The following is a 57,671-nucleotide window of genomic DNA, read 5'->3' as shown; positions in this document are numbered from 1 at the left end:
CTTCACGCTGGTTCAGGTGTTTGAAAACTTCCGCAGCGCGCTCTTCGCCGATGGTCATCATCAGGATGGCGCTTTTTTCGGTTCCGGTCAGACTCATAGCTCTTTACTCATCCATTCGCGAATCACCAGCGCAACAACGCGCGGATCGTTTTCTGACATGTCGCGGATGCGTTGACTCATCACTTCTGCGCTCATGCGATTGTTAGACTTACGTTCCTGATCCAGCTCATCTTTGCTGAGCTGTACATTAAAGGCTTCTTCTTCTGGCTGTTGTGCAGCGGCGCGGGCAGCAACGGCTTCGGCAGCAGCTTTCTCGGCGGCCTGCTTACGAACCAGGTGCGGACGAACCAGTTTGCGGTAGAGAATAAAGGCTACCAGGGCAATCAACAGCCACTTACCGGCGTTCATCAGCTGATCAAAGAAGGACTGCTGTTGCCAGAAGGGTAGATCGGCGGTCACTGTTTCAGTGGTGTTGAACTGCGAGTTCACCACGTTGACGCTGTCGCCACGCGTCTGGGAGTAACCCATCGCTTCGCGGGTCAGGTCTTCAATCTGCTTCAGCTGCTGCTCGTTCAGCGCAACCGCTTTGCCTTTATCATCTGCACGGAAGTTCACGACGACCGCAACCGACAGACGCTGTACGTCGCCGACGTTAACTTTGGTATGACGAATGGAGCGATCCAGTTCGTAGTTCACCGTGTCGTCACGACGCGAGTTGGTGGGTGCTGAGCTCGCTGCTGCTGTGCTGGTGGTCTGGTTAGCGTTGTTCGCCGCATTGTTCTGACCATTCGCGGCCTGACCGTTGGCCGCATTGTTGTTTGGCGTCGTGACCGGCGCGGTGTTGGCTGGCGCTGGCTGGTTAGAGAGTGCGCCTGGCACGCCACCCGGATAAGGGCTGCCTGACTGGTCGCTGGTGCTGGTCTGACGCGAACGGATCGCCATGTTCGACGGGTTAGCGTTAGGCTGATATTTCTCGTCGGTCTGCTCGGCGGTGTCGAAGTTAATCTGCGCGGTAACCTGCGCATGCACATTGCCCTGGCCGAGAATCGGATTCAGGATCGCTTCGATACGTTGCTGGTAGCGTGCTTCAACTTCAGAAGAGTACTTCAGCTGCGCGTCATTCAGATCGCGACCGGCGTTATCAGAACGGGTCAGCAGGCGACCGGTCTGATCGACCACGGTGACGTTGCCCGGCGGTAAACCGGCGACGCTGCTTGAAACCATGTGGGCGATGGCCTGAATCTGGCCTTCATCCAGCGCACGGCCAGGCTGCAGGGTTAAGGTGACAGAGGCGGATGGCGCTTTCTGCTCACGCACAAATAAGGTTGGTTTTGGCATCGCCAGATGAACGCGGGCGCTTTTGACCGGACCCAGTGATTCGATGGTGCGGGCCAGTTCGCCTTCCAGCGCGCGCTGGTAGTTAACCTGCTCGCTGAACTGGCTGATACCGAACTTCTCTTTATCCAGCAGCTCAAAGCCCACCGAGCCGCCTTTTGGCAGACCCTGCTGAGCCAGACGCAGACGCAGCTCATGCACGTTCGCTTCCGGCACCATCAGTGCGCCGCCATTTTCGGCAAAGCGGTAGGGAATGTTCATCTGCGTCAACTGGGTGACGATGGCGCCGCCATCTTCATCAGTGAGGTTGTTATAAAGGACACTATAGCTGGGCTGCTTCGCCCACAGCACCATCGCGATCACGATCGCCACCACGGCAGCCGCCGCGACGATTAAAGGAATACGCGGATTTGCGCGCAGGCGAGCGAGCAGGTCACCGAAGCCTTTCTTTTCTTGTTCTGTTGTGGCGGCTGTGCTCGCATTCATGACCGATTCCTGCCTGACGTAATTGACCGGGTAAGTTGAGATGGCAAAACAGACTCCCTGACCTGCGTAGATAAAATTTCCACTTCAATGCCAGGCATTATTAGGTGATAAGCAAAATTCGATGGCTGGATAAGGTAGGTTTTTTGCTGTCATTTAGCGGCTTTGTCTCATTGACAACGTGCTAACTTTTCCTCACATCAAAAATGTCATCCTCTTTAATAAGGTATCGTTCATGTCCATTCAGGCAATTGACGGCGTACTTCAGCAGCTTCAGGCGACCTCACTGCAGGCCAGTAACCGCAGCAGTGAAGCCACTAATCAGATCGATTTCGGTGCGACCATGAAAGCGGCGCTGGATAAGATAAGCGAAACGCAGACCACCGCACGCACCCAGGCTCAGGATTTTGAAATGGGTAAACCCGGCATCGCGCTGAATGATGTGATGGTCGATCTGCAGAAATCATCCATCTCCATGCAGATGGGTATTCAGGTCAGGAACAAGCTGGTGTCGGCGTATAGCGAAATTATGAATATGCAGGTTTAGGCGGGTAACTGTCTGAAGCTGTTAAGGTTTATAATACTGCCACTTTGATGAAGCACGTATGTAGCACAAGATCGCTCATTTTCGTGTTGATGAGTGAGAGCTGGTCGTATGGCTCTTACATTCAGGTGCAATAAACCCGGTATCTCTTCTGGGCAATGGGATAACCCCTTTGCGAAGGGACGATGCCCGGGTTTGCACCTACAGGGGTTATGCAGCATCAGAATGTGCGGCGGGCTTTTCGATGACGAAGGCTTTCGCGTTTTAATGCGCCGGTTCATATCTGCCCTGATGAATGCTGTTCATTAGTAAAATTCAGACGGCTGTTGGTTAAATTAACGCGGGAGGATATTTTTTCTCATCACGTCGCTCGTCATCCCCACTGGTAAGAAAGCTAAATAAGTTCTGAAGATACTCTTCCTTATTACATTATTACCTTTAAGTTGCATAACTAGCCTGCCACAGGCTCTCCAATTCAACCTGATCACCTTTACATTCTTTGATCCCTATGGGGCAGATATTAACGTTAAGGCAATGCAGACCAACATAAACCAACTGAAAAGCTTAGATAGCTCAACAGAATTAAGTTAAATTTATTAATCTCAATGGGAATTTTCCCATAAGTATTCCAAAATAATTAGAAAGTGTTAATATTCTTGACTTCATTGCTTTGGGGATAACGGAATGTCATATATTGATTCGAATTTGGTTGGAAATGAAGCTGTCCTGTATCGTGGCCAGGTAACATTGTGGGCATGGTTGCCATGGTTAATTTGGGGGGTAATTCTGGGCGTGACAACTATTGTTGGGTTCCTGTTAATCCCTCTGGGTTATCTGATTATCAGATCAAATGAAGCTGGTGTTACAAACAAGCGACTAATAGCCAAGTCTGGCTTGATTCGACGAGACACAGTAGAAATTCCAATAAAAAAAGTGTCCAGTCTGCAAGTAAAGCAGGGCATCATTGGTCGGATGTTAGGTTATGGAACGCTAATCATTAGCGATGTAGGCGCTGCACATGCCCCTATAAGATACATAAGAGAGCCTTTGAAGTTCAGGCAAAGGTTTTTTGAGGTTCAGGAGGAGTTAGAGAACTCCTGAGCAAAATGCAAACCCGCTTCGGCGGGTTTTTTATTCGTTGGAGCAAAAATTTAATTTGTTCATAGTCACTGACAGATTAAGACCTGATAGTCCTATCAGGCCGCAGCTTCTCTGCGCACCGATATTTTACCTGATCATTTAGTTTTCTTCAGGCCTGATAGTGGCGATATGGCAAGTTTAGTGATCAAAGTGGCGGAACTTTTTTGCTGGCGACATTCATTTATCTTTATTGCATGCTGCCTTGGCTATACTCCTTGTTATAAAAAGTTAAGTAAGGATTTTATTTTCCATCACAGTCAATCCAACACCTCACTACCCATCAGCAGGACGCCTCCTCATGCTAAAAAAACTCATCCTTATCGCATCGTTAATCAGCTTATCGGCTTCAGCCTTTGCTGCCACGCAGTGCGGACCGTTCTATCTTAAAACCGTTAAAAGTGGCTGGTTCTCAGTGAACGGGGAACGTGCAAAAACCCAGAAAGTGACGTTTGCTAAAGAGAAGGGCGATTACGACAACGCCACGATAAAGTTGCTGGTTAAAAACAGCAAAGCGCCGGGCATGATAGACATGGAGCTGACGAATCTGGAGGGCAAAGGAATGTTAAGGGCGCAAATCGTCCGCACCAGTCAGAGTCAGATCCGCATACGGGGGCTCTATGATTGTGAACCGGCTAAATAGCCTGACCAGCGACCAGTCCGGCGATGCCGCTAACGCATGGTTTTGCAGTTTGTAATCATTGCTGAAACCAGTGCGCTGATATCCGGCGCTTTTGGATCGTAATAAAACGTTGCGCTGGTCTGATGATGGCTGAACCTGGCAATTTCAATCCAGGCGACGGTTTCATCATCCTTTTCGAGGTTATATCGCTTCGTGCCATCTGTCAGCGGATCATCCTGCTCCAGATAAGCCCGCTGATTCTGTGCCATTTCGGTAAGGCAGGATTCAACCTGATAAGGATGACCGTCGAACCAGGCGGTCTTCGTTTCCGGGTGCAATCCAATCCGGCCCATATCCACGCATCCGCTCAGCAGGCTTACGCTCAGAGCAATTATTAATCTATTCATGGCATCCACTCTCGTTATTATTTTCCCGGCTAATCTGCGCCCTTAAGGCATGGTTACGGACCTGTGAGTAAGTCAGCCAGAGCAGATAGTACAACACTCAGCGTCACCGATTCATGAACACAATGCATACCCGCTTTACTTACAGTTAACTGAGGCTGGATGGCATGGTCAATTTACGGAAATTGAACACAATTGGCTGCTCGAAAATAAACCCTCAGGGTTTAGTGAACAGTCTGTCAGGGGATTTTTGCCATAGTAAAACAGGAAGGTAACGAAGCGGTGAGAAACGATATTACACAAAGCTTTCCTGGTCTGGGAATACCGGCGTACCGCTTCCCTGAGGTTTACTTAAGCAACAGTATCCAGCGCGCCCAAAGGGCGCGCCTCTTGCACATCAACTTGCTTTGTAAGGATCTTTTTTATCATCCTGGCTGTCATCATTTTTGCGCGGCACTTCACCATGATCTTTCGGCGCATCAGTGGCAGGATGATCATCTTCTTCATAGGCATTGCCCGCGTTTGGCGCAGCTTCCGGCAGGCTTTTGCTGACATCACCTTCTTTCTTACGTTCTTCATTCGTATTGTGCTTAAACATAACTCACTCCTTTTGTTCCAGTGCCTTAAGTCTAGACCAGCCCTGACATCGCGCATTACATCGGGCTCAGGAGAGCAAAAAAAGCCCGCCAGAGGCGGGCTAATCGGAGTTTCTCTCATACTGAACACGTCATTTTTCGATGTTCGGGTGTGTGCAGCACAATCATGCTAACGGGAAAAGTTTGATGCAGAAATGGACAAATCTGTCATATCACCTGCGGCAGGTCACATTCCCGACGATAAAAATGTCGATAAATAAATTCGATTGAAGAGATTAATAAAAGGCATATAGTGACCTGCGTTACCAGGAGATAGAAATTATGTTACGAGACTATTTAAAGATTGAAGCAGAAGACCAGCTGATTGAACAGCGCACACTGAGCCTGAGAAATCGTGGTCAGGAAGAGGTGACGGAGTGGATCATTGTGAGCCGTCAGGGTGTCAAAAAAGGCGGCGTGACCCTGTTCGACAAACTCAGCACCCGCCGCTCATGGCCAGTCAACTATCGCATTATGCAGACTGATTTGCAGGGCAAGGTAGTGGTGGATCAACTGGTCGACGCCCTGTAGTTGCACGGCTATGACTCTGGCGACTGTTGTTCGCTGAAAAGCTAACCCGCACCCGGCGGGTTTTTTTATGGCTGCCGATAGCGGCGTAATTCAACCAGTGTTCCAATCAGTTGCAGGCTGTCCCGGCTTGAATGCAGCTCGGGAAAGTTGATATTGACCGGAGCCAGTTCAAACTGCGCAACACCCTCTTCACTGCCTCGCTGACGCCAGGTGCGCAGCAGGGCATTCTGTTGCTGCATTGCCAGCACGCAGTCGCCGGGCTGAGGTGCCAGGCTGGGATCAATGATCACCACATCCCCCCGCAGAATCGCGGGCGTCATCGCCTGTTCTTCTACCCGGATGGCGAAACTCTGTTGCGAAAGCGCCATATCGTTGTGCATCAGTAGCTCATGCCGCACAGAGCTGGCGTCGTTCAGCCATTGTGCGACATCGCGCTGAGAAAGCAGCGGGATCTGGTGCAGGCCAGCCCAGCTATTTTCGCTGAAAACAGGACCATCCCCATCTATCAGATAAGCCGGCGTGCAGCCCAGCGCTTCGGCAAGCCGAAGCAGGTTTTCACCGCGCGGCAGCGTCTCCTCTTTTTCCCATTGTGAAATAGCTACATGGGAAACTTTTACCTGTTGCGCCAGTTGCTTCTGCGTTAATTGCAGTGATTTACGTCGGAGTCGGATGCGGTCACCCAGCGTTTCGTTTTTCATCAGCTTGACTTTTTAGTTGAGATTGACTTAAGTATACTTAACTCTGGTATTTAAGCAATCTTAAATTCAGGGTGGAGGACGTGGCTGTTCTGCACGCAGTGTGTTCCAGAGACCTTACCGGACAAAGGGGTGTGGCATGGAAAGTAGTCTGATTACCAGTATGGGTGCATTAGTTCTGGGTGGGGGGGCGGCTGCACTGTTCTGGAAACCGTTATTGGCGGGTATTGCGTCAATCGTAACCAGTAATCGAGCCGGCGGCGAAATTATTACCAGCTACAAAGAGCAGGTGGTATTGCTGAAAGAGAGCAACCTGTTGATACGGGAGGAGAACGATGAGTTACGTGAACGTCATGACAGAAATCTGCGACGTATTGCGACACTCGAAACGGATCTGCGGTTAATCAAGAATGCCGTAGGTATTTTACTGGCAATGACCGAAACCGATCAGAACGATAAATTTCGTAATGAGATTGATCGGCTGATCTCAACTCTGGAGGATCGCAGCGATGTCAACGATTAACAGGCTTAAGGCACCTATGTCATACCAGCGCAAAGTTATCCTCGGCTGCATTCTGCTAAGCTGTTCGATGATTTGCATTCTGATGACAATTATTTTTGTTTACGTCAGTAACACGGCAAATAAGCGGGTTGAGGAGATTCGGGCAGATTATCGGGTCATTGCAGCGCGGCGTGATGACCGGGTGGATTTGCTGACCAGTCAGGTTGCAGCCTTACAGCATAAGCTTGATGTAATACCGGAGCGCGTCGCCGACAAAACGATCACAAAAGTGAAAGAAGTCGTGATTGAGAAGGAGGTGCCATCCGCGAAACCAACGGAGAAACCATAACTTCCGATTATTCTTAGTGCGGCTTCGCTATTATCGACTAGTTTTAAATCTCCGGACGACATTTTGTATCTGAACTGGCGTCCGCTGATTGGCCGGTAGATGAACCGCTAAGCCTAAACACTTTTGATAACTGACCAGAAGGAAATTTAGCATGAGCGATTCAACAGAAACCAAGACCAAAAATGACTATCTGCGCGATGTGACTTCGCAGTTGAAAGAGATGCGCCACTATGCGCAGACCAACACCGAAACCCTGTCCAGCCATTGGTTATCGTTTGATGCGGGTGAGTATAAAGACAAAACGAACGCCGATCGTATCGATGCGTTACTGAATAAGCAGGGGAAACTGCTGGAAGATCTGGATGCCGCCATTCAGGACATCGAGATTGAAATTAATCACAGTGAGCAGGAGAGCTGATTCATCTCCCGCTGACTGATGCGGTGGCCGCTAAAGGATTAGTCGGCCACCAGCCACATTTCCGCTTCGTCGAACATCTCTTCAACAATACGCGCAACTGTCGCCTTATCGTTCTTACTTAAATCAGTATCAATCGCGTTACGTTCCATCGGCTTGACCTTAACTTCGATGTCAGGAAACACCCGATGTACCCGCTTTTCCAGCTCCTCACGAATCATCTCGCGAGCACCCGGTAAACCGGCAACGTTGCGCTTGTCATAAATCAACTCAACAAACATGATGGCAATCCATTCAGGGCAAAATCGCTGATATATAATACTGTAAATAAAAACAGTAGCAAGGCAGTACCCCTGATTTCGCGTAAATTTTTATCTCGCTCAAACCTCAATCTTCGACTAGCAAAATGCGCACGCATCGCGACATAATGTCGGCTTACTTTTCAGGAGGTCCGCGATGCGACAACTGGTCATTGATATTCTGCTAAAGCTGGCAAAGATGGACGTCGACGCAAAAGAGCTGACGGCGCAGCTTGAAGCGCAGTCCCTGCTGGTTGCAGCGCTGCTGGTACAAGCGAAACAGGACAACTCGCTGACCATTACAGAAACGGTGCAGGATGCCATCATTACCGCTTCGCAATCGTCGACCGAGTTTCTGCAGTCGGATGTTGATCTGCTGCTGACGCACATCAATCGTCTGCTGGCGGTTGCAAGCTATGTAGAAGTGAAAGGCAAAGCCACGGAAGAGCGAGAGTAGGGCCATTTATCAATACGCCTCCGGAGAGGAAAGCCCGGCAACCTCTCCGGAGGCAGTGAAGATGCTCTGCCTGTAAGGGCAATCTTCACCTGCGGCATGACGTGAAAGTATCGCGTTGTACTCTACTGCTTCATCCGATGCTGTACGGCAGGCTGAAAGGTGTAATTTACACCTGTCCTGTGCATTGAAAATTACAACTCGTTTTTGATGCAGAACTCTTCCCAGCTCATCCCCAGCGACTCAGCATGAGATTTAAGATAGGTCTCGATAGCCTCAGCCGCTACCGCTTTATCCGGCTCAGCGAGCTGAATAGAAAAAATCATCCCATCCAGATTTTTCTGCCGCAAAAAGGCTGCATAGATGCGTTCGGCATGCCATTCACGCAGCTGTCGCAGCGACAGATTAGCGGCACGGGCATCACTCTCCGTCAACTCATCCAGTGCAGACTGAAAGTCGGGATGCGCGGTAAAAAACATTTCACGTGCCTGGGCATAGTAGGCTTCTGGCGTTTTCATATTTATATTCCTGAAAGTCTGATGCAGCGCGTTAGTGTATCGGGTTGTCTTCCGCTTGTCAGGCGTGCCAGAGCCCATTCAGACGGCCAGTTGCCGATCAAAAGGCTGACCGGTCTCCTGGCTCAAGGGTAAATTCTGCTGTAAACAGCCGCTCGCGGGTGTCTGAACAGCCAGATACCTTGCGCTACGCAGTGGAAAAATTATAACGTAGCCGCCATTGACGCGATCTTAGGGATTAAACATGAAAAAGTGGATGCTGATTGCCGCGCTTGCACTGAGTGGCTGTGCGCAAATCAACGATTATGAAAATGCGGTACAAACGCCGGCACCGGCTGAGTTGCAGGGGAACTGGCAAACCGTCGGCCCGCAGAGCAGCTTGATCAATGGACAGGCCATGGCCAGTCTGATTATCAATGCGGATGGCAGCACGCTGGATTGCCGTCAGTGGATGCGTGTGATTGCGAAGCCAGGCAAACTGACCCGTCTGAACGGTGACTATGTCAACGTGACGCGCAGGATACGCGTGATGCCGCTGGTCGTCGATAACAGCGAACTCAACTATGACGGTCTGACCCTGCGCAAGGTGGCGCGTCCGACAATAGAGTGTCAGCAGGCCCTGGATGAAGTGGCTAAACAGCCGAAAGCCGCAGTGATTCAGAATATTGAACCGCAGCTGCTGCGCACGCCGATTACTGAACATAACGCGCAGTCGTAACCGCAGCCCATAAAAAAACCGCCCCGGCAGCGCATGCGTCTGCCGGGGCGGTTTTACGTTTACTCAGTCAGTTATTCTGCTACTACCCAGACGCTGACGCTGCCACCGTTACAGACAAAGACTGCGGTACCGTGCTCGTCTGCGGTAATGGTCTCTTCACGGTTGCCCAGATGATCGCGCCAGACCTTACCGGCAAAGCCTTCGCCCATCGGCACACTTTTCTCGCCCGCATCGCCGTTCGACATGATCACCACACAGCCAGGCTGCGTTTCGGTACCGCTGCGGCTGAACGCCACGCAGTTGGGATGATCAAAATAGTCGGTCTGTACGCCCCAGCCATACTGCTGACGCGCCCGGATTAATCCTTCGAGTTCAGGAATGACCGGCATCTCAATTTTGTGCGTCTCGCCGTCGCCGCCTTCATCTTCGTAAGTCGCCCCGAACAGGTCAGGATAGAAAATGGTCGGCACGCCCTGCTCACGCAGCAGGATCAGCGCATAGGCCAGCGGTTTGAACCAGGCCTCTACCGGCGCTTCCAGCGACTGCAGCGGCTGGGTGTCATGGTTGGCCACGATCGTCACGGCATGCCACGGATCCGCCACCACCAGAGAGTTAGCAAAAATCTGGCTCATGTCGTAGGCGCTGCCTGCGGTTGAGGCCTGATGGAAGTTCATATGCAGTGGCGCATCAAACAGCATGGTTTTGCCTTCCACCTGATGCACATACTCCTGCAGCTTCTCGGTTTCGAACGACCAGTACTCCGCGACGATAAACATCGGTTCTTCAGCGACTTCCTGAATATGATCGATCCACTCTTTATAGAACCAGGCCGGGATATGTTTTACCGCATCCAGACGGAAGCCGGTGCAGGGCACCTGTTCCATCACCCAGCGCGCCCAGTATTTCAGCTCTTCCCTGACCGCATTGTTGCGGAAATCGATGTTGGCACCCATCAGGTAGTCGAAGTTGCCCAGCTCGTTATCGACCTGATCGTTCCAGCCTTCGGCGGTGTAATCGTTGATGATTTTGAAGACGCCATTTTCGTCCGGGTTTTCGATGTGATCTACGCCGCTAAAGCATTTGTGGTCCCAGACAAATTTCGAATACTCACCGGCACGTGCCGGAAAGGTGAATTTCGTCCAGGCCTCGCAGGGCACGACCTCGTCATAAATTTCATCACGGTTATCCGGATTGACGCGGTTAACGCTGATCGCCTCTTTCTCGTCAGCACCCATTTTGTGGTTCAGCACCACATCCAGCAGCACCCCAACGTTGTGGCTACGGAGAGCTTCTGTCGCCGCCAGTAATTGCGTTTTGTCGCCATATTTAGTGGCAACGCCGCCTTTCTGATCAAATTCCCCGAGATCGAACAGATCGTAGCTGTCGTAACCGACAGAATAACCCCCCGAATCCCCTTTATAGCTTGGCGGCAGCCACGCCATGGTGATACCAATTTCGCTGAGCCAGGCCGCGCGATCGGCAACTTCCGGCCACAGTTTGCTGCCATCCGGGTAATACCAATGGAAAAACTGTAATAACGTTGGGTTTTGCATGTACCACACTCCAGGGGATGATGAAAATCAAGTATGGAGTAAGCGGCAGAAAAGAGACGCCGCGCAGAAAAATAAATCTGGCGGCGTAGAAGAGCAGGGGATCAGGAGAGGGTTTCGCGCGGCACCATTACAATGCCGCCCTGACTGGCATAGGCGGACATGACCGATTTCTGACGGCTGTTCTGACCGACCAGCGAGGCCAGCTCATCCATACGCGCCTGCAGCAGGCGTTTCACTTCACTTTCGTTGTCGAGGATACGGCGCAGGACCGGACGTAACTGCTCCTGCGTCTGCGCCGAAGGCGACACCGCCTCTGTCGACTGGGCTAAGTTCTGCACCGCACTGACATACTCCATCTCCCTGCTGATCAATTCATCCCATTCGCCTTTTACTGCATGACGCAGCATTCCCTGGCTGAGATCGAGTAACTGTTGGTAAACGGTAATCAGATGCGGTGCAGTAGTCATTAAACGGCGTCCTGAATCAGGTTAGATTGAACCACTTCTTTCCACGCGTCCGCGATGTTGCGCAGCAGGCCTTCAACCTCTTCCACCGCTGCAACATCATTATGCAGGTTGGCATGCAAAAGACGACGCGTCATGTAGTTGTAAAGGTCCAGCAGATTGTCTGCCAGCTCATCACCCTGATTTTCAGTCAGGCCTTCTTTCAGGCCAGCCTCGATAATATTGATCGCTTTGGAAATAGAGCTGCCTTTGCCTTCAATATTGCCATCCTGCATAAACAGACGTGCGCGGATTAACGCGCTCAGTGCGCCGTCGAACAGCATCATCACCAGCTGCTGCTGGCTGGCGCTCATGACGGCGCTTTCTACGCCAATTTTTGCATAGGCTTTGGTGCCTGTAGCGCTGTACATGGTCACTCCTATGATTTACTTGAAGAACTTGAGGTATCAAACTGCTGCGTCAGATACGTACTGGTCGAGTTAAGTTTACTGATGGCCAGATCCAGCTGGGTAAACTGCGTTTTGTAGCGTGCGATATCCGCATCAATGCGATCGCTGGTGGTGTTGTAAAGGGTGGTTAAGTTATTCAGGGTTTTGCTGACACCATCGGTGGCCGCCTGAACAATCCCTTTAGTCGCCAGCCAGTCAGTCAGTTTGCTGTCAATTTTCGCAGTAATGCCGGTTTTACCGTCACCCACGATCATCTCTTTCACGCCCGCCGCATCTTTATCCAGGGCGGCGCTCAGCTTGGTCGAATCCAGTTTTAATGAACCGGTGGTAGGATCGGTAGTAACACCAATCTGACCCAGCGATTTATAAGACGATGAGCTTTGCGCATTGGTGAGCATGCTTTTCAGCTGCGTCTCAATAGTCCTTAGCGTGCTGTCACCCAGCAGGGCGCCATTGCTGGAGTCCTGTGCGTCGCTGTTAGTATCGACTTTGGTGAATTTCGTCAGGGTATTGAACTGATCCAGCAACGTATTGTAGGCATCAACCCAGGCACTGACGGCACTTGAGGCTTTCGACGTGTCTTTGGTAATGGTCAGCGTCTGACTGCCAACCGTCTGCGCAGTCAGATTTAAAGTAATCCCTTCCAGCGCATCACTAATCTGGTTGCTGCTGTTTTCAATTGCAACGTTGTTTACCGTCAGCTGGGCATTCTGCGCTTTAACGCTTTCAGTCATCACATTGCTGCTGGCGGATGCGTCAAAGCCGACAATTCCCTGCAGCGTGTCGTCGCCGGTGACGGCAATCTTTGCAACCGCATTGTCACTGCCGGTTTTATTGGCGCTCATGGAAAGGCGGAAACTGCCGTCTGACACCTTAATGATACTGGCGGTGATACCGGCATTTGCACCATTGATAGCGTCACGCATACCGGTAAGCGAAGTCTGATCGGCCGAAAGCGTCACGCTTTTGCTGGTGCCATCCTTTAAGGTAATGGCGATGCTGCGGCTGGCCACCGAGCTGTCGCCCAGTGCGGTAGTGCTGCTGCTCTGCACTGCTGAGGTAAGTACCTGCGCCTGTGCCAGCTGCGTAACGTTAATCGCATATTTACCGGCGACGGTGCTGCTGCCAGAGGTGGTGGCACTGAACGCCGTCGAAGTACTGCTGGCCGTTGTAGCGGTAAACAGATCAGCACTGTTTAGCTTAGTGTTCGCGGTCTGAAACGTCGTCAGTGAACTTTTCAGGGTGGCATAGGCACTGAGCTTAGCCGTATAAGCTGACTGTTGTTTTGAAATGGGTGTCAGTGACGCTTTTTCAGCGGTGGTCAGACTGTCAAGCATGGTACTGAGTGGCAGGCCGGAACCCACACCAAGGTTAGAAATACTAGCCATGTTAATTCCTTTATAAGGTCGACAGGGAAATTGATACCTGGGTTATCGGCCTTGAATAAGGAAAGTTTAACGTTATTTGCCTTAGGGTAATGAGGTAAATAAGCACTATAGAGAAGGGTAATTCAGCGACTAGAAAATTAATGAATCAGGTCTAAAGAAGTTCGGCAGGGTGGCGATAACTTAAAACGTGACAGGCTGAAGCAGAAAAATTCGCCTGGTACTAAAAAAATTCTAAAGGTTGTTAAACGGCAGACGATAACAACTTTGACGGCGCTGAAGCCGGCGGGTTGAAGCCCACACCTTAACCGAAAGACTTGATTAACAGGAAAATTTATCATGGCCCAAGTCATTAATACCAACAGCCTCTCGCTGATCACTCAGAACAACATCAACAAGAACCAGTCAGCTCTGTCTACTTCAATGGAGCGTCTGTCTTCTGGTTTACGTATCAACAGCGCGAAAGATGACGCTGCTGGTCAGGCGATTGCCAACCGTTTCACCTCTAACATCAAGGGCCTGACTCAGGCTGCTCGTAACGCCAACGACGGTATCTCTGCTGCGCAGACTACTGAAGGCGCGCTGTCAGAAATCAACAACAACTTACAGCGTATCCGTGAGCTGACTGTACAGGCTTCAAGCGGTACTAACTCAGATTCTGACAAATCTTCAATCCAGGACGAAATCAAATCACGTCTGGACGAGATTGACCGCGTATCGGGTCAGACTCAGTTCAACGGCGTGAACGTGCTGGCTAAAGACGGCAAAATGAACATCCAGGTTGGCGCTAACGATGGCGAAACCATCACTATCGACCTGAAAAAAATCGACTCTAAGACCCTGGGTCTGGATAGCTTCAACGTGAACGGTCCTGCTGGTACCCCAACTGCAGCTGGCGCAACAGAATTCAAAGCGGCTTACGGTTCTACTACCAACGTAACTGGCGCAACTGTTGCTGAATCAACTGCTAATGAGCTGTCTACCCGTCTGGGTGTTGCCTCATCTGGTGTGACTGTAGATTCTGGCAGCGTATATAAAGATGACAACGGCAAAATGTTTGCTAAAGTCACTGTTGCATCAGCAAGCGATGCTGAAACTAACAACCTGAAAGCAAACGGCTTTGATATCGCCAGCGGCGCTGCAAATGCTAAAACTTTCTTTGTTGCTGTTGACCCGCAGTCAGCTGATACCACAACCACTACTGGCACTGCAGCGTTCAAACTGGACACGACTAACATGAGTCTGTCTAGCCTGACCTCTGGTTCATCCGCTAACCCACTGGCTAAGCTGGATGATGCGATTGCAAGCGTGGATAAGTTCCGTTCTTCACTGGGTGCGATTCAGAACCGTCTGAACTCAGCCGTGACTAACCTGAGCAACACCACGACTAACCTGTCAGCTGCACAGTCTCGTATCCAGGATGCTGACTACGCAACTGAAGTTTCAAACATGTCTAAAGCGCAGATCGTACAGCAGGCTGGTAACTCCGTGTTGGCGAAAGCTAACCAGGTTCCACAGCAGGTTCTGTCTCTGCTGCAGGGCTAATCGATTCTTTCAGAATCGACGTGAAAACCCCGCCTCGGCGGGGTTTTTTTATGGCTGAAAAATAGCCCTGCGCTGCCGTTCTGGCAGATTAGGCCCTCTTTGCTGTTTTACTTCTCCGATTGAACCCAGGCACAAAGATTATGCTAAAGCAAATTGTGCGCTGCTCTCAGTCGTTCCTGACTGAGAGGAGTCAGTGAGAGAGAGTAAAATGCATCAACATGATCTGGTCAGCATCATTATTACCGCACGCGCTTCAGCCTGGTTCACTAACGCACTCGATAGCGCGCTTAGTCAGGATTATCCGCATATCGAAATCATCGTCGCGGATGAGAGTGATGCTCCATTTATTCACCAGAAGTTACAGCGCTATCTTCCGCAGCACGGCGATAAGCTCCGTTATCTGAAAATTGATAGCGGAACGGTAACGGTTTATCCGGCTGCTGTTGGCGCGGCGCGCGGTAAATATATCAAGTTTCTGTCAGATGCCGATCTCCTGAAGCCCTGCTGTGTCTCTGACTTAGTGTCAGGATTAGCTGCCTTTCCGGCATGCCGTGTTGCTGTTTCCCGTCGCGAGCGGGTAGGGCCGCTGGGCGAATGGCTGCCTGACCTTATCTCAACATCGGCTTTGCACCGTGAAAATCTCATTATCAATGGTCAGGATTTGCTGCGTAATCAGACACTGAAAGCGTATAGTCTGCCGGGAGAGATGAGTGCCGCGATGTTCTATCGGGAAGATCTCACCCTCAGCCTTATCGATCAGTCACTGCTTACAACCGGTGATCCGGCACTGCAGGCGGTGCCGGTGCTGGTTATTTTTCACAACCAGCTGCGCCACACTCATCTTCTCTGGTTTTCTGCGCCGCTCTGCAGTGTGCGGGCTTCAGATGTTGAACATCAGCCTCATCAGCGTGAAGGTGATGACATCTTCAGAAATGGCCGTGAGGTCCTGTATGAAAAAATCCGTGAAGAGAGCGGGTTTGATGATGTCGACCATGCTCCCCATCTGGCGCGTGTCGCCTCTTTTGACCGGCCTGATGAATTTAGCTTAAAAAATCTTGCCGAAGAGCAGCAGACGAACTTTACCCTCGACATGCTTGCGGCATGGCGACGTTCACGCACGCTGAATCCTCTGCAACAAAGAATGTCAACGGCGCTTGCCGCTACACAGCCGCATCCCATCAGCGTGGCATTCATTATTACCGTTACGCAGGAGACCGTGGCCGGGCTGGATGCGCTGTTAAATTCAATCTGTCAGACAGTGACAGCAGGCGTGCAGTTCGAACCGGTCATTATTACCGTCGATGTGACTCCTGACACTGAAGTGGAATGTTTTACCGCAACAGAGCAGAGTCGAATCAGCGTCATTAATCACATTATTCAGTCACGTGAAGATCACTGGTTCATGTTGCTTGAGGCAACCACGCAACTGCACGCCTCTGGATTGATTGCGTTAAGTAACCTGCTCCTGGTGCAGAACCCCTATCTGGCCCTCTACGCAGATGAGTTTTTCTATATTGACAATGCACCGACCGGTGCAGCGTTCAGGCCCGATTTTAATCTCGACTTACTGCTCAGTTCCCCCAAAACAATGGCACAACACTGGTTGTTCCGGCGGGAATTGCTTTTAGCGGCGGAAGGTCTGGATACGCAGTATCCCGCTTCGGCTGAGTTTGATCTCATCATTAAACTGATCGAATCTCAGGGTTTTGACGGGATTGGTCACCTGGCTGAGCCGTTGTTAACCGGCCATCTGCAAAGCAGAAGCATCATCGAAGATGTGGCTATCATTGAGCGGCATCTGCATAACCGTGGCTATCCAGAGGGACGGGCGGCATTAGATAAATTCTTCAATTATCGCTTACGTTACAATCATCCTGATAAGCCGCTTGTCTCCATTGTCATTCTGGCTAACTGGCATCTGGCGTCGCTGATTAGTTGCGTCACGACTGTGCTGGAAAAAACCACCTGGCATCGCTATGAACTGATCATCATCTGCGATAACCAGGGGACGCCTGAGCGTGATAAGTGGTTAGCAGATATCGGTCAGGTTGATCCTGCACGCATAAAAACAGGGCGTTTCGATGGCGCATTCAGTTACAGCGCAATGGCTAATCTTGCCGCTGAACAGGCCATTGGTGACTATCTGCTTTTCATGCATTGTGAAATGGCGGTCACTGACGGTGAATGGGTCGACAATCTTCTCAATCATGGTCAGCGGCCCGAAGTCTTTGCCGTTGGAGGAAAGCATCTCTCGTCTGACAATAAAATCAGGCATGCGGGATACATCCTTGGTGTAAACGGTGCAGTGGGCGAAGTCTTCAGGGGCAATGACGACAACGCCCCCAATTATCTGGGACGCATGAATGTCGACCAGAATTACAGCGCCGTATCGGGTGATCTGGTGCTGATGCGCAGATCGATATTCGATGAACTGGGTGGGTTTGATCAGGAAAAGCGTCTGTACGCAGACGTTGACCTGTGCCTGAAAGCACGGGAGCAGGGCTATCTGACGGTCTGGACACCTTATGCCCGACTGCATCGCCCCGCAGCACGCACCAGCCCATTCCCGGATGAGTCGGTGCAGACGTCCAGTAAATTAAAGCAGCTGGAAGAAGACAAAATTTATGCTGAATGGATGCCGGTTGTCGCCAGTGACCCTGCGTATAACCCCAACCTCTCAATGCGAAGTCGTCACTTTGAACTAAGAAATGATGATACCAACTGGCAGCCGTTCAAAGCAGAGAATCTGCCCTCATTCCTGGTGCACAATGCCGATGTTTATGGTTGCGGTCACTACCGCATCACACAACCGTTTGAGGCGATGGTCGCGGAAGGCATTGCGCAGGGAAAATGCGGCATGACACTTCTGACGTTAAGTGAGATGGGGCAGTTCAGACCCGATAGTCTGATCATTCAGCGCCGTTATTCACCCGCCTTCCATAACTGGATGGAGCGGATCGACAAGCTTCATAACGTTTTCAAAGTATTTGAGCTGGACGATTACATTATTAATTTGCCTATGAAACATCACGGCCGGCGTGCGTATAAGCAGGAGACGGCAAAATTAATCCGTAAAAGTCTCAGCTATTTTGATCGCTTTGTCGTCTCTACTGCGCCCCTGGCTGACGCAATGCGTGATATGCATCCTGACATTGTTGTGGTCAATAACCGACTTCCTCTGGATGCTTGGGGAAAACTTGAATCCCTACGTCAGCAGGGTAAAAAACCGCGCGTGGGCTGGGCTGGTGGTGTCAGCCATCGTGGCGATCTTGAGATGATCTTCGATATCATTCGTGAATTTTCAGAGGATGTTGAATGGGTCTTTATGGGGATGTGCCCGGACAAACTGCGCCCTTATGTACACGAAATACACAGTGGTGTTGACCTCGGTCTGTATCCTGCCGCGCTCGCGTCGTTAAATCTCGATCTGGCGCTGGCCCCGGTTGAAGACAATATTTTTAACGCCTGCAAAAGTAATCTGAGGTTGCTGGAATATGGTGCCTGTGGCGTGCCGGTTATCTGCAGCAACGTGGCCTGTTATCGGGACGATGATCTTCCGGTTACACGCGTCAGTAACCGGTTTATTGACTGGCGCGATGCTATCCGCATGCACCTTGCTGACCCGGATGCCAGTGCAAAAATGGGCAAGGCGTTGCAGGCTGAGATTCGTAGTAACTGGATGATGACAGGGGAAAACCTGCGCTTGTGGGCTAAAGCGTGGCAGCCCTGATCCCTTTCCCGATAGGGCGTTTTCAGGCTTGCGGATAGCGTTGCGCCAGCCTGAAAAATCAGAACAGAGAGCGGTTGACTCATTTTTAAATGTGGCTGGCAGGAGTGGCAATGTCTGAATTAAGGCACCCTTATTATATCTTTTCACCTGACTATCGGGAATCATCCGGCGGTATTCAGGCTTTGCATAAACTCTGTCATCAGATCAATCTGCATGGCGGCAATGCGTGGATGGTAAATAGCGATATCACCAATCCTGCCTGGAATACCCCAAAGCTGGATGTTGAAATTTATGATCGGCATAAAAAATTGGAGCTGATCCCCATTGCTGTTTATCCTGAAATTTATTCGGGTAATCCGATTAAGGCTGACGTCTGCGTGCGCTACATGTTAAATCATGAAGCACTGCTCAATGGCAATCGTCTTAATGAAACAGAAGAGGATCTCTTTTTCTGGTATAGCTCACAGCTGATTGTGAAAGAACCTGACGTTGATTTTTTAACGATGGTAGGCCCGGATTTAGAGATGTTCTCGGATGACGGCAAAGTAAAAACGACAAAACTTCTTTATCTGAATCGCGTACCCGAAGAGAAAGTTGATTTCACTGCCTTGCCCGACGATATCACTATTATATCGGTTAAAAATCCTCGTCCTCTGGCAGAGCTGGCAGAGATTTTAAAGTCGGCCACGGTGATGTACACCTTTGAATGGTCCGGAACCTGTAACCTCGCTGCGCTGTGTGGGGTGCCGGTGGTTTCTCTGGTCTCCCCGGGTTATGAAAAACTCGCCATCTCCGACGCTTCGATTCGCGATATGGGCGGGGCGGGGGTCTGCTTTAGTGACGATCCCGTCGAATTGCAGAGTACGCGAGACCAGCTTTATCAGGTTCGCGAGCACATGAGAAAATTTGAAGCCAACTTCTTGCAGCAGCTTATGCACTTTTTCAGTAAAACGCAGAAGGTGGCGCAGAAAAAAAGTGAAGAGAAGTTCGTTTCAGATCGGCAGTGGCTTGCCCATTATCCCGTACAGAAATGTTCTCTGGCTGAAGCGAATACCCGTTTATCCGTCAGGGCTGTGGTTCTGGATGATACTCACTCGCAGCAGGCGCTGGACACCACCCTTTCATCACTGGCTCCCCTGGGGCTGGATGTTGCCATTTATCCCACAGCGGTTCGCGGCGAAGATATTCAACAACAGCAAAGCCTCAGAAAATGGTTGAGCAACCTGCTTGCTGAAGACCCGAATGAGTGGGTCCTGTTCCTGCGTTCGGGTGACAGGATTTACCCGGATATTTTCTCCAGTCTCCCTCTTTTCACAGAAAAGATCAGTTCAGCGCTGGCCTTTTATACGGACAGAATGATCCTGAACAGGGAGGAGGATATAGCGTCGCTATTCCTGCCTGATTTTGATCCGGACTACTTTTTAGCGATGCCGGAACGCTTTGCCCGGGGTGCATTCTTCAGAAGTGAATTGTGCATCGAAATAGTTAAATCGCGTGATATTTCACACCAGACGGTAGAGGTGGATTTTTTATTGCAGCTGGCCAATGCGGGACTGATTGCGGATATTCAGCATATCCCTCTGCCTGTGCTTGGGCTGTTATCAACCGGCAATAATCACCCATCTTCAGAGCAGGCATTGGTGGCAGAACACCTGGCCCACAGAGGGTACAGCCATGCTTCGATTGAAAAAGAGAATAATGCTTTTGCTATAAATTATAATGCTGCGGGAATAAAGAAGCTTACCGTCGTTATCATCGTCGAAAATGAAATTGATCAGGTTAAGCGGATGCTGTCGACCTTTGTTGATACCGTTACAAATACAGCCTATGAAATAATTTTCATCGATAACCTGTCAGATGACGAGAGCATCAGACCGTGGCTATCCTCACTGTCAGCTATTAATGAGGATAGCTTCAGAGTCTTTTTTGTCGATGAAAAAATCAGCGCCGTCAGCGCGTTGAATTATGCTCTCTCAGTGGCAAGTGGCGACTTTACACTTTATCTTTCCAGTGGGGTTTATTTTAACAATAAAGCCTGGCTGAACGCATTGCTGAACCATTGCGGGCGGCCTGAACTCCTCGCCTGCGCGCCATTTTTAACTGATAAACGTCACCACCTCTACTCCCCGGGCATTATTGATGGGGCGGTACGCTGCCACTATGAGCAGTTCAAGGCAGCAGACGGGACGCACTGCCCGGAACAGATAGTTCCGCAACACTATTTACTGCTCAGCAGCGAATGTATCATGTTAAGAACCGCAGCCTGCCATCAGGCAGGAGGGCTTAATGAACAGTTCACTACCGTCCATGAGGCAGTCAGCGATCTGCTGTTAAGGGCGTCAGTAAAAGAATCTGTCATGTTAGCCGTTCCCCAGTCGCGGGTATGTTGCGATGAAATCATGTCAGACGCAGAACTTATCCCCGGCACTGCGCTCTTTACAGCCCAGTGGATTGACCGGTTAGCCCGCGATCCTGTTATCAATCCTAACCTCTCCTGGAGTGGTGAGCGTTTTGTACGGGAGAATAATAGCGCGTTGATAGCGGCCCGGCTGGGCTTAAAACCCGATGCGTTATTTTTGTCTGATCCCGAAGACTTCGCGGAAATGCAGCGTGTCAAAGATCGTCATCAGGCGATTACCCACTCTGCAAACGGCTTACATACTCTGGTCACTCATCGTTTATCTGCCGGTGAACTTTACAGACTAAAACCTGAGTGTCTTGTGCTGAGCGATGTGATGGTCAACAGACAGGTGCGGCTGTTACAGAACCGGCATCTTTTCCCTGACACCCGTTTCATTGTTGACATAACCCGGGCGTCGTTTAGCACGAACAGTCATCAGCATGATCGTGATGCGATTATACAGGGCGCCGACGTGCTGGTGGTAAGGAATGCCGCTGCGCTGAAACTTTTCAGCAACAAAAACATCCTCCTTCAGGAGGATAAGCTTGGCACGGACTGGCAGGGACTCGTTCAGCCTGATTATCGTTCAGCCGAAAATGACGCAAAGCCCAGAGTCGGTATTGTGCTCACCGATTTGCAGCCTGAAGACTGGCAGCTTATTGACCCGCTTATCAAAGAGATGAGTGGCCATGTCTGCTGGATTATTTATGGTGCCTGCCCAGACACATGGAAGCCCTATATCCATGAGTACCATCGTAAAGTGCCGCAAAACAGAGTGGCGGAGATGTTGCAGTCGCTTCACTTAACTCTTGCGCTTGCACCCCTTTCCGATTCCCTGCTTAATCAGGCAGAAGGTCACCGGGTGATTGCGCAGTTAGGTGCCTGCGGCTATCCGGTGCTGGCCAGCGATCATGCTGCCTATCAGGAAATAATGAGTATTAAGCGCATTAAAAATAAAACGTCTCAGTGGCGATTTGTGATTAACAAAATGATCGGCAATCCACTTTCAATGCGCAGTCTGGGTGAAAACCTCTATCACGAAGTCAACAGCCGCTGGATCTACCAGCCGGGAGAACTGCCGGTATGGATGACCGGTAGAGAATGTTAGCATTGTGCGGGGCGATACGCTGGGGGTATCGCTGCGACTTTTGGGTGTCCGCATTTCTGTCTGCTGGCTGGCAGTGCGTGACACTCCCCATCCCGTTACAGTTCCCCCTCAGCCTGCCGATAACTCCTCACAGAACAACATCATTTTTGATTTTAACTTTGTGGAGTGTCTATGCGCTTCAATTATGACCTTTTACCGGGCGAGCAGCTGACCTTCGATGAGATCGCCCGGCGTTATGCGCTGCAATACCCTGATGATAAAGAGCTGACGGCGCGCGCATTGCTGAGTCCGTCAACCGGCCTGCGCACGCTGAAAATCCGTGCGGTATTTGCGCGGGAGGAGAGCAACAGTCCGCTCGAGGATCTGCTGTTCATCTCCCATGACAACGAACGTAAAAATTATCTGCGCCGGTTTGAGCACTACCTTAAGCAGAATCTCTCTTTCCTCTATTTTCGTCGCAGCGACAACGAGAAGCGCGACAACCTGTGGAAAGTGATGGGCAGCAGTCAGGTCTTCGCGATGATCGATCCACAATCTGCCACGGCACAGAACCTGTTAAACAGTCGCGGCTACAAACTGGTGCTGATGCATCAGGATGATGAAGACATCTACTGGCAGCTCTTTAATCCGCAGGCGGACCCCTGTTTTCCACAGTCGCAGCGTATTCAGTTCATCGTGGTGCTCAGTACGCCGCAGCACAAAGTCCCTGCGGCAGTGATGCCGGGCACTGAAGTGGGGCGTCGCGTGAAAGCACGGGTGCTGCAGCGTGCCAGCCAGGCGGAATTCAGCGCCGGTGTCAAAGCGCGCTACGGTGCCTGCGTGATGACCGGCACCGAGCTGACCGAACGGCACAACTGGCCTTGGGTGGAAGCCTGTCATATTGATACGCAGGAGGGCGATGACGGTGTCCTGGCAGACAACAGCATCGATAATGGCCTGTTTTTACGCAGCGATCTGCAGCGGCTATTTATTAACCGACTGATTAGCATTGATGCTGAATCAGGAACGATTCAGGTACATCCCGGCGAGGAGGCGCGGCAGCACATTGCGCCCTGGTATCAGGAGCTGGAGGGTCGTGTCTGCAGTTTGTGGGCTGCGGTGCCGCCCGCCACGCGGCAACGGCTGCGCGCCCGTCGTTAATTTCAGGAAGCGTGCAGAAATAACTGCACGCTGACTTAACAAAAATCAAATAGCCTCGTTTTACCCCGCCTATTCAGCCAATCGAAAACGCTACAGAATTGGATAATCATGCCGATAACTTCATTAACGCAGGGTAGTCAACGTGAACGATTTCTATACCGCCGAAGGCGTGATGGACAAGCATTCGCTCTGGCAGCGCTACGTGCCGCTGGTGCGCCATGAAGCGTTGCGTCTGCAGGTTCGCCTGCCGGCCAGCGTTGAGCTTGACGACTTGCTGCAGGCAGGTGGAATAGGGCTGTTAAATGCCGTAGAGCGTTACGACGCGCTCCAGGGCACAGCTTTCACCACCTACGCCGTGCAGCGTATTCGTGGCGCAATGCTCGACGAGCTTCGTAGTCGGGACTGGGCACCACGCAGCGTGCGTCGTAACGCACGTGAAGTGGCGGGCGCAATGCACAGAGTGGAACAGTCGCTGGGGCGTTCTGCTTCCGAGCAGGAAGTGGCGCAGCAGCTGAATGTTTCCATGGAGGAGTACCGGCAGATCCTGCTGGACACCAACAACAGTCAACTCTTCTCCTACGACGAGTATCGGGAAGAGCACGGCGACAGCGCGGAGCTGGTTACGGAAGGCCATGAAGAGGCCAATCCGCTTCACCAGCTGTTAGAAGGGAGTCTGCGTGAGCGCGTCATTGAAGCGATCGAAGCGTTACCCGATCGTGAAAAGATGGTGCTGACACTGTACTACCAGGAAGAACTGAACCTGAAAGAGATTGGCGCGGTACTTGATGTGGGTGAATCCCGTGTCAGCCAGCTGCACAGTCAGGCGATTAAACGCCTGCGGGCCCGACTTGCGGGAGCGCGCTAGCAGTATCAGTTCCTGGCGATTCAAAATTATAAGAAACCGGGGACTCAGTAATGGGAGCCAAGACCAAGGCCAGACCGTTAAGTCGTTATCTTAAAGACTATAAACACAGCCAGAGCAACTGTTCACACTGTGGCAAGGTATTAGATCGAATGGCGCTCGTTTTTCGTGGCCAGATCATCAATAAAGAGGCCATCGCACGGATGGACCAGATGATTGATGAGCAGCTGTGGCTGAAACTTCAGCCCGAACTGACCGCGCTTTGTCGTTTTTGTAGTGATATTTTTTGTAATACCCATCCTAATTACTTCGACATTATGGCGTTTAAACAATATTTGTTTGAACAGACAGAGATGAGCCCCAGCACGATTCGTGAATATGTGGTGCGTCTGCGTCGACTGGATGAGATGCTGAAAGCCAAAAATTTCCCGGCCGAAAAGCTTAAAGGAAATAGCTGGCATCAGTGTCTGGAAAGCGATTTGCCCGATGCCGGTAATAACAATTACCGTATCGCGCTGCGCAAGTACGATCAGTTCTTAGGCTGGCAGCAGGCGTAAGCCTGTTCTGCACCGATTGCTCCCCCGCGTGCCTCCGGCACGTTATCCCTTACCTGCCAGCCGGGTTAAGGGAAGGGGGAGCACGGCGCTTCTTTCTTCTCGTCTTTTTACTACCGCATCTGCTGTCACCTGAATCAGAGTGATCCTTTTCGCATCTTCTGCAACACTGTAAGGATAATTTTCATGCCCGACCGGAGGCAGCATTGTCTTTACATCTGTTACATCAATTCCCGCGTCTTGAACTGCTTGGCGCACCCACACCGTTAGAACACCTGCCACGCCTTTCCGACTATTTGGGTCGCGATATTTTCATCAAACGTGATGACTTCACGCCGGTAGCGATGGGCGGCAACAAGCTGCGCAAGCTGGAGTTCCTGGCAGCTGATGCGCTGCGCGAAGGCGCCGATGTGCTGTTGACCGCGGGCGCAATCCAGTCTAACCATGTGCGTCAGACGGCGGCCGTCGCGGCCCGGCTTGGCCTGAAGTGTGTGGCGCTGCTGGAAAACCCGATTGGCACCCACGCTGAAAACTATCTGAGCAACGGCAACCGTCTGTTGCTGGACCTGATGAACGCGGAAGTGATTATGGTTGATGCACTGCACAACCCTACTGAACAGCTGGCAGAAGAGGCCACGCGTCTGGAAGCGCAGGGATTCCGCCCTTACATTGTGCCGGTCGGCGGCTCAAATGCGCTGGGTGCACTAGGCTATGTAGAGTGCGCGCAGGAGATCGCCCATCAGAGCGAAGGCGTGGTCGATTTCGCCGCCGTGGTTGTCGCCTCGGGCAGTGCCGGCACCCATGCCGGACTGGCGGTAGGCCTGGAGCATCTGTTGCCGGAAACTGAGCTGGTCGGCGTCACCGTTTCACGTCAGGTCGAAGCGCAGTTGCCGCTGGTAGAGCGTTTACGTCAGTCGCTGGCGGAGACGCTGGAAGTGCAGGCTACGGCACCGATCACGCTGTGGGATGACTATTTTGCGCCACGCTACGGTGAACCCAATGATGAAGGCATGGCGGCAGTGAAACTGCTGGCGCAGCTGGAAGGCATCCTGCTTGACCCGGTGTATACCGGCAAGGCGATGGCCGGATTGCTGGATGGCATCAACCAGAATCGTTTCCGCCGTGAAGGCCCGCTGCTGTTTATTCATACGGGCGGCGCACCGGCGTTATTTGCTTATCATCCTTCGGTCTGAGACAAGCGAATAAAACAGTTTATACTCCGTGCGTTATCATTCTGGACTGGCAGCAACACGCGGTGCTGCCCTTATAAGAACACACACACAATACTGTCAATAATGGGGTGAATATGTCCTTTTCTCGTGCAGGTCGTCAGATGGTGATGGGCGTCATGGCCGTGGCGCTGATTGCAGGCGTCAACGTTAAAACCTTTGCAGCCGAAAACCTGCTGAACAAAATTAAAGAGCGCGGCACGCTGCTGGTGGGTCTGGAAGGCACCTATCCGCCATTCAGCTTCCAGGATGAAAAGGGCAAGCTGACCGGCTTTGAAGTGGAATTCGCAGAACAGCTGGCGCAGCACATGGGTGTTAAGGCAAGCCTGAAACCGACCAAATGGGATGGCATGCTGGCCTCACTCGACGCGAAGCGCATCGATGTGGTGATCAACCAGGTCACCATCTCTGATGAGCGTAAGAAGAAGTATGATTTCTCTACGCCATACACGGTTTCCGGCATTCAGGCGCTGACGATGAAAGCCAACGCGGGCACCATCACTAAACCGGCCGATCTGGCGGGCAAGAAAGTGGGCGTGGGTCTCGGCACCAACTACGAGCAGTGGCTGCGTGAGAACGTGAAGGGCGTGGACATCCGTACTTATGATGATGACCCGACAAAATATCAGGATCTGCGCTCTGGCCGTCTGAATGCCATTCTGGTTGACCGTCTGGCTGCGCTGGATCTGGTCAAGAAAACCGGCGATACCATGGCAGTTGCGGGTGATGCCTTCTCCCGTCAGGAATCGGGTGTTGCGGTGCGTAAAGGCAACGACGATCTGCTGAAAGCGATCGATCAGGCCATTGCTGATATGCAGAAAGATGGCTCGCTGAGCAAGCTGTCTCAGAAATGGTTTGGCGCGGACGTGACGAAATAATGCAGGAAAGTCTTCAACTGGTGCTGGATTCAGCACCTTTTTTATTAAAAGGCGCGCTGTTTACGCTGCAGCTCAGCATCGGCGGCATGTTCTTCGGACTGCTGCTGGGCTTTATTCTGGCGCTGATGCGTCTGTCGCGCTTCTGGCCGGTTCGCTGGCTGGCGCGGATTTATGTCTCGATTTTCCGTGGCACCCCGCTGATCGCCCAGCTGTTTATGATCTACTACGGCCTGCCGCAGTTTGGCATTGAGCTGGATCCGATTCCGTCGGCAATGATAGGCCTTTCCCTGAACACCGCCGCGTATGCCTCTGAGTCACTGCGTGGCGCAATTGCATCGATCGAGCGTGGACAGTGGGAAGCGGCGGCGAGTATCGGTATGACCCGCTGGCAGACCCTGCGCCGGGTGATCCTGCCGCAGGCTGCGCGCACCGCGCTGCCTCCGCTGGGCAACAGCTTTATCAGCCTGGTGAAAGATACCTCGCTGGCGGCGACGATTCAGGTGCCGGAACTGTTCCGCCAGGCGCAGCTAATCACCTCGCGCACGCTGGAAGTCTTCACCATGTATCTGGCGGCCTCGCTGATTTACTGGGTGATGGCAACGGTGTTGTCTGCGTTGCAGAACCGGCTGGAACAGCATGTTAATCGTCAGGATTCGGAGTCGAAATGAGCGCCATCGAAGTCAGAAAGCTGGTGAAATCCTTTAACGGCCAGAAGGTGCTGCACGATATCGACCTTGATGTGGCCGCTGGTGAAGTGGTAGCGATTATCGGCCCCAGCGGCTCGGGTAAAACCACGCTGCTGCGCAGTATCAACCTGCTCGAAGTACCGGATAGCGGCACCATCCGCGTCGGGGAGATTACCGTGGATGCGGCGCTGGCACAGAGTAAGCAAAAGGAGCAGGTGCGTCGTCTGCGTCAGCAGGTCGGGTTTGTTTTCCAGAACTTCAATCTGTTTCCCCATCGTTCAGTGATGGAGAACATCATTGAAGGGCCGGTTATCGTTAAGGGCGAAGCGAAAGCGGATGCGGTAGCCCGCGCCCGCACGCTGCTGGAGAAGGTCGGGCTGCACGGCAAGGAAGAGAGCTATCCGCGTCGTCTGTCGGGTGGACAGCAGCAGCGCGTGGCGATCGCGCGTGCGCTGGCAATGCGGCCGGAAGTGATCCTGTTTGATGAACCGACCTCGGCGCTGGATCCGGAGCTGGTAGGAGAGGTGCTCAGCACCATTCGCGCACTGGCTGAAGAGAAGCGCACTATGGTCATCGTCACGCATGAGATGAGCTTTGCCCGCGACGTCGCTGACCGCGCTATTTTTATGGATCAGGGACGCATTGTGGAGCAGGGCGAGGCAAAAGCGTTGTTCAGTAATCCTCAGCAGCCGCGTACCCGTCAGTTTCTCGATAAGTTCCTCAGTCAGTAACCTCACTGCCTTCCCTGGAAGGCAGTTTTAACCGCCTTAATAATCTCACTTTTAAACGATAACGGGCGGCTGTCAGCATAATGCGCGCCGTAATATCACAACCTATTATTCAGCCGTTAAACCTTTTGCCACATCTGACAAATCTTTTCCTTTCATCGGATATTTAATGGTTTTTCCTGATGCCGCTTTCTCTTATTTATATTTGCTGCAATATGAAACATTATTACCCTTTAGCGTGGCTGTGGCGCTGATAATTAGCCTTTTTGCATTCTGATTAATAAGTGTAAGGAAAGGTTCTGCTGAGTAAATAACTGTGGCGTCAGGGCCACCCGGCGGCTTTTAAGAGTTTCGCTACATCCATCATCGGTTCAATGGCGAATAATCGCTGGATAATCATAAAAGCAATACTGATTTCCTCGCTTTTACTTTCCAGCATTCTGACCTACATAGCAGGAGTCATTGAATGAGCCAGACTAAGTCAGACCAGATATTATGGGTAGATACCCTGAAGGGCGCCTGCATATTGCTGGTGGTCCTGTACCACACGGTGTTACCGGGTTTTGAAGGGACGATGAAATATCTTTCTGCCGGATGGATTCCCGCTGAAATATGGATACAGTTTAATACGGTCCTGTCGCCGCTGCGTATGCCCGCCTTTTTCTTTGTGTCGGGATTGCTGGCGACCAATGGCATTATTAACCGCCCCTGGAAACAGGTCTTTACCAGTCGTATCACCAATCTCTTTTACCTCTATATTCTGTGGGGGTTTATTCAGTGGTGGTCCATTATTGGCATCTCCACTGAAATTACCGGCCAGCGCATTTCGCAGAATCTGAATGCCGCCTATGCCGGTTCGCTGTTTGAATTTCTCAAGCTGACCTTTATGGCCATGAGTACCTCGTGGTATCTCTATGGGTTGGGACTCTATTTCCTCTGTGCCAAAATTTTCCGTCAATATAAGCTGGCCCTGGTGGCGGTGGCGATTCTGCTGAATTATCTGGCGGTTGAAAAAGTGATCCCGTTCTGGGGACCTCAGAGCCTGGCGCAATATTTCCTGTTCTTCCTGTTAGGGGCGTTCTGGAGCCAGACGATGCTGCGCCTGAGTGAATGGCGGCGGGAGAACCTGATGCCCTGGGCGCTACTGGCCGCAGTCGCCGGGATTCATGTGATATTCGGTCTGGATAAGAGCCTGTTCCTGTGTGTGCTGGCGGTGTTGTTCAGCATCGCCGCCTGCCGCTGGCTGAATCAGCATTTCAGCATGCGCTATCTCAACTGGGTCGGCCGCAATACGCTGCAGATTTACGTCATCCACCGTATTTTCATCGAGTTCTTTGGGATGTCGGCCATTCTGTTCGCGCAGCGGCATCATCTGTTTGAGCAGGCGTGGTTTTCGTTCCTGTGGGCCTGCTTTTATCCGGTGGCTATCGTGGGGCTCTGTTCGCTCTGCTCAGTGGCGATCTGGTCGCTGACCAATCGCGGGGTGGGGCAGTCGCTGTTTGTGTTTCCGACGCTGATGAAGAGGGTGCCTGGCGGCGGGTGAGGGGCGCTTGCAGCGGGAAGAGGACGCTGTGCAGCGGGCGGGCTCTGAGAAGGTTACGCCCGCCAGGCGATGGGGAGTTTCAGGGTGCCCCTCCTAAAATCCCTGCCGGTTGGCGAATTTCGCTTTGCAGCGGGCTAACACTGAGGGGGGCTCGCCCGCCAGGCGGTGGGGAGTTTCAGGTTGCCTGTGCAGGCGGACGTGTCAAGGGGCGGACGCCCGCCCCTTAACAATCCCGGCGTCCGGCAGCCTGCGCGCCCCGCTGTGCGGGGTGCCTTCGTCACGCCCTGCGGCCAGCGGACCGTCCGGACGCGCCATCCCTGGCGCGAACCGTCCTTTCGCCGACGTCCTGTCGGCTCATCCTGGCCTCCGGTTGTTCCTCAGCGCTACGGATGCCTCTCCCAAACCCCCGCCTGTAATACCTTCTTTGTTTTTTCGGATGGCGTGTTGTCTGCTGGACTGAAAGCCAAAGCCAAAGCCAAAGCCAAAGTCAAAGCAAAAGCTAATCACGGAATCTTACCGCTACAATCTCAGTGCCCGAAGAAGACGTGATTACCACGGATAGAGTGTAAGGCCTTTCTGACTGCTGAGCCTGAAGCCAGAGGCAATCCTGAAAAACCACAGCGATAAAGTACCCAACACAAGAAGAAGAGATAACAGCGAGGGGTCAGGGAGGCCGTCAGAACCGCTGAGCGGATGAGGGATTTCAGGACGAGCGACAGGGATGTCGCGAAGAGGCGGGTTCGCGCCAGGGATGGCGCGTCCTGCCGGTCCGTGAGAAATCCTGAAGAAGCGAAGGAACCGCGAAGCGGCGGTGAAGCAGGCCGGAGCCGGGGGTCAAGGGGCGCGGCGACTGGCGCCCCTTGTCGGTCGCCTGCAGAGGCGTTACTGAAACTGCCCAACTGCTCAGGCGAACGAAACCCCTCTCAGCGCCCGTTCGCGCAGCGAACAATCCCAGCTTTAGCGCATGCATCTGCCAGGCGAACGAAACCCCTCTCAGAGCCCGTTCGCGCAGCGAACCACCCCAGCTTCAGCTCCGCAGCAGCCCGTTCGCGCAGCGAACACTCTCCGGCGAACGCTTATTACCCAATGGTCATCAGACTCGCATTACCACCCGCCGCCGCGGTATTCACACTCAGCGAGCGCTCAATCAGCAGACGCTCAAGCAGAAGATTGGTTTCGCCACGGGCGAAGCCCTGCACCGAAACAATCGCGCCGTCACGCGCTGCGATCTGCTCACAAAGCGTACGCAGCTGATCGGCATCGCCGTGATAGATCACCGCATCAAACTCTGCCGCTAACGGGTCACGTGCCAGCGTGATGCTCGCTTTCACGGCATCAGGCAGCGAGGCCCGCAGCGCGCGATGCAGCTCATCATCCTGCCACAGCGCTTTACTGCCCACGCTGGTGACCGCAGCCAGCTGGATCAACGCATCCTGCTCATTGTCCGCCAGACAGAGCACCAGATCGCGCGGCAGCAGCGAGAAGGTGTTGCGCTCGCCGGTCGGGCCAGGCAGCAGACGGACCACGCCCGCCTGGGCCAGCTCGCCATAGTGCTGGCAGAGTTGCGCCAGTTCAGGCTTATCTTTCGCCCAGTTGCTCAGCGCCTGATGCGGTGCCAGCAGCGACTGACGCAGCGTGCTGTCTGCCGGTCGCTCGGCATCCTGACGATCAAAGGTCAGACGCAGCGCGCCATCCGGGCGACTGGCCAGCAGGCGGTAGAGATAGAGCGGACCGCCCGCTTTCGGACCGGTTCCGGATAAGCCTTCGCCGCCAAACGGCTGAACGCCAACCACCGCGCCCACCATGTTGCGGTTCACGTAGAGGTTACCGACACGGGCGTTGGCCGTAACCTGTGCGATGGTCTCGTCGATGCGGGTATGCACACCCAGCGTCAGGCCATAGCCGGAGGCGTTGATCTGCTCAACCAGCTTCGGCAGGTTGTTGCGGGTGAAGCGCACTACATGCAGCACCGGTCCAAAAATCTCTTTGTCCAGATCGCTGACCTGATTCAGCTCAATCAGCGTCGGTTTGACAAAGGTGCCGCTGGTCCACTCTTTGCTGTCCTGCGGGTTATCCTGAACCGCCTGGTAAACCGTGAAGCCCTTGTTACGCATCGCCTGAATATGGCGATCGATATTGGCTTTTGCCTCGGCATCAATCACCGGGCCGATGTCGGTAGAGAAGCGCTCCGGATTGCCCATGCGGCACTCCGCCATCGCGCCGCGCAGCATCTTCAGCGTATGGTCGGCGACATCTTCCTGAATGCAGAGCAGACGCAGGGCAGAGCAGCGCTGTCCGGCACTGTCGAAGGCCGACGCGACGATATCGATCACCACCTGCTCAGTCAGCGCGGAGGAGTCAACGATCATCGCGTTCATCCCGCCGGTCTCCGCAATCAGCGGCACCGGGCGACCGTGTTGATCAAGACGACCGGCCAGATTCCGCTGCAGCAGGGTGGCGACTGCGGTTGAGCCGGTAAACATCACGCCACGGACCCGATTGTCCCCCGTCAGCTGCGCACCCACGGTTTCACCCTGACCCGGCAGCAGTTGCAGCACGCCCGGCGGTACACCCGCATCCAGCAGGATCTGAACTGCCTGTGCGGCAATCAGCGGTGTCTGCTCAGCCGGTTTGGCCAGCACGCTGTTGCCTGCTGCCAGTGCAGCCGCAATCTGGCCGGTAAAGATCGCCAGCGGGAAGTTCCACGGGCTGATACAGACCACCGGACCCAGCGGACGATGCGTTTCGTTGTCGAAATCGTCACGCACCATACCGGCGTAGTAATAGAGGAAATCAACCGCTTCGCGCACTTCCGCGATGGCGTTGTTATAGGTCTTGCCTGCTTCACGCACCAGGATGCCAAGCAGCTGCTGCATCTGGCCTTCCATAATCTGTGCGGCGCGTTCCAGAATCGCCGCACGCTCCTGTGGTGGGGTGGCAAACCAGATCGGTCCGCTGTTCACGGCGGCATCCATCGCCACAGAGACTTCCTGCTCTGTGGCTTCACGTACCTGACCCACACGATCGTTTGGTGCAGCCGGGTTCAGAATGTCGCGCAACTCACCCGCACCCGCTTCACCGTCGATCATCGGCTCGGCCAGGCAGGGCTGTGCAGCGCTGCTCAGCAGGGCGCTGGAGAGTGAGGCGAGACGGTGCTCGTTAGCCATATCCAGACCCGCTGAGTTGACGCGGTTCTCGCCATACAGCTCACGCGGCAGGGGGATCTTCGGATGCGGCAGGCCAATGGCGCCTTCGCTGATCCCCAGTTTCTCGACGGCAGTCACCGGATCGGCTACCAGCTCATCAATCGGCAGCGAGGTATCGGCAATGCGGTTTACGAACGAGGTATTGGCTCCGTTTTCCAGCAGTCGACGCACCAGATAGGCCAGCAGGGTTTCATGGGTCCCGACCGGCGCATAGATACGGCAGGGGCGATTCAGCTTGCCGTCCGCCACTTTGCCGACCACCTGCTCATACAGCGGTTCACCCATGCCGTGCAGACATTGGAACTCATACTGCCCCGGATAGTAGTTATTGCCTGCCAGCTGATAAATCGCGGCCAGGGTGTGGGCATTGTGCGTAGCAAACTGCGGATAGATCAGGCTGGGAACAGAAAGCAGTTTGCGGGCGCAGGCCAGGTAAGAGATATCAGTGTAAACCTTACGGGTGTAAACCGGGTAGCCTTCCAGACCTTCCATCTGGGCGCGCTTGATTTCGCTGTCCCAGTACGCGCCTTTCACCAGACGGATCATCAGACGACGGCGGCTGCGTTGCGCCAGATCGATCAGCTCATCGATCACAAACGGACAGCGTTTCATATAAGCCTGAATCACGAAGCCGATGCCGTTCCAGCCTTCCAGCTCTGGCTCGAAACAGAGTTTCTCCAGCATATCCAGCGACAGCTCCAGCCGGTCAGCTTCCTCTGCGTCGATGTTGATGCCGATGTCATAGGAGCGGGCCAGTAGCGTCAGTGATTTCAGAATAGGGTAGAGCTCTTCAATCACCCGCTCATACTGCGCGCGGCTGTAGCGGGGATGCAGAGCTGAGAGTTTGATGGAGATGCCCGGGCCTTCATAAATGCCACGACCATTCGACGCTTTACCGATGGCGTGAATCGCCTGCTGATAAGAGAGCAGATAGGCTTTGGCATCGCCTGCGGTCAGGGCCGCTTCGCCCAGCATATCGTAAGAGTAACGGAAGCCTTTCTCTTCCAGCTTGCGGGCGTTCGCCAGCGCTTCAGCAATGGTTTCACCGGTGACGAACTGCTCACCCATCAGACGCATCGCCATATCCACGCCTTTTCGGATCAGGGGCTCGCCGCCCTTACCGATGATGCGGTTGAGCGAGCTGGAAAGATTCGCCTCGTTGTGGGTCGAGACCAGACGGCCGGTAAACAGCAGGCCCCAGGTCGCGGCGTTGACAAACAGCGACGGGCTGCGGCCCAGATGCGATTGCCAGTTGCCGTTGCTAATCTTGTCGCGGATGAGCGCATCGCGCGTTGGCTTGTCAGGAATACGCAGCAGCGCCTCTGCAAGGCACATCAGCGCCACGCCTTCATGTGAAGAAAGAGAGAACTCCTGAAGCAGGCTTTGCACCATACCGGCGCGTCCGGTCGCACCTTTCTGGTGCCGAAGCTTGTCGGCGAGCTGATAAGCCAGCTGATGGGTTTTCTCTGCCAGCGCTGCCGGTAAGCGCGCCTGCTCCAGCATCATTGGCACTGCATCGGTCTCAGGACGACGCCAGGCGGCGGTCACTGCTGAACGCGTCACCGACTGAGGTAAAATCTGCTCTGCGAAGTCAAGGAACGGCTGGTGCGTCTCCTCTGGCTGGGTGTCGTCAGACTCGGCCGCCGCCTGGGCAGAAAGCGGGATCTCCGGCACGGCATCGCCGCTCTCCAGCTGGCCCAGGTAGTTAAAGATGGCCTGTTTAATCAGCCAGTGTGGCGTGCGATCAATACGCTGCGCAGCCAGTTTGATGCGCTCACGTGTTGCGTCATCCAGTTTCACACCCATGGTGGTTGTAGCCATGACTCCAGAGCTCCTTGATAGTGGTTCGATACGGCGTTGGCTGCACTATCACTTAAGTTGCAACTTTGTGCAACCGTGTTAAATGTGAGCCAGTTAACACCCTTCTTACATCGGCAATTGTTAAATCCCGCAATGCGGCACGGATATTGCTGCAAGATCCTCGCCAGGTCGGCAGGCCCGATAAAAAGCGGGTTTACGGCCGGTTATACAGAGGTACAACCGGATAACTGTGAGCGAGTGCAACCTATCAGCACGTTTTCACAAACGGTTAGTGAAATCACTGTAACGCCTGTGTTAAATCCATTGTGCGCGGAACGCCTTTCCGGCAGGATACCGCGCCGCTGGGAAATGACTGACGCCCTGACGAAGAAAATCGACCCGCTTTGCCCCGTTCCGGCAGGCGGGTAGCTGGCGATTTCTCTGGGATATCAAATAATAAGTGGAGAGACAGATGAGTGTAAGTACACCAATGCTGGTGACCTTTGTGGTTTATATTCTTGGGATGGTATTAATCGGTTTTGCGGCTTATCGCTCGACCAAAAACTTCGATGATTACATCCTCGGTGGCCGCAGTCTGGGTAGCGTGGTCACGGCACTCTCTGCCGGTGCATCCGATATGAGCGGCTGGCTGCTGATGGGCTTACCGGGTGCCATCTTCATTTCCGGCATCTCTGAGAGCTGGATTGCGATTGGCCTGACCATCGGTGCCTGGCTGAACTGGAAAATCGTGGCCGGTCGCCTGCGTGTTCAGACCGAGCATCACAATAATGCCCTGACCCTGCCGGACTTCTTTACCAGCCGCTTTGAAGACCACAGTAAAATTCTGCGCGTCATCTCCGCTATTGTGATTCTGGTATTCTTCACCATCTACTGCGCCTCGGGCGTTGTGGCCGGTGCGCGACTGTTTGAAAGCACCTTTGGTATGGATTACCAGACGGCTCTGTGGGCGGGTGCAGCGGCAACCATCCTCTATACGCTGGTGGGCGGTTTCCTGGCGGTGAGCTGGACCGATACCGTTCAGGCAAGCCTGATGATTTTTGCGCTGATCCTGACGCCGGTGTTTGTCATTATCGCAGTAGGCGGCTGGTCCGATTCGCTGACGGTGATTGAGGCGAAAAGCCTTGAAAACCTCGACATGCTCAAAGGGCTGAACTTCGTTGCGGTCATCTCCCTGCTCGGCTGGGGTCTGGGCTACTTCGGGCAACCCCATATTCTGGCGCGCTTTATGGCGGCAGATTCGCATCGCTCTATCCGCACCGCACGCCGTATCGGTATGGCGTGGATGGTGCTCTGTCTGGCGGGCGCGGTGGCAGTCGGCTTCTTCGGTATTGCCTACTTCCAGAACAACCCGACCCTGGCAACCGGCGTCAATGACAACGCTGAGCGCGTCTTTATCGAGCTGGCACGCATTCTCTTCAACCCGTGGATTGCCGGCATTCTGCTGTCAGCGATTCTTGCTGCCGTAATGTCCACACTGAGCTGTCAGCTGCTGGTCTGCTCCAGCGCCCTGACTGAAGACCTCTATAAAGGCTTCCTGCGCAAAAATGCCAGTCAGAAAGAGCTGGTATGGGTAGGGCGTCTGATGGTGCTGCTGGTGGCGCTGATTGCGATTGCGCTGGCGTCGAACCCGGAAAACCGTGTGCTGGGCCTGGTAAGCTACGCCTGGGCGGGCTTTGGTGCGGCGTTTGGTCCGGTGGTACTGTTCGGCGTCTGCTGGAAGCGTATGAACCGCAACGGTGCGCTGGCGGGGATGATCATCGGTGCCCTCACCGTACTGGTATGGAAACAGTATGGCTGGCTGGGCCTGTATGAAATCATCCCTGGCTTCATTTTCGCCAGCATCGCGATTGTGGTCTTCAGCCTGATGGGTCGTGAACCGTCAGCCGAAGCGCAGCAGCGATTTACTGCCGCAGAAGCGGAGTTCCAGACCAAATAAGCGAAGCGTTAGTCATGAAAGCCCGCGCCGTAAGGAGCGGGCTTTTTTTGTTACAAAGATAAATCACCCAAAGATGAAATTATCTCCGCCGGTAACTTGTTTTTTTCGCAGCGATAATGATAATCGGTATCGTTTACACTTTACCTGATTTTACTGTTCATTGACGCTGCTTAACATTCAAGAGGTTGGCGATGTTTGTTCCTTTTCTCATCATGCTGCGCGAAGGGCTCGAAGCCGCGCTGATAGTCAGCCTGATAGCCAGCTATCTCAAGCGCACCCAGCGCACCCAATGGTTTCCGGCGATGTGGGCGGGCGTGTTTATCGCCGCTGCGCTCTGTCTGGGCCTTGGCCTGTTCATCAATGCCACTACCGGTGAATTCCCGCAAAAAGAACAGGAGCTGTTTGAGGGCATTGTGGCGGTGATTGCGGTGGTAATCCTGACATCAATGGTTTTCTGGATGCGTAAAGTCGCCCGCAACATCAGGGTCGAGCTTGAGCAGGCGGTGGATCAGGCGCTGCAACGTTCAGGGCGGGGCGGTCTGGCGCTGGTGCTGATGGTGTTTCTTGCCGTGGCACGTGAAGGGCTGGAGTCGGTGTTCTTCCTGCTGGCGGCGTTTACGCAGGATGTCGGTTATGCGCCACCGATTGGCGCGGTACTGGGGCTGGCAACCGCCGTGGTGCTGGGCATGCTGCTTTACTGGGGCGGTATCCGTCTGAACATGGCGCATTTCTTCCGCTGGACCAGCGTCTTCATCCTGTTTGTCGCGGCGGGCCTTGCAGCCGGTGCGATTCGCGCCTTCCACGAAGCGGGATTATGGAATCGCTTTCAGGATGTGGCCTTCGATCTCAGCAATACCTTATCGACCCATTCGCTTTTCGGCACGCTGCTGGAAGGCATTCTGGGTTATCAGGAGACGCCAAGCGTTAGTGAAGTGACGATTTACTTCGTCTACCTGATCCCGGCGCTGATTCTGTTCTTTATGCCTGCGCGTCCTGCTGCGTCGGCCACGGTGTAATCAGACATTTTTTTGGCGCGCCCGTCGCGCCTGCAACTTAACAGGGAATATCGAGATGACAATGCGTTTCCGCCGCAAGGCACTGCTGCTTCCTCTGCTGGCAATTTCTGCTTCCGCGGCTGCGGCGGTTCCTCAGGTTACCGTTAGCGTCAACGACAAGCAGTGTGAGCCGATGAGCTTAACGGTCAAGGCTGGCAAGACCCAGTTTCTGATTAAAAACAACAGCCAGAAGGCGCTGGAGTGGGAAATCCTGAAAGGGGTGCTGGTGGTTGAAGAGCGTGAAAACATCGCGCCAGGCTTCAGTCAGAAGCTGACCGCCAATCTGGAAGCCGGCGAATATGAGATGACCTGTGGCCTGCTGAGCAACCCAAAAGGCAAGCTGATTGTAAAGGGTGAGGGCGCAGCGACAAACAGCACTTCCGCACGTATGCAGCTGGAAGGTCCAATCACCGAATATAAAGCTTATGTGACGGATCAGGTGAACCAGCTGGTCAGCAACACCCAGGCGTTCACGGATGCCGTTAAAGCGGGTGATGTGGAAAAAGCCAAAGCACTGTTTGCCCCAACGCGTCAGTATTACGAGCGTATTGAGCCGATTGCTGAGCTGTTCTCCGATCTCGACGGCAGTATCGATGCCCGTGAAGATGACTACGAGAAGAAATCAGCTGATCCGAAGTTCACCGGTTTCCACCGTCTGGAAAAAGCCCTGTTTGCTGATAACAGCACCAAAGACATGGCGGACTACGCGGATAAGCTGAATAAAGATGTGAAAGATCTGCAGGTGCGCATCAGCGAACTGGCTTTCCCGCCAGCCAAAGTCGTCGGCGGCGCAGCCGGTCTGATTGAAGAAGTGGCTTCCAGCAAAATCTCCGGCGAAGAAGATCGCTACAGCCGCACCGACCTGTGGGATTTCCAGGCCAATATTGATGGTGCACAGAAAATCGTTGAGCTGCTGCGACCGCTGGTGAGCAAAGCGAATCCGCAGCTGCTGGCCAAAGTTGACGCCAACTTCAAAAAAGTGGATGCGATCCTGAGCAAGTACCGCACCCAAACCGGTTTCGAATCCTATGAGAAGCTGACCAGCGCCGACCGTAACGCGCTGAAAGGGCCGATCACCGCCCTGGCGGAAGATCTTTCATTACTTCGTGGCACTCTGGGTCTGGATTAATCATGAGTCGTAAGGAAGATGACGCGCAGCCTGCGCGTCGTCGTTTACTGAAAGGACTGGGTCTGCTGGGCGGCGCGGCGGCCATCGGCGGCGGCTGTCCGTTCCATACCGCTGCCGCTGACAGCTTTTCGCCGGGTACGGTGACGCCGCAGGCGCGACAGCAGACGCAGCCGTTTTATGGTCAGCATCAGGCGGGTATCACGACGCCCCAGCAGGCATCAATGATGCTGGTGGCGTTTGATCTGCTCAGCAGCGATAAAGCTGAACTGAAGCGTCTGTTTCAGCTGCTGACCCAGCGTATCGCTTTTCTCACGGCGGGCGGTCCGGCACCTGCGGTCACCAATCCGCAACTGCCTCCGATGGACTCCGGTATTCTGGGGGCGACTATCGCGCCGGATAATCTGACGATTACTGTGTCGGTCGGGCATTCGCTGTTTGATGAACGCTTTGGTCTGGCGCCGCATAAGCCGAAAAAACTGCAGCTGATGACGCGCTTCCCCAATGATTCGCTGGATGCCAGCCAGTGTCACGGCGATTTGCTGTTACAACTCTGTGCCAACACGCAGGATACGGTGATTCATGCCCTGCGTGACATCATCAAGCATACGCCCGATCTGCTGGGTGTACGCTGGCGGCGCGAAGGTTTCATCTCCGACCACGCGGCACGCAGTCAGGGGCAGGAGACGCCGATCAATCTGCTGGGCTTTAAAGATGGCACGGCGAATCCGGATACCCGTGATTCTGCGCTGATGAATCAACTGCTTTGGGTGACCGCGGACCAGGAAGAACCGGTCTGGGCACGCAACGGCAGCTATCAGGCCGTGCGGCTTATCCGCTTTCACGTGGAAATGTGGGACCGCACGCCGCTGGGTGAGCAGCAGACCATTTTTGGCCGCGAGAAGCTGAGCGGTGCGCCGCTGGGGATGAAGCATGAGCGTGACGTGCCGGATTACGCCCGAGATCCGGACGGCGATGTGATTGCACTGGATGCGCATATCCGCCTTGCTAACCCTCGCACACCTGAGACGGCCAGCAGCCTGATGCTGCGACGCGGCTACAGTTACTCGGCGGGTATCTCCGCCTCCGGCCAGCTGGAGATGGGGCTGTTATTCGTCTGCTACCAGCACGATCTGGAACGTGGGTTTCTTACCGTGCAGCAGCGTCTGAACGGTGAAGCGCTGGAAGAATATATCCGGCCTTTTGGTGGCGGTTACTTTTTTGCTTTGCCCGGTGTCCCCGACGCCAGCCATTATTTAGCGCAGCCGTTGCTGGAGTCCTGATTAAATTTTAACCATCGCAGGCGGCTCATCCCTGACCGCCTGCCTTTTCGGTTTCAGCACTTTGCTTACTGAGTTTTCGCTGAGATTAAGCCGTTGCCTGATATATATAAAATAATCTAAGTGACTGTAATATATGAATTTTACATTTATTCTTAAAAAAATAGTTACGTGTGATTAGCAATTCCTTTGCCAGCAGGTAAAATTACTATTGCAAAAGTCCAACGAAATGATGCACTTTATTCAACAGGCGTAATCGGATGTGTCGATGTATCACACTGGAGTTCGCGCATGGGTCGAGTCTTTTATGGAACGTTACTGTCACTGAATAAATTGCGCCTGACCGCGAGGACAATTCTGCCTCGTTATTTCTCCCTTCCTTCAACCATTTCTTTTGTCTTAGCACAGCCTGTTTTATCCGGTGTTCAGCCACGCTATTGCGCTGCTGCATACCCACTATCCTGTCCTGTCATGGCTCAAAAGGAAGCCAACTGAAACCTCTAAAGCGTTCACGTAATCGCAACGGGCCACCGGCCTCGCGCAGGAAATGAAACCAACTGAAAGGTGCCACTATGGGAAGACAGAAAGCAGTGATCAAAGCGCGTCGGGAAGCAAGAAGAGTGCTTCGTAATGACTCACGGAGTCATCGTCAGCGTGAAGAGGAGTCGGTCACTTCGCTGGTGCATATGAGCGGACTGGATGCAATTGGCATGGCGCGCGATACGCGTGACCGGCTACCGATTGAAGCCCGTAATGAAGCTCAGGCGCACTATCTTAATGCCATAGGAACGAAACAGCTGATCTTTGCAACCGGTGAGGCCGGATGTGGTAAAACCTGGATTAGTGCTGCGAAAGCGGCTGAGGCCCTGATTAATAAGGATATCGACAGGATTATTGTTACGCGCCCGGTACTTCAGGCAGATGAGGATTTGGGATTCCTGCCCGGTGATATTTCTGAGAAATTCGCCCCTTATTTCCGTCCGGTTTATGACATTCTGGTTAAACGTCTTGGCGCATCATTTATGCAATATTGTCTGCGTCCGGAAATTGCCAAAGTAGAGATTGCGCCCTTCGCCTATATGCGTGGCCGCACCTTTGAAAATGCAGTGGTAATTCTGGATGAGGCGCAGAACGTGACCGCCGCGCAGATGAAAATGTTCCTGACCCGACTGGGCGAAAACGTCACGGTCATTGTTAACGGCGATATCACCCAGTGCGACTTGCCCGCTGGGGTGCCTTCCGGTCTCGCGGACGCGCTGGTGCGTTTTGAAGAGGACGAGATGGTGGGCATTGTGCGCTTTGGCAAAGAGGATTGTGTGCGTTCTGCGCTGTGTCAGCGCACCCTGCACGCATATAGCTAGCGTTTGATTGAGTAGAAGTGTAGCGCCCAAACCCGGCCCCGGCCGGGTTTTCTTATTGTGGGGCAGCGTCGCACGCTCCGCTGTCCAGCATGCTGCGCATGCGGTCGTTCTCCGGCGGGGCTTCTCACCCCTCTTACTGTGCAATAGGCAAAAAAAAGCCTGAACGTTTGTTCAGGCTCTTCTTTGAATGTGGCGGTGAGAGGGGGATGGATTCGGTTCGCTCACCCTGCGGGCAGCGTCGCAGGCTCCGCTGTCCAGCATGCTGCGCATGCGGTCGTTCTCCGGCGGGGGTTCTCACCCCCTCTCGCAATGCAATATGCAAAAAAAAGCCTGAACGTTTGTTCAGGCTCTTCTTTGAATGTGGCGGTGAGAGGGGGATGGATTCGGTTCGCTCACCCTGCGGGCAGCGTCGCAGGCTCCGCTGTCCAGCATGCTGAGCATGCTGTCGAACCCCGGCGGGGCTTCTCACCCCCCTTACTGTGCAATAGGCAAAAAAAAAGCCTGAACATAAGTTCAGGCTCTTCTTTAGAATGTGGCGGTGAGAGGGGGATTCGAACCCCCGATACGTTGCCGTATACACACTTTCCAGGCGTGCTCCTTCAGCCACTCGGACACCTCACCACATTTACTTCGCTGACCGCGCTGGGTCAACGGGGCGGTACTATAGGGAGTCGGCTGAAAAGGGTCAAGCACTATTTTTTTCTTTCGATCTATTCGCTTAAGCTCTGAACGAATCGATTTACTGCGGCTTAAAATCGGGCATTTATGCGCCATATTCCACAGTAATAAAGAAGCTGATCGGGTCATGTTAAGGACCGCGTGACGACTGAAATAACCCGGAGCGACGTCCGGGCCTGTATCCCAGCCAGACGCCGCTCCGTCAGACGCTAAATCAGCTCTTCACCCGATTAGCGAAGCTTTTACGCAGCTTCTGCAGTTTCGGTGGGATGACCGCCATGCAGTAACCGTTGCGCTGACCGGCGCCTTCCCAGTAATCCTGATGATAGGCTTCAGCCGGATACCACTCTTTCAGCGGCTCAATGGTGGTCACAACCGGCACATCATGATCAGCCTGGGCGCGTTCAATGGCGGCGCGCGCTTCTGCTTCCTGCTCGGCATTCGCCGGGAAAATGGCAGAGCGATACTGGGTGCCGATATCATTGCCCTGACGGTTCAGCTGGGTCGGATCATGCGTGACAAAGCTGATATCCAGCAGATCGCCATAAGTTACCTGCTCCGGATCAAAGCCAATGCGGATCGCTTCTGCATGACCGGTTGCGCCACTGCAGACCTGCTCATAGGTCGGATTAGGACGCGCACCACCGGTATAGCCGCTTTCAACCGACTCTACGCCGATCACATCTTTAAATACCGCTTCGGTACACCAGAAACAGCCGCCAGCGATAACTGCGTATTCGATTGCCATAATAATTTACTCCTGTCAGGTCGAAAGAGGTGAATGGGGGCGCAGCAGAGCGCTTTCAACTAGATGAGCATCTCCGGTTTAAAATCTCCGCTCTTATCCAGCATTTTATCGCTCATCACGCTAAACCGGCCTTCACCGGTGTAGTGCAGGGTCGGGGGATATTCCGGCTGCTCAGCGACATGCGCTTTGACGATCTCAAAAATAAACAGGTTGTAGCGGGCGACCATGGCGTCGTCATAAAGCTGGCATTCAAAGCTGGCAAAACATTCGGCAATCATCGGCGCACCCACTACCTGAGCCGGCTCCGGCGTCAGGCCAAAGGCTTCAAACTTATCAATACTGTCACCGTGGCTGTTGCCGACAGCCACCACTTCATTAATCAGCGAGGCGGAAGGAATATTCAGCACGCACTGACCGCTGTTGCGGATCAGCTCGTGGCTGTGATTCATACCGGCAATCATGCAGCCGACCAGGGACGGCGAGAACTCCAGCACCGTGTGCCAGCCGAGCGTCATGATGTCATGCTGATCCTGATACTGCGAGCTGAGCAGCAGCACCGGTCCCGGCTCAAGGTATTTGCGGGCTTTGCTGACCGGAAAAGCATATTTGTGCATGCGTTGGCTCATGGCGTAGCTCCTTTAACGGAAGGGTGCCATTAAGTGTAGAGCACACTGCGGGTGCGGCGGAAAGGTCAGCAGCCATAAAGGCAAGGTCAACGGGGAAACAGGGCAGAGCAGACATTTTAACGACAATCTCACGAGCTTAAGGTTTCCTTAATATGCAGTCGCGATACTGCCTGCTTTAACGGAGGATAATGCTATGAAAACTGCGCCTGCTACCCTGTCTGTCACTGCTTCACGTCCGATGAGCGAATATGCGGCACTGCTGATCGCCGCAGCAACGGTTGTTCTGTTCCTGTCTGCCTGGTTTACCGCTTAAAACTTAATGACGGCCCGGCAACCGCTCCGGTCGCGACGGTTCTCTAAGAAAAACTGAAAACGGTGTAACTGGACGATGCGGCTGACAATGCTCAGCCCGAGTCCGATACCGCCATAGCGACTGTCCATCCGGATAAACGCTTTACTCAGCTCGCCACTTTTACTCTCATCAATGCCCGGTCCCTCATCTTCCACTACCATCATGGGCTGTGGCACAGACAACAGCTGCACGCTGATGGTGCTGTTATCCGGGCTATAGCGATGGGCGTTCTCAACCAGATTACGCAGCAACATCTTCAGCAGGGTCGCATCACCACGCACAAACTGCTCCTGCGGCAGATCCAGCACCAGCGTCTGCTGATGCGCCTCCAGCATAATACTCAGCTCCGCTTCCATCGGCAGGATCACATCTTCAATCAGCCCGACGTTCTGATAGGTGCCCGAAGTGAATGACTGTCCGGCACGCGCCAGATTCAGCAGCTGCGACACGCTGTGCGTCATCTGATCAAGACGCTGCACCAGCGGCTGAACTTTGACATCGCTGTTGCGTTCGATTAACTCCAGATGCAGCCGTAATCCCGCCAGCGGTGTGCGCAACTCATGCGCCACGTCGGCGGTAAACAGCCGCTCGCGCTCCAGACTGCTGTTGAGGCGGGCGACCAGCTGATTGATCGCCTGAGTCACCGCATCGATCTCATGAACCTGACTGTGACAGGCGACGGGATCGAGATTCTCTTCGCTGCGGCTTTCGAGTTCCCGCTGCAGCTGATAGAGCGGCCGGGTGATCCATTTCACCGCCTGATAGCAAAGCAGCAGCGTCAGCGTAATCATCACCAGGCTCGGCACCGCCAGGCTGGCCACCGCTTCATGGACTTCTCGCTTCACGTGACTGTCCATGTTGCGCTTCTGCAGTTGGGCTTCCACCAGAAACTGAATCTGCTCTTTACTTTCATGCCACAGCCAGACCACGCTGATCACCTGGAAGACCAGCAGAATCAGACCAATGGTCAGGATCAGGCGAAAGCGCATACTGCGGTGATCGAAACGTTTTATCATGTTGCCTCGCGAACGCCATCCTGCGTCACCAGCGCATAACCAAACCCGCGTACGGTACGAATGGCGCTCTTGCCAATTTTGTCGCGCAGATTATGGATATGCACTTCCAGCGTATTAGTAGAAGGCTCGGTCTCCCAGTTATAGATGTCCTGGTAGAGAATTTCACGGTGAACCGGATTGCCGGCCTTCAGCATCAGTCGTGACAGAATCGCGAACTCTTTGGGCGTCAGATCCAGCAACACATCATTAAGCATGATCTGGCGATGTGTCATATCCAGCGCCAGCGCACCCACTCTGACATGACTGTCGCCCTGATTGACGTGACGGCGAATCAACGCGCGGATCCGCGCCAGCAACTCATCCAGCGAAAACGGTTTGATCAGATAGTCGTCCGCCCCGGCATCGAGTCCGGCAATGCGCTCGCTGATGGTGTCGCGCGCGGTCAGTATCAGCACCGGCGTCATCTTTTTCTGCCGCCGCAGTCGTATCAGGAAATGCAGGCCATCTTCGTCCGGCAAACCCAGATCCAGCACCACCAGACTATAGAGGCCGCTGGCGAAATGCGCTTCAGCATCCCGCACCCGCGTCACGCCATCGCAGACATAGCCTTCGCCTTCCAGCGCCAGCATCAGGCCCTGCAGCAGCAGCGCATCATCTTCAACAATCAGTATCTTCATTAAGGTTGGCTCCGACACGACGTCAAAATATCATCCGCAGGCACATATTCGTGGGTCGCGGTGCCGGTTAATCCCAGCATGGTTGAAAACAGATTATCCTGTGAAAAATCGTCTGTCGCCGCCAGTTTATTCAGACAGCCGCGATTAACCGCATAACGTTTCTGATAATCATCGGACAGCCAGATCAGCATCGGCACATGTTTCTGCGTATCCGGGGCAATAGCATAGGGCAGGCCATGCAGGTAAGCGCCATTTTCACCCAGCGATTCACCGTGATCAGAAAGATAGACCAGGCTGGTGGTGAAGCGATCCTGATGCGCGCGCAGGAGATTGATTGCTTTATCGACAATATGATCCACATTGACCAGCGTGTTGTCATAGGTGTTGATCAGCTGTTGTTGCGAACAGTCCTGAATCTGATTGGTATCACAGGTCGGTTCAAACTGACGGAACTGTGGCGGATACCGATGGCTGTAGGTCGGGCCATGACTGCCAATGGTATGCAGGACAATGACCCCGTTGCCTTTCAGCTGACTGATGTAGTCGTCCAGCCCGTGGAACAGCACGTCGTCATAACACTCTCCATTAATACACATGCCGGGCAGGTTCAGGCTGGTCATGTCCTGATGCGGCACCCGGTCACAGGCACCTTTGCAGCCACCATCATTTTCATTCCATAACACACTGATGCCAGCGCGCTGAATAATATCCAGTAGTCCCTCCTGATGCGCAGCCAGCACATCATCATAGTGCGCGCGCGGCATGTTGGAGAACATGCAGGGCACCGAAACCGCCGTCGCCGTGCCGCACGAGGTGGTGTGCGGGAAATAGATCACATCGTCTTTCGCCAGTAAAGGATTGGTCAGACGACCGTAACCACCCAGCGAGAAGTTTTGCGCGCGCGACGTCTCTCCCAGCACCAGAATCGTCAGATTCGGCTTACCGCTGCTGCGGCTGGGCTGCAGATGGGCATCTTCACCGATGCGCACCAGCGGTACATTCTGCAGTTGCTCATGCTTATACCAGGAGAGCGTTGCCGCAATGCTGTTCGACGGGTTGAGCGCTTTAACCAGCTCGCGGTTGTTGCGGAACAGCGAAGCGTAATCTTTATAGAAGAGCAGGGCGACCAGCACGATCAGCGCGGCGGAAAGCAGCACGCTAAGCAGTCGCGCCAGTATGCCACGCCACTGCTGCCGTTTTATGCGCGGCCAGAACACCAGCAACGTCATCAGCACGCCCGAGGTGAGCAGGGTGAAGAGCAGCTGCGGCGTAATCAGCGCAAAGGATTCAGAAGCGGTGGTATCCATCATGTTGGTGATCATCGAACGATCGACCACGATGTTATAAGTCTGAATAAAAAACTGTGCCGACGCAGAGAGTAGAATAAACAGGGCGGCCAGCAGCCGATCCAGCCAGACAAACGAGGCCAGCGTAATCACGATGTTAATCACGCTAAAGGCGACTACAGGCATCGATAAAAATACCAGCGTGGTATGCAGGTTGTTCAGCGGCATGACCGCCAGCACCTGACGGTAATAAGCGATATTAAGGAAAACCGCGATATAAACCGCAGCCAGGATCAGCAAACTTAGGCGGCTAATCAGCGGCCTCTTCAGGGTAAACGCCATGTGAGCAGGAACCAGAGTAATAAAAGTGTCACGAGATTGCGCTTTCTATATTAGGAAAACCTTAAGAAACTTAAGCTTTGAAGAATGTCATTCGTATGGAATACGTAACGGGTATCACTCCAGCGTGATGCGGACCGATACCGCTACGATTATTAAAAAAGGAACAGGTGTAAATGGCGCTTTTCTGCTGACTTAACCGCAGCGGCTGGCATGAAAAGTGCATATTTTTGGCATAACCCCTGTTAATGACTACACTTAATGTGAAGATGTTCTCAGTTAGCCAGTATTGTCAGCAATGCGCTTGCAAGTTTGAGGAGAGTGACCTATCCAATCACCGCGTTTTACCCCTCAATCACCGCTTTATCAGAATTTCCCGCTTGCTGACCTGACTGCGTCAGGACATTCTTGTTTTAACTCAATGTTTTATTAAATTTGATTTTCAGGAGAAGTAACGTGACCCAAGCGGCAGACACCCATGCCAGGTACCCGACATTAAGCAGCGGGCAGTACGCCTTCTTTTTTGATGTCGACGGTACGCTGGCAGCGATACAGTCCCGTCCCGAAGCGGTATTTATTCCTGAGCAGGTCATCGCACAACTTCAACAGCTCTCTGCGCTTTCTCAGGGCGCACTGGCGCTGGTCTCCGGCAGACCCATCGAACAACTGGATGCGCTGGCTGCGCCGTGGTACGGCCCGGCGGCGGGCGTGCATGGCGCTGAGCGTCGTGATGCAGAGGGGCATGTGCAGCGCATCAGCCTGCCTGTTGAGGTCGAAAAAAATCTCAGGAAGGAATTGCAGGATGCGATGGCATGCTGGCCTGGCACTCAGCTTGAGGTGAAAGGCATGGCCTTTGCACTTCACTACCGTCAGGCGATGCAGCATGAGCAGGATGTGTTGCGACTGGCTGAACAGTCAGTGAAGCGTTTCCCGGGACTGGCGCTTCAGCCAGGGAAATGCGTGGTTGAGATTAAACCGGCAGGCATCGATAAAGGTGCCGCAATCAGCGACTTTATGCAGCAGCCCCCTTTTGCCGGACGCACGCCAGTCTTTATTGGCGACGATTTGACGGATGAGAAGGGCTTCCTGGCCGTTAACGAACGGCAGGGCGTCTCAGTTAAAGTCGGCGAAGGGTCAAGCCAGGCCGGTTATCGGCTAAATGATGTCGATGCCGTTTATGGCTGGCTGGAAAGAACATTATTACTATTAGAGCAAGACAACGTCGGTAAGGAGTTTAGGTTATGAGTCGTTTAGTGGTTGTATCTAACCGTGTCGCCATGCCAGATGGGTCTAAAACCAGCGCAGGCGGCCTGGCCGTCGGCATTCTCGATGCACTGAAAAGCACCGGTGGATTATGGTTTGGCTGGAACGGTGAAATCAGCGAGTTCACCGGCGAAGAAGTAGAAGACGTCAGTGTGCAGGAACATGAAGGTATCGAGTATGCTTCCTTCCCGCTGAGCCAGAACGATTACGATCTCTATTATTGCCAGTTCTCAAACACGGTTATCTGGCCCGCCTTCCATTATCGCCTCGATCTGGTGCAGTTCCAGCGTGAAGCGTGGGAAGGGTATTGCGAGGTTAATGACGCGGTGGCGCAGCGCTTAAAACCGCTGATCAAACCGGATGATATTGTCTGGATCCACGATTATCATTTCTTACCCTTTGCTGCCGCGCTACGTCGGGCCGGTATTAATAACCGCATCGGCTTCTTCCTGCATATTCCGTTCCCGACGCCAGAAATATTCAATGCACTGCCTCCGCACAAAGAGCTGCTGGAAATGCTGTGTGAATATGACCTGCTTGGCTTCCAGACTGAATCGGATCGGGTGGCGTTCCTGGACAGCGTCAGTCAGCTTACGCAACTGCAGAATAAAGGCGACAAAAAGCATCGCGCCTTTGGCAACACCTTTATGACTGAGGTCTATCCAATCGGGATTGAGCCAGACAGTATTAAAGAGATGGCCGAAGGGCCACTGCCGCCGAAAATGGCTGCCATGAAGAAAGAGCTGGGCGATGCACGCAACATTATTGCCTGCGAACGTCTCGACTATTCCAAAGGACTGCCGGAGCGTTTTCTTGCCTATGAAGCGCTGCTGGAAAACTTCCCGCAGCATCGCGGCAAAATCCGTTACTCGCAGATTGCACCGACCTCACGTGGTGATGTGCAGGCCTATCAGGATATCCGGCATCAGCTGGAGACCGAAGCAGGACGGATTAACGGTAAGTACGGTACGCTGGGCTGGACCCCGCTTTACTACCTTAACCAGCATTTCGACCGTCGCCTGCTGATGAAAATCTTCCGCCTGACCGATGTGGGTCTGGTGACGCCGCTGCGTGATGGCATGAACCTCGTCGCGAAAGAGTATGTGGCTGCGCAGGACCCGGACGATCCGGGTGTACTGGTGCTGTCGCGCTTTGCCGGTGCCGCCAACGAACTGACTTCAGCGCTGATAGTGAATCCGTATGACCGCGATGAAGTTGCTGCTGCGCTGGACAAGGCGATTACTATGCCGCGCACCGAAAGGATTTCACGCTACAACGACATGATGGCGGTATTGCGCAAAAACGACATTACCGCCTGGCGTGAGAGCTTCCTGAATGACCTGGAGCGTATTGACCCACGCAGTGTTGACCACAGCACCGTGAATAAGGTAGCGACCTTCCCGAAACTCGCCTGACCTGAGCCTTTATCGCAATAATGGAAGCAGTGATACCACCCTGGTATCGCTGCTTTTTTTCGGCCCAGCTCACAGAAAACTCGCCTGCTATCTGTTAATGACGCTGTGCGGTGATTTTGTGCCGATGTCCTCAGTGGCAGCTCAGAGTGGCCCGATATATGCAGGGAATCCCGAAAACCCAGTCATACCGCTGCCCGCCGCTTTCTTTAACTACTTTGCTAAAGTTTTTTTTCAGACTGCCGATAGTGATAGAGCCAACGTATAACCTGCCGTTAATTCATTCGTCTTTCTTATGTAACCCCTTGTTACATCGGGTGTCGGAGCCTGAACATTCTGCTGTCACTGTTAACGCCAGGTTGCCAGAAGCCCCTCTTACTGCCGTAGAAATCTTAACGATTTCATTACTCACACCCTGCGATACTCCCCTTAAGTAACTAATTTAACAGCAAATAAGGCCCCGCCTTGCCAGCATAATATGCTGACAACCCTCTTTTAGATGGTTCTAAATAGGGTGTTAAAACGATTAACACCCGATAATCATTCCGGACTGCTTAAAGCGTCGAATAGCGATGCTTTTACCCCCTATTAAACCTTTCTCAGGACGAATTGGACTTAAAAACACACTTTTTTGTTCAAAAAGTGACCGGTCGGTAAGTAATCGTAAAGGGTTGCTGAAGAAATTTGCGTTAAAAGTGTGATTTGCGTCACACTTTATCTAAAATTTCATCTGACTGTCGTTGTATGTCGAAATCAGACGATATAGATTTGCGTTGTTTTCGGAATAGTCCTAAAAAATGTAATAAGACGTCACGGAAGATGTCCGGAACTCGAAAATAGAATGGCATGGATTTTCGACCTTCAGTGGGTCTGAAACCCACGAAAATAGAAGGCGAAAAACAGTGACATTGAAATTATGTGAAGTTTTTTTGCCATCTTTGGATTTAACAAACAGCAGCTCGAACCGCAGGTTTTAATCTGCGATACAGTTACGTCGCATCTCTCAGGATGGAAAAATAATGGGCACATCTGAAGTACTGAAACATATTTATGACCTCAATTTGTCTTATTTACTGCTCGCGCAGCGTTTAATTAACCAGGATAAAGCTTCTGCAATGTTTCGCCTCGGCATTGACGAGAAAATGGCGAACGCATTATCTGAATTAACATTGCCTGAGATGGTAAAAATGGCGGAAACCAATCAACTGGTTTGCCAGTTCCGTTTTACCGATAGCAGCACCATTAATCGCCTGACGCAGGAATCACGCGTGGATGATTTACAACAAATCCACACCGGCATTTTATTATCGAGCCGTTTATTGCGTAATGCGTCTAAAGATGTAGCGCCTGCTAAAAAGAGAGCAATGTCATGAGTGAGAAAAGTATTGTTCAGGAAGCACGTGATATTCAGCTCGCGATGGAGCTGATCACTTTAGGTGCGCGCTTACAGATGTTAGAGAGTGAAACTCAGCTGAGCCGTGGTCGTCTGATCAAGCTCTATAAAGAATTACGTGGCAGTCCGCCGCCAAAAGGCATGCTGCCGTTCTCCACGGACTGGTTTATGACGTGGGAGCAGAACATCCATGCTTCTATGTTTTGCAACGCCTGGAAATTTTTACTGAAAACCGGTTTGTGCAGCGGTGTCGATGCCGTAATTAAAGCCTACCGTTTATATCTCGAACAGTGTCCGCAATCGGACGAGGGCCCGCTGTTGGCGCTGACCCGCGCCTGGACCCTGGTCCGATTCGTTGAAAGTGGCATGCTGGAACTGGCGGATTGCAAATGCTGCAACGGCAGCTTTATTAATCATGCGCATCAGCCAGTTGGCAGCTTTACCTGCAGCCTGTGCCAGCCGCCATCACGTGCCGTAAAAAGACGTAAACTTTCTGCAGAACCTGCCGATATGTTTCCACAACTGCTGGATGAACAGGTTAAACACGCCGTTTAAGTTTGTTCGCACTGTGGAAGCCATCCAGCAGCGGTTAATACCGCTGCTTTTTTTTTGCTTGCGGTTCAGGAATAACCTCTGCGGCTCTCTGGCTTAACTTCCACCAACACGTTACGGACGTAAGGATTTTTTTGTGCTGATAATTATAGGTTACCTGATTGTTTTAGGCTCCGTGTTGGGCGGATATGCGCTGGTAGGTGGCCATCTGGGCGCACTTTATCAGCCAGCCGAATTATTAATGATCGGCGGTGCCGGTGCCGGTGCTTTTTTAGTCGGTAACAATGGCAAGTCGATTAAAAAAACGCTGAAAGCGCTGCCTAAGTTATTTCGGGGCTCCAAATACAACAAAGCGGTTTACATGGATTTGATGGCGCTGCTTTATCGCCTGATGGCGAAGTCGCGTCAGCAGGGGATGTTATCGCTGGAACGCGATATTGAAGATCCCAGCCAGAGTGAAATTTTTGCTAATTATCCCCGCATCCTTGCCGATAAACAGTTAGTAGATTTTATTACTGATTATTTGCGTCTGATGGTCAGCGGCAACATGAACGCCTTTGAAATCGAAGCGTTGATGGATGAAGAGATTGAGACCTACGAACACGAGTGTGACGTACCAGCGCAAAGTATTGCTGCGGTGGGTGATGGTCTTCCGGCATTTGGTATCGTGGCCGCGGTAATGGGCGTCGTCCATGCGCTGGCTTCGGCCGATCGTCCGGCCGCTGAACTGGGTGCGCTGGTCGCGCATGCGATGGTGGGAACTTTCCTGGGCATTCTGCTGGCGTACGGGTTTGTCTCTCCGCTGTCGTCAGTACTGCGTCAGAAATGTGCGGAAACCACCAAGATGATGCAGTGCATTAAAGTGACATTGCTCTCGAGCCTCAATGGTTACGCGCCGCAGATTGCGGTGGAGTTTGGTCGTAAGACGCTCTATTCCGCCGAGCGTCCGTCGTTCAGCGAACTGGAAGAGCATGTGCGTAACGCCAAGAACCCGGCTAAACAGACTTCTGACGAGGCTTCATGAAACACGGCAATCGCCCCATTGTGCTGATCAAAAAGCGCAAACATAAAGGCCATGAAGGCAGCCACGGATCGTGGAAGATTGCCTACGCCGACTTTATGACGGCGATGATGGCCTTTTTTATGGTGATGTGGCTGCTGTCGATCGCCAACCCGCAGGAGCTGGTGCAGATTGCAGACTACTTCAAAACGCCGCTGAAAGTTGCAATTACCGGCGGCGCACGCAGCAGTGACAGTGACAGCCCGATCCCAGGTGGCGGCGACGATCCGACCAAAAAGATTGGCGAAGTGAAAAAAGTCGTCGATATGGACGCCCAGAAACGCAAGCTGGATGAGATTCGCCTTAACCGGCTGCGTGAAAAGCTCGACCAGATGATTGAAGCGGATCCGCGTCTGAAAGCGCTGCGGCCGCATCTGATCATCAACATGGTGGAAGAGGGGCTGCGTATTCAGATCATCGACAGCCAGAATCGCCCGATGTTTAAGACCGGTCGGGCCGAGGTGGAGCCGTATATGCGCGATATTCTGCGTGCCATTGCGCCGATCCTTAACGACATTCCGAACCGCATCAGCCTGGCCGGACATACCGATGATTTTCAGTATGCCGGCGGTGACAAGGGATACAGCAACTGGGAACTCTCTACCGACCGCGCTAACGCTTCACGCCGGGAACTGGTGATGGGCGGCCTGGATAGCGGCAAAGTTTTACGGGTGTTAGGTATGGCCGACACTATGCGCCTGAAAAATCGTGGCGGTAACGACGCAGTTAACCGCCGCATCAGCCTGCTGGTGTTGAACCATGACACCGAAGCAGCAATAGAAAAAGAGAACGCAGAAAGTGATGCCGTCCAGATCAGCGATCCGGCGGCCATTGAACAGATTACCGCACCTGCAACACCAGGCAGCGCGGTGAATACAGCAGCCCCCTCACAGCCGAGGTGATTCCCGTGAGTATGGACATCAGCGATTTTTACCAGACGTTTTTTGATGAAGCCGATGAGCTGTTAGCGGATATGGAACAACACCTGTTGGGCCTTGACCCGCAGGAGCCAGATTCGGAACAGCTTAACGCCATCTTCCGTGCCGCTCACTCCATTAAGGGTGGGGCCGGAACCTTTGGTTTTACGGTATTACAGGAAACGACTCATATCCTGGAAAACATTCTGGATGGTGCTCGTCGCGGCGAGATGCAGCTCAGCACCGACATCATCAACCTGTTTTTGGAAACCAAAGATATTATGCAGGAACAGCTCGATGCTTATAAAACCGCGCAGGAGCCTAACGCGGAGAGCTTCAAATATATCTGTGAAGCGCTGCGCCAGCTGGCGCTCGAGGCCAAAGGTCTGCCGGTTGATGTTCCGGCTACGGTAACCACTGCCAGCGCGGAACCGGCCAGCACCAGCGGTCTGCGTGTACAGCTGATCGACCTCAAAGAGAAAGAAGTCGACCTGATGCTGGAAGAGATGAGCAATCTCGGCACCCTGACTAATGTGCAGAAGGGCAGCACCACGCTGGACGTCTGCATTGATGGCGTCGGTAAAGATGACATCGTGGCGGTGCTCTGCTTCGTGATCGACGAAGCTCAGATCCGCTTCCCGGCCGCTGACGAAGCCGTTGCCGCGCCGGTCGCTGCTGCTGTTGCAGCCGCACCAGTGGCGGAAGAGGTTCACACCGCCAGCGTAACCGAACTGCCCGTGGCAGCGGTGAAACGTGAAAGTAAGCGCGTCGCGGCACCGGCCAAGTCGAGCGAATCGACCAGCATCCGTGTTGCGGTCGAGAAGGTCGATCAGCTGATCAACCTGGTCGGTGAACTGGTGATTACCCAGTCGATGCTCGCCCAGCGTTCCGGTGAACTCGACCCGGTGGCGCACGGCGACCTGCTGAACAGCATGGGCCAGCTGGAGCGTAACGCCCGCGACCTGCAGGAATCGGTGATGTCGATTCGTATGATGCCAATGGAATATGTCTTCAGCCGCTTCCCGCGTCTGGTGCGTGACCTGGCAAGCAAACTCGGCAAAGAGGTCGAACTGACCCTGCTGGGCAGCTCAACCGAACTCGATAAGAGCCTGATCGAACGCATTATCGACCCGTTAACGCACCTGGTGCGTAACAGTCTTGACCACGGTATCGAAACGCCAGAGAAACGTCTGGTGGCCGGTAAAGTGGCAACCGGTAACCTGACGCTTTCTGCGGAACACCAGGGCGGCAACATCTGTATCGAAGTGTCAGATGATGGTGCTGGTCTGAACCGTGAACGTATTCTGGCTAAAGCCCTGTCATCGGGTCTGCCGGTTCACGAGAACATGAGCGATGAAGAGGTCGGCATGCTGATCTTCGCACCGGGCTTCTCTACCGCGGAGCAGGTGACGGATGTTTCAGGACGCGGCGTCGGAATGGACGTGGTGAAACGAAATATTCAGGAGATGGGCGGTCACGTTGAAATCGCCTCGAAGCAGGGCAAAGGCACCACCATCCGTATCCTGCTGCCGCTGACGCTGGCCATTCTTGATGGCATGTCCGTTCGCGTGGCTGATGAAGTCTTTATTCTGCCGCTGAATGCGGTAATGGAATCACTGCAACCGCGTGCCGAAGAGCTGAAACCGCTGGCGGGTGGCGAGTGCGTGCTGGAAGTGCGTGGTGAATATCTGCCACTGGTCGAGTTGTGGAACGTCTTTGATGTGCAGGGTGCCAAAACCGAGGCCACGCAGGGCATCGTAGTGATCCTGCAGAGCGCGGGCAAACGTTACGCGCTGCTGGTTGATCAGCTGATTGGTCAGCATCAGGTGGTGGTGAAGAACCTGGAAAGTAACTATCGCAAAGTGCCGGGCATCTCTGCCGCGACCATTCTTGGCGATGGTAGCGTAGCGCTGATTGTTGATGTATCAGCACTGCAGTCACTTAACCGTGAAAAACGTGTGGCCGGCGCTGCCGCCTGACAGATAACGAAAGGGTAAATAACATGAATGGAATGGCAACCGTGACAAAAATCGCTGGCGAAACTGTGGGTCAGGAGTTTCTGGTCTTCACGCTGGGCGACGAAGAGTACGGCATCGATATCCTCAAAGTTCAGGAAATTCGCGGTTACGATCAGGTAACGCGTATTGCGAATACCCCTGAATTCATCCGCGGCGTCACTAACCTGCGCGGCGTAATCGTGCCGATTATCGATCTGCGCGTTAAGTTTGCGCAGCCTGACGTTGAGTATAATGACAACACCGTGGTCATCGTACTGAATCTGGAAAATCGCGTGGTCGGTATCGTGGTCGATGGCGTTTCTGACGTGCTGTCACTGACCCAGGATCAGATCCGTCCTTCACCGGAGTTCGCGGTAACCATGTCTACCGAGTACCTGACCGGTCTGGGTGCGCTGGGCGATCGCATGCTGATTCTGGTCGACATTGAGAAGCTGCTGAGCAGCGACGAGATGGCGCTGGTGGATAACCTGCGTACCGCGTAATAGCCTCTTCACGGGCTGGCTCTGGCTGGCCCGTGATTGTTACATCATGTAATAATTTCCTTCTGATTCATATATTTAAAATCGCTGCTTCCCCTAATTTCCCGCTGTCACCTGCCGATAATCTCACTGTCACTTTTAAATCACCTACATTGTTCAGGGTTACTCATGTTAACGAAAATCCGTGTGGTCACCAGCCTGTTACTGGTGTTGCTGGTGTTCGGGCTGTTACAGGCCTTCTCCGGTTCAGTTTTCTACTCCGCATTAAGCCACGACAAGCAGAGCTTCGCCGTGTCGCAGCTGGCGATGCAAAACACACAGGCGCTTAATGACGCCTATATGAGTCTCAACCAGAGCCGTGTGCTGCTGACCCGCATTCAGCTACGTATCGCCACCAGTAAACTGGAGGGTAAAACGGCCGATATCGCCGGTCTGTTCGGAGAGAGCAAAGGATTTCAGCAGGCAGCAGATGGTTATTATAAAGAATTCAAGGCGATCCCTGACACACCGGGTCAGGACGCGACGCTGAACGATCAGCTTGATCAGCGCTTCAGCGCCTATGACGGGGCCCTTAATCAGTTGCAGACCGCCCTGGAAGCTAATGATCCGATTGCCGCCGCCAAAGCTCCCGTTGCACCGAGCCAGAGTGCGTTTCTGACGCTTTACCGCGAATGGCGCGCCGATCAGAGTCGCCTGACCACACTGGGCGTGGCTGAGAACAGTAGTGCCTATACCCGAATGATGTGGATCCTTTCTGCCATCATGGCTGCCGTGGTCGCGGTGATTGTGCTTTGCTGGTTTGGCCTGCGCAAAATCGTGATAACGCCGCTGAATGGTAGCATTAATCACATTCAGCATATCGCCCAGGGTGATTTAACCCAGCCGATCGCGGTGGAAGGGCGTAACGAGATGACGCAGCTCGCCGCCAGCCTGCACGAAATGCAGCAGTCGCTGGTCCGCACCGTGACCAATGTCCGTGAAGGATCGGATGCGATCTTCACCGGTGCCAGTGAAATCTCTGCGGGAAACAATGACCTGTCCGCCCGTACAGAGCAGCAGGCGGCGTCACTGGAGCAGACGGCGGCCAGTATGGAGCAGCTCACCGCCACCGTGAAACAGAACGCCGAGAACGCCCGCCAGGCGTCACAGCTGGCACTCAGCGCGTCTGAAACCGCAG

The 57,671-nt window shown here is 53.3% G+C and carries 51 protein-coding genes and 1 tRNA gene (2 of these 52 running past the window's edge); 34 read left to right on the top strand and 18 right to left on the bottom strand.

All coding sequences use genetic code 11. The features are described from left to right. Together fliG and fliF are read right to left on the bottom strand one after the other, a co-directional pair. Positions 1 to 97, bottom strand: the 5' portion of a protein-coding gene (gene fliG / locus AC6I8E_RS11260) for a flagellar motor switch protein FliG (protein ID WP_013358282.1). The gene continues 896 nt to the left of window position 1, outside the view; the window shows 97 of its 993 coding nt (coding positions 1-97); it begins with the start codon at positions 95 to 97; its stop codon lies beyond the left edge, outside the window. After that, positions 94 to 1,821, bottom strand: a complete 1,728-nt coding sequence (gene fliF, locus AC6I8E_RS11255; RefSeq protein ID WP_497823984.1) for a flagellar basal-body MS-ring/collar protein FliF — start codon at positions 1,819 to 1,821, stop codon at positions 94 to 96. Before fliF ends, fliG begins: the two co-directional genes overlap by 4 nt. Positions 1,822 to 2,053: 232 nt before the next feature. On the opposite strand from fliF, the gene fliE reads away from it, so the two are divergent. The 3 genes from fliE (at position 2,054) to AC6I8E_RS11240 (ending at position 4,142) form a co-directional block, all read left to right on the top strand. Further along, entirely contained in the window at positions 2,054 to 2,365 is a 312-nt protein-coding gene (gene fliE / locus AC6I8E_RS11250) for a flagellar hook-basal body complex protein FliE (protein WP_013358280.1), read from the top strand. 681 nt (positions 2,366 to 3,046) lie between these two features. Continuing rightward, positions 3,047 to 3,463 (top strand): PH domain-containing protein, encoded by a 417-nt coding sequence (locus AC6I8E_RS11245; protein ID WP_033733050.1) that lies wholly within the window; start codon positions 3,047 to 3,049, stop codon positions 3,461 to 3,463. Between the two features lie 337 nt (positions 3,464 to 3,800). Next, positions 3,801 to 4,142, top strand: a complete 342-nt coding sequence (locus tag AC6I8E_RS11240; RefSeq protein WP_497823983.1) for a hypothetical protein — start codon at positions 3,801 to 3,803, stop codon at positions 4,140 to 4,142. 29 nt (positions 4,143 to 4,171) lie between these two features. Here AC6I8E_RS11240 and AC6I8E_RS11235 read toward each other — a convergent pair whose 3' ends face one another. Continuing rightward, on the bottom strand, positions 4,172 to 4,528 hold the full coding sequence (locus tag AC6I8E_RS11235) for a hypothetical protein (protein WP_497823982.1): 357 nt from the start codon (positions 4,526 to 4,528) through the stop codon (positions 4,172 to 4,174). Between the two features lie 394 nt (positions 4,529 to 4,922). Further along, entirely contained in the window at positions 4,923 to 5,123 is a 201-nt protein-coding gene (locus AC6I8E_RS11230; RefSeq protein ID WP_010247636.1) for a hypothetical protein, read from the bottom strand. Positions 5,124 to 5,442: 319 nt separating this feature from the next. Here AC6I8E_RS11230 and AC6I8E_RS11225 point away from each other — a divergent pair, with 319 nt between their 5' ends. Then, positions 5,443 to 5,691: a hypothetical protein gene (locus AC6I8E_RS11225; RefSeq protein ID WP_013358269.1), complete on the top strand. Its 249-nt coding sequence runs from the start codon at positions 5,443 to 5,445 to the stop codon at positions 5,689 to 5,691. Between the two features lie 65 nt (positions 5,692 to 5,756). Here AC6I8E_RS11225 and AC6I8E_RS11220 read toward each other — a convergent pair whose 3' ends face one another. Next, positions 5,757 to 6,389 carry a helix-turn-helix domain-containing protein gene (locus tag AC6I8E_RS11220; RefSeq protein ID WP_013358268.1) on the bottom strand — a complete coding sequence of 211 codons (633 nt, stop codon included), beginning with the start codon at positions 6,387 to 6,389 and terminating at the stop codon, positions 5,757 to 5,759. Between the two features lie 136 nt (positions 6,390 to 6,525). On the opposite strand from AC6I8E_RS11220, the gene AC6I8E_RS11215 reads away from it, so the two are divergent. From AC6I8E_RS11215 to AC6I8E_RS11205, 3 genes are all read left to right on the top strand, one after another. Next, positions 6,526 to 6,909, top strand: coding sequence for a hypothetical protein (locus AC6I8E_RS11215; RefSeq protein WP_033783371.1), 384 nt, complete (start codon positions 6,526 to 6,528; stop codon positions 6,907 to 6,909). Beyond that, positions 6,896 to 7,237 (top strand): hypothetical protein, encoded by a 342-nt coding sequence (locus AC6I8E_RS11210; RefSeq protein ID WP_013358266.1) that lies wholly within the window; start codon positions 6,896 to 6,898, stop codon positions 7,235 to 7,237. Before AC6I8E_RS11215 ends, AC6I8E_RS11210 begins: the two co-directional genes overlap by 14 nt. Positions 7,238 to 7,388: 151 nt before the next feature. Further along, the gene (locus AC6I8E_RS11205) at positions 7,389 to 7,655 is read left to right on the top strand and encodes a hypothetical protein (protein ID WP_497823981.1); all 267 of its coding nucleotides are present in this window, start codon (positions 7,389 to 7,391) and stop codon (positions 7,653 to 7,655) included. A gap of 38 nt (positions 7,656 to 7,693) precedes the next feature. Here AC6I8E_RS11205 and AC6I8E_RS11200 read toward each other — a convergent pair whose 3' ends face one another. After that, positions 7,694 to 7,933, bottom strand: coding sequence for a DinI-like family protein (locus AC6I8E_RS11200; RefSeq protein ID WP_003854508.1), 240 nt, complete (start codon positions 7,931 to 7,933; stop codon positions 7,694 to 7,696). A gap of 175 nt (positions 7,934 to 8,108) precedes the next feature. Here AC6I8E_RS11200 and iraP point away from each other — a divergent pair, with 175 nt between their 5' ends. Beyond that, the gene (gene iraP, locus AC6I8E_RS11195) at positions 8,109 to 8,408 is read left to right on the top strand and encodes an anti-adapter protein IraP (protein ID WP_013358264.1); all 300 of its coding nucleotides are present in this window, start codon (positions 8,109 to 8,111) and stop codon (positions 8,406 to 8,408) included. Between the two features lie 191 nt (positions 8,409 to 8,599). Here the strand turns inward: iraP and AC6I8E_RS11190 are convergent, their stop codons facing one another. Then, complete coding sequence (locus AC6I8E_RS11190) at positions 8,600 to 8,923, bottom strand: DUF6388 family protein (protein ID WP_008926858.1); 324 nt, start codon at positions 8,921 to 8,923, stop codon at positions 8,600 to 8,602. A gap of 241 nt (positions 8,924 to 9,164) precedes the next feature. On the opposite strand from AC6I8E_RS11190, the gene yedD reads away from it, so the two are divergent. Next, positions 9,165 to 9,638 carry a lipoprotein YedD gene (gene yedD / locus AC6I8E_RS11185; protein ID WP_095707011.1) on the top strand — a complete coding sequence of 158 codons (474 nt, stop codon included), beginning with the start codon at positions 9,165 to 9,167 and terminating at the stop codon, positions 9,636 to 9,638. 71 nt (positions 9,639 to 9,709) lie between these two features. Here yedD and amyA read toward each other — a convergent pair whose 3' ends face one another. The 4 genes from amyA to fliD all read right to left on the bottom strand — a co-directional run bounded on the left by amyA (position 9,710) and on the right by fliD (position 13,492). Further along, complete coding sequence (amyA, locus tag AC6I8E_RS11180) at positions 9,710 to 11,191, bottom strand: alpha-amylase (RefSeq protein ID WP_033783365.1); 1,482 nt, start codon at positions 11,189 to 11,191, stop codon at positions 9,710 to 9,712. 101 nt (positions 11,192 to 11,292) lie between these two features. Beyond that, a complete protein-coding gene (gene fliT, locus AC6I8E_RS11175) occupies positions 11,293 to 11,658 on the bottom strand; it encodes a flagella biosynthesis regulatory protein FliT (RefSeq protein WP_095707012.1) in 366 nt (121 codons plus the stop codon). Beyond that, positions 11,658 to 12,065, bottom strand: coding sequence for a flagellar export chaperone FliS (gene fliS, locus AC6I8E_RS11170; RefSeq protein ID WP_013358260.1), 408 nt, complete (start codon positions 12,063 to 12,065; stop codon positions 11,658 to 11,660). Before fliS ends, fliT begins: the two co-directional genes overlap by 1 nt. An 8-nt stretch (positions 12,066 to 12,073) precedes the next feature. Next, positions 12,074 to 13,492, bottom strand: coding sequence for a flagellar filament capping protein FliD (fliD, locus tag AC6I8E_RS11165; RefSeq protein WP_033733038.1), 1,419 nt, complete (start codon positions 13,490 to 13,492; stop codon positions 12,074 to 12,076). A 336-nt stretch (positions 13,493 to 13,828) separates the two neighbouring features. Between fliD and AC6I8E_RS11160 the strand changes: the two genes are divergently transcribed. The 11 genes from AC6I8E_RS11160 to AC6I8E_RS11110 all read left to right on the top strand — a co-directional run bounded on the left by AC6I8E_RS11160 (position 13,829) and on the right by AC6I8E_RS11110 (position 29,893). Then, on the top strand, positions 13,829 to 15,034 hold the full coding sequence (locus AC6I8E_RS11160; protein WP_497823980.1) for a FliC/FljB family flagellin: 1,206 nt from the start codon (positions 13,829 to 13,831) through the stop codon (positions 15,032 to 15,034). Positions 15,035 to 15,242: 208 nt separating this feature from the next. Next, positions 15,243 to 18,764 carry a glycosyltransferase gene (locus AC6I8E_RS11155; protein ID WP_497823979.1) on the top strand — a complete coding sequence of 1,174 codons (3,522 nt, stop codon included), beginning with the start codon at positions 15,243 to 15,245 and terminating at the stop codon, positions 18,762 to 18,764. Between the two features lie 110 nt (positions 18,765 to 18,874). Then, the gene (locus tag AC6I8E_RS11150) at positions 18,875 to 22,273 is read left to right on the top strand and encodes a glycosyltransferase family 2 protein (RefSeq protein WP_497823978.1); all 3,399 of its coding nucleotides are present in this window, start codon (positions 18,875 to 18,877) and stop codon (positions 22,271 to 22,273) included. A 171-nt stretch (positions 22,274 to 22,444) separates the two neighbouring features. Then, a complete protein-coding gene (locus tag AC6I8E_RS11145) occupies positions 22,445 to 23,413 on the top strand; it encodes an HNH endonuclease signature motif containing protein (protein WP_013358255.1) in 969 nt (322 codons plus the stop codon). Between the two features lie 142 nt (positions 23,414 to 23,555). Beyond that, entirely contained in the window at positions 23,556 to 24,278 is a 723-nt protein-coding gene (locus AC6I8E_RS11140; protein ID WP_003854529.1) for an RNA polymerase sigma factor FliA, read from the top strand. A gap of 50 nt (positions 24,279 to 24,328) precedes the next feature. After that, a complete protein-coding gene (gene fliZ / locus AC6I8E_RS11135; RefSeq protein WP_008926851.1) occupies positions 24,329 to 24,832 on the top strand; it encodes a flagella biosynthesis regulatory protein FliZ in 504 nt (167 codons plus the stop codon). Positions 24,833 to 25,035: 203 nt separating this feature from the next. Continuing rightward, complete coding sequence (locus tag AC6I8E_RS11130) at positions 25,036 to 26,022, top strand: D-cysteine desulfhydrase (protein WP_497823977.1); 987 nt, start codon at positions 25,036 to 25,038, stop codon at positions 26,020 to 26,022. Between the two features lie 113 nt (positions 26,023 to 26,135). Next, on the top strand, positions 26,136 to 26,936 hold the full coding sequence (tcyJ, locus tag AC6I8E_RS11125) for a cystine ABC transporter substrate-binding protein (protein ID WP_013358252.1): 801 nt from the start codon (positions 26,136 to 26,138) through the stop codon (positions 26,934 to 26,936). Beyond that, positions 26,936 to 27,604, top strand: a complete 669-nt coding sequence (gene tcyL / locus AC6I8E_RS11120) for a cystine ABC transporter permease (RefSeq protein WP_013358251.1) — start codon at positions 26,936 to 26,938, stop codon at positions 27,602 to 27,604. The genes tcyJ and tcyL overlap by 1 nt, the downstream gene beginning before the upstream one ends. Beyond that, on the top strand, positions 27,601 to 28,353 hold the full coding sequence (tcyN, locus tag AC6I8E_RS11115) for an L-cystine ABC transporter ATP-binding protein TcyN (RefSeq protein WP_497822513.1): 753 nt from the start codon (positions 27,601 to 27,603) through the stop codon (positions 28,351 to 28,353). Before tcyL ends, tcyN begins: the two co-directional genes overlap by 4 nt. A gap of 463 nt (positions 28,354 to 28,816) precedes the next feature. Then, complete coding sequence (locus tag AC6I8E_RS11110; protein WP_497823976.1) at positions 28,817 to 29,893, top strand: acyltransferase family protein; 1,077 nt, start codon at positions 28,817 to 28,819, stop codon at positions 29,891 to 29,893. A gap of 1,079 nt (positions 29,894 to 30,972) precedes the next feature. Here AC6I8E_RS11110 and putA read toward each other — a convergent pair. Beyond that, on the bottom strand, positions 30,973 to 34,920 hold the full coding sequence (gene putA / locus AC6I8E_RS11105; protein ID WP_497823975.1) for a trifunctional transcriptional regulator/proline dehydrogenase/L-glutamate gamma-semialdehyde dehydrogenase: 3,948 nt from the start codon (positions 34,918 to 34,920) through the stop codon (positions 30,973 to 30,975). A 451-nt stretch (positions 34,921 to 35,371) separates the two neighbouring features. On the opposite strand from putA, the gene putP reads away from it, so the two are divergent. The 5 genes from putP (at position 35,372) to phoH (ending at position 41,678) form a co-directional block, all read left to right on the top strand. Beyond that, a complete protein-coding gene (putP, locus tag AC6I8E_RS11100; protein WP_095707017.1) occupies positions 35,372 to 36,856 on the top strand; it encodes a sodium/proline symporter PutP in 1,485 nt (494 codons plus the stop codon). A gap of 191 nt (positions 36,857 to 37,047) precedes the next feature. After that, the gene (gene efeU / locus AC6I8E_RS11095) at positions 37,048 to 37,872 is read left to right on the top strand and encodes an iron uptake transporter permease EfeU (RefSeq protein WP_033783356.1); all 825 of its coding nucleotides are present in this window, start codon (positions 37,048 to 37,050) and stop codon (positions 37,870 to 37,872) included. Positions 37,873 to 37,927: 55 nt separating this feature from the next. Then, positions 37,928 to 39,040, top strand: a complete 1,113-nt coding sequence (gene efeO / locus AC6I8E_RS11090; protein ID WP_497823974.1) for an iron uptake system protein EfeO — start codon at positions 37,928 to 37,930, stop codon at positions 39,038 to 39,040. Positions 39,041 to 39,042: 2 nt separating this feature from the next. Then, the gene (gene efeB / locus AC6I8E_RS11085; protein WP_195857959.1) at positions 39,043 to 40,320 is read left to right on the top strand and encodes an iron uptake transporter deferrochelatase/peroxidase subunit; all 1,278 of its coding nucleotides are present in this window, start codon (positions 39,043 to 39,045) and stop codon (positions 40,318 to 40,320) included. A gap of 569 nt (positions 40,321 to 40,889) precedes the next feature. Continuing rightward, positions 40,890 to 41,678 carry a phosphate starvation-inducible protein PhoH gene (gene phoH, locus AC6I8E_RS11080; RefSeq protein ID WP_190285949.1) on the top strand — a complete coding sequence of 263 codons (789 nt, stop codon included), beginning with the start codon at positions 40,890 to 40,892 and terminating at the stop codon, positions 41,676 to 41,678. Between the two features lie 533 nt (positions 41,679 to 42,211). Here the strand turns inward: phoH and AC6I8E_RS11075 are convergent. The 6 genes from AC6I8E_RS11075 to eptA all read right to left on the bottom strand — a co-directional run bounded on the left by AC6I8E_RS11075 (position 42,212) and on the right by eptA (position 47,403). Next, positions 42,212 to 42,299: transfer RNA gene (locus AC6I8E_RS11075), tRNA-Ser, on the bottom strand. Positions 42,300 to 42,570: 271 nt separating this feature from the next. Next, positions 42,571 to 43,104: a peptide-methionine (S)-S-oxide reductase MsrA gene (gene msrA, locus AC6I8E_RS11070; protein WP_013358241.1), complete on the bottom strand. Its 534-nt coding sequence runs from the start codon at positions 43,102 to 43,104 to the stop codon at positions 42,571 to 42,573. 59 nt (positions 43,105 to 43,163) lie between these two features. Beyond that, complete coding sequence (locus AC6I8E_RS11065; RefSeq protein WP_033783350.1) at positions 43,164 to 43,730, bottom strand: flavin reductase family protein; 567 nt, start codon at positions 43,728 to 43,730, stop codon at positions 43,164 to 43,166. Between the two features lie 309 nt (positions 43,731 to 44,039). Further along, entirely contained in the window at positions 44,040 to 45,098 is a 1,059-nt protein-coding gene (pmrB, locus tag AC6I8E_RS11060) for a two-component system sensor histidine kinase PmrB (RefSeq protein WP_013358238.1), read from the bottom strand. Continuing rightward, entirely contained in the window at positions 45,095 to 45,775 is a 681-nt protein-coding gene (gene pmrA / locus AC6I8E_RS11055; RefSeq protein ID WP_090960117.1) for a two-component system response regulator PmrA, read from the bottom strand. Before pmrA ends, pmrB begins: the two co-directional genes overlap by 4 nt. Then, entirely contained in the window at positions 45,775 to 47,403 is a 1,629-nt protein-coding gene (eptA, locus tag AC6I8E_RS11050; protein ID WP_497823973.1) for a phosphoethanolamine transferase EptA, read from the bottom strand. Before eptA ends, pmrA begins: the two co-directional genes overlap by 1 nt. Positions 47,404 to 47,856: 453 nt before the next feature. Between eptA and otsB the strand changes: the two genes are divergently transcribed. The 9 genes from otsB to AC6I8E_RS11005 all read left to right on the top strand — a co-directional run. Beyond that, positions 47,857 to 48,645, top strand: coding sequence for a trehalose-phosphatase (gene otsB, locus AC6I8E_RS11045; protein WP_033783347.1), 789 nt, complete (start codon positions 47,857 to 47,859; stop codon positions 48,643 to 48,645). Continuing rightward, positions 48,642 to 50,078, top strand: a complete 1,437-nt coding sequence (gene otsA / locus AC6I8E_RS11040; protein WP_147789038.1) for an alpha,alpha-trehalose-phosphate synthase — start codon at positions 48,642 to 48,644, stop codon at positions 50,076 to 50,078. Before otsB ends, otsA begins: the two co-directional genes overlap by 4 nt. Before the next feature lie 1,016 nt (positions 50,079 to 51,094). Continuing rightward, complete coding sequence (flhD, locus tag AC6I8E_RS11035) at positions 51,095 to 51,448, top strand: flagellar transcriptional regulator FlhD (protein WP_013358234.1); 354 nt, start codon at positions 51,095 to 51,097, stop codon at positions 51,446 to 51,448. Beyond that, positions 51,445 to 52,023, top strand: a complete 579-nt coding sequence (gene flhC, locus AC6I8E_RS11030; protein WP_013358233.1) for a flagellar transcriptional regulator FlhC — start codon at positions 51,445 to 51,447, stop codon at positions 52,021 to 52,023. The genes flhD and flhC overlap by 4 nt, the downstream gene beginning before the upstream one ends. A gap of 133 nt (positions 52,024 to 52,156) precedes the next feature. Continuing rightward, positions 52,157 to 53,044, top strand: a complete 888-nt coding sequence (gene motA / locus AC6I8E_RS11025) for a flagellar motor stator protein MotA (protein ID WP_003849139.1) — start codon at positions 52,157 to 52,159, stop codon at positions 53,042 to 53,044. Then, on the top strand, positions 53,041 to 53,982 hold the full coding sequence (gene motB / locus AC6I8E_RS11020) for a flagellar motor protein MotB (protein WP_095707022.1): 942 nt from the start codon (positions 53,041 to 53,043) through the stop codon (positions 53,980 to 53,982). Before motA ends, motB begins: the two co-directional genes overlap by 4 nt. A gap of 11 nt (positions 53,983 to 53,993) precedes the next feature. Beyond that, a complete protein-coding gene (gene cheA, locus AC6I8E_RS11015) occupies positions 53,994 to 55,976 on the top strand; it encodes a chemotaxis protein CheA (RefSeq protein WP_187266220.1) in 1,983 nt (660 codons plus the stop codon). Positions 55,977 to 55,999: 23 nt separating this feature from the next. Next, positions 56,000 to 56,497, top strand: a complete 498-nt coding sequence (gene cheW / locus AC6I8E_RS11010; RefSeq protein ID WP_013358230.1) for a chemotaxis protein CheW — start codon at positions 56,000 to 56,002, stop codon at positions 56,495 to 56,497. 165 nt (positions 56,498 to 56,662) lie between these two features. Beyond that, a protein-coding gene (locus AC6I8E_RS11005) for a methyl-accepting chemotaxis protein (RefSeq protein WP_013358229.1) crosses the window boundary here: on the top strand, positions 56,663 to 57,671 show its 5' portion. The gene runs 662 nt beyond the window's last position; 1,009 of the gene's 1,671 nt are visible here — the first part of the coding sequence; its start codon is at positions 56,663 to 56,665; its stop codon lies off the right edge, out of view.

This window comes from Pantoea sp. X-Soil-YNGN-785 (assembly GCF_059730585.1).
The sequence above is the reverse complement of the archived record's forward strand: the minus strand, read 5'-3'. Positions and strand labels throughout refer to the sequence as shown.

What these genes read in the sequence shown, in the direction of transcription:
- fliF (WP_497823984.1), bottom strand. Translation starts at nt 1,821, where the DNA reads ATGAATGCGAGCACAGCCGCCACAACAGAACAAGAAAAGAAAGGCTTC.
- fliE (WP_013358280.1), top strand. Translation starts at nt 2,054, where the DNA reads ATGTCCATTCAGGCAATTGACGGCGTACTTCAGCAGCTTCAGGCGACC.
- AC6I8E_RS11245 (WP_033733050.1), top strand. Translation starts at nt 3,047, where the DNA reads ATGTCATATATTGATTCGAATTTGGTTGGAAATGAAGCTGTCCTGTAT.
- AC6I8E_RS11240 (WP_497823983.1), top strand. Translation starts at nt 3,801, where the DNA reads ATGCTAAAAAAACTCATCCTTATCGCATCGTTAATCAGCTTATCGGCT.
- AC6I8E_RS11235 (WP_497823982.1), bottom strand. Translation starts at nt 4,528, where the DNA reads ATGAATAGATTAATAATTGCTCTGAGCGTAAGCCTGCTGAGCGGATGC.
- AC6I8E_RS11230 (WP_010247636.1), bottom strand. Translation starts at nt 5,123, where the DNA reads ATGTTTAAGCACAATACGAATGAAGAACGTAAGAAAGAAGGTGATGTC.
- AC6I8E_RS11225 (WP_013358269.1), top strand. Translation starts at nt 5,443, where the DNA reads ATGTTACGAGACTATTTAAAGATTGAAGCAGAAGACCAGCTGATTGAA.
- AC6I8E_RS11220 (WP_013358268.1), bottom strand. Translation starts at nt 6,389, where the DNA reads ATGAAAAACGAAACGCTGGGTGACCGCATCCGACTCCGACGTAAATCA.
- AC6I8E_RS11215 (WP_033783371.1), top strand. Translation starts at nt 6,526, where the DNA reads ATGGAAAGTAGTCTGATTACCAGTATGGGTGCATTAGTTCTGGGTGGG.
- AC6I8E_RS11210 (WP_013358266.1), top strand. Translation starts at nt 6,896, where the DNA reads ATGTCAACGATTAACAGGCTTAAGGCACCTATGTCATACCAGCGCAAA.
- AC6I8E_RS11205 (WP_497823981.1), top strand. Translation starts at nt 7,389, where the DNA reads ATGAGCGATTCAACAGAAACCAAGACCAAAAATGACTATCTGCGCGAT.
- AC6I8E_RS11200 (WP_003854508.1), bottom strand. Translation starts at nt 7,933, where the DNA reads ATGTTTGTTGAGTTGATTTATGACAAGCGCAACGTTGCCGGTTTACCG.
- iraP (WP_013358264.1), top strand. Translation starts at nt 8,109, where the DNA reads ATGCGACAACTGGTCATTGATATTCTGCTAAAGCTGGCAAAGATGGAC.
- AC6I8E_RS11190 (WP_008926858.1), bottom strand. Translation starts at nt 8,923, where the DNA reads ATGAAAACGCCAGAAGCCTACTATGCCCAGGCACGTGAAATGTTTTTT.
- yedD (WP_095707011.1), top strand. Translation starts at nt 9,165, where the DNA reads ATGAAAAAGTGGATGCTGATTGCCGCGCTTGCACTGAGTGGCTGTGCG.
- amyA (WP_033783365.1), bottom strand. Translation starts at nt 11,191, where the DNA reads ATGCAAAACCCAACGTTATTACAGTTTTTCCATTGGTATTACCCGGAT.
- fliT (WP_095707012.1), bottom strand. Translation starts at nt 11,658, where the DNA reads ATGACTACTGCACCGCATCTGATTACCGTTTACCAACAGTTACTCGAT.
- fliS (WP_013358260.1), bottom strand. Translation starts at nt 12,065, where the DNA reads ATGTACAGCGCTACAGGCACCAAAGCCTATGCAAAAATTGGCGTAGAA.
- fliD (WP_033733038.1), bottom strand. Translation starts at nt 13,492, where the DNA reads ATGGCTAGTATTTCTAACCTTGGTGTGGGTTCCGGCCTGCCACTCAGT.
- AC6I8E_RS11160 (WP_497823980.1), top strand. Translation starts at nt 13,829, where the DNA reads ATGGCCCAAGTCATTAATACCAACAGCCTCTCGCTGATCACTCAGAAC.
- AC6I8E_RS11155 (WP_497823979.1), top strand. Translation starts at nt 15,243, where the DNA reads ATGCATCAACATGATCTGGTCAGCATCATTATTACCGCACGCGCTTCA.
- AC6I8E_RS11150 (WP_497823978.1), top strand. Translation starts at nt 18,875, where the DNA reads ATGTCTGAATTAAGGCACCCTTATTATATCTTTTCACCTGACTATCGG.
- AC6I8E_RS11145 (WP_013358255.1), top strand. Translation starts at nt 22,445, where the DNA reads ATGCGCTTCAATTATGACCTTTTACCGGGCGAGCAGCTGACCTTCGAT.
- fliZ (WP_008926851.1), top strand. Translation starts at nt 24,329, where the DNA reads ATGGGAGCCAAGACCAAGGCCAGACCGTTAAGTCGTTATCTTAAAGAC.
- tcyJ (WP_013358252.1), top strand. Translation starts at nt 26,136, where the DNA reads ATGTCCTTTTCTCGTGCAGGTCGTCAGATGGTGATGGGCGTCATGGCC.
- tcyL (WP_013358251.1), top strand. Translation starts at nt 26,936, where the DNA reads ATGCAGGAAAGTCTTCAACTGGTGCTGGATTCAGCACCTTTTTTATTA.
- tcyN (WP_497822513.1), top strand. Translation starts at nt 27,601, where the DNA reads ATGAGCGCCATCGAAGTCAGAAAGCTGGTGAAATCCTTTAACGGCCAG.
- AC6I8E_RS11110 (WP_497823976.1), top strand. Translation starts at nt 28,817, where the DNA reads ATGAGCCAGACTAAGTCAGACCAGATATTATGGGTAGATACCCTGAAG.
- putA (WP_497823975.1), bottom strand. Translation starts at nt 34,920, where the DNA reads ATGGCTACAACCACCATGGGTGTGAAACTGGATGACGCAACACGTGAG.
- putP (WP_095707017.1), top strand. Translation starts at nt 35,372, where the DNA reads ATGAGTGTAAGTACACCAATGCTGGTGACCTTTGTGGTTTATATTCTT.
- efeU (WP_033783356.1), top strand. Translation starts at nt 37,048, where the DNA reads ATGTTTGTTCCTTTTCTCATCATGCTGCGCGAAGGGCTCGAAGCCGCG.
- efeO (WP_497823974.1), top strand. Translation starts at nt 37,928, where the DNA reads ATGACAATGCGTTTCCGCCGCAAGGCACTGCTGCTTCCTCTGCTGGCA.
- efeB (WP_195857959.1), top strand. Translation starts at nt 39,043, where the DNA reads ATGAGTCGTAAGGAAGATGACGCGCAGCCTGCGCGTCGTCGTTTACTG.
- phoH (WP_190285949.1), top strand. Translation starts at nt 40,890, where the DNA reads ATGGGAAGACAGAAAGCAGTGATCAAAGCGCGTCGGGAAGCAAGAAGA.
- msrA (WP_013358241.1), bottom strand. Translation starts at nt 43,104, where the DNA reads ATGGCAATCGAATACGCAGTTATCGCTGGCGGCTGTTTCTGGTGTACC.
- AC6I8E_RS11065 (WP_033783350.1), bottom strand. Translation starts at nt 43,730, where the DNA reads ATGAGCCAACGCATGCACAAATATGCTTTTCCGGTCAGCAAAGCCCGC.
- pmrB (WP_013358238.1), bottom strand. Translation starts at nt 45,098, where the DNA reads ATGATAAAACGTTTCGATCACCGCAGTATGCGCTTTCGCCTGATCCTG.
- pmrA (WP_090960117.1), bottom strand. Translation starts at nt 45,775, where the DNA reads ATGAAGATACTGATTGTTGAAGATGATGCGCTGCTGCTGCAGGGCCTG.
- eptA (WP_497823973.1), bottom strand. Translation starts at nt 47,403, where the DNA reads ATGGCGTTTACCCTGAAGAGGCCGCTGATTAGCCGCCTAAGTTTGCTG.
- otsA (WP_147789038.1), top strand. Translation starts at nt 48,642, where the DNA reads ATGAGTCGTTTAGTGGTTGTATCTAACCGTGTCGCCATGCCAGATGGG.
- flhD (WP_013358234.1), top strand. Translation starts at nt 51,095, where the DNA reads ATGGGCACATCTGAAGTACTGAAACATATTTATGACCTCAATTTGTCT.
- flhC (WP_013358233.1), top strand. Translation starts at nt 51,445, where the DNA reads ATGAGTGAGAAAAGTATTGTTCAGGAAGCACGTGATATTCAGCTCGCG.
- motB (WP_095707022.1), top strand. Translation starts at nt 53,041, where the DNA reads ATGAAACACGGCAATCGCCCCATTGTGCTGATCAAAAAGCGCAAACAT.
- cheA (WP_187266220.1), top strand. Translation starts at nt 53,994, where the DNA reads ATGGACATCAGCGATTTTTACCAGACGTTTTTTGATGAAGCCGATGAG.
- cheW (WP_013358230.1), top strand. Translation starts at nt 56,000, where the DNA reads ATGAATGGAATGGCAACCGTGACAAAAATCGCTGGCGAAACTGTGGGT.